The organism is Cronbergia sp. UHCC 0137 (assembly GCF_034932285.1).
In the GTDB taxonomy this organism is placed as follows: Bacteria; Cyanobacteriota; Cyanobacteriia; order Cyanobacteriales; family Nostocaceae; genus Cronbergia.
Genome location: NZ_JAYGHC010000018.1, coordinates 72,081 through 118,244, shown reverse-complemented (window position 1 = coordinate 118,244; position 46,164 = coordinate 72,081). Strand labels below are relative to the sequence as shown.

Here is a 46,164-nt window from a genome sequence, read left to right as displayed (position 1 = left end):
GTTTTAACTGAAATCGGTATTATTCAATTGCGCGAGAAAGATCAACGCTATAAATTTGCGCATATCTATGTATATGGTTTTAAAATGGATCGTCCAGGTGCAGTATAGAAATATTCTGAATACTAACATCGGTTGGGATATCCTGAAATTATTGTTACCAATGCTTTTGAGAAAAAACAACAAAAATTACCAAAAAACCAGAAAGAAAAAGCTATCAACTATATCTAATTAATTGTGATATGAGTTTTTTATTAGTGCGATCGCTCATCTTATAGGGTAAGATATTTATCTTCTAACGTCGATATTCATCACCACAATCACCAATTACCTGATATAAGTCTCTGGAATGAACAGATACATCATTGATCATTTTTAAATCTTGTTCAGTTAAGGCAAAACTAAAGACTTTCGCATTATCTTCAATATGTTCAGATAAACCAAGTCTTGCACCAACAATTACACCACCCACAGATGGTTGATCTAAGATATAACGCACAGCAACATTAGCAATACTAACTTCGTATTTATCAGCAATTTGTTTTAAGGTAGAAAGCAGTTCTTGAAAAAGTCGCCAACTTCCCCAATTATCAATCATAGTTTTGTATTTTCTCAAACTCGCAGTATTTAAATCAAAATTTCTTGGTTCTGGTTTCTGCAAATATTTTTCTGATAGCAAACCACCACAAACAGTACCATAAGTAAACAATTTTATATCATGTTGTTGACAGTAATTAATCATCTTTACTTCTGGTCTTTTATCAACAAGAGAAAATTGCACTTGATTAGAAATAATTTTAATTCCAGCTTCAGTGATAATTTGCAAATGTTCCGTATCAAAATTAGTTAAAGCCAAATGCTTAATTTTACCCTCAGTTTGCAACTCTGCCATATATTTGAGCGCATCTAAGTAATTACTATCTTTGTATTCCCACCAATGGAATTGCATTAGATCTAATGCTTCTACATTCATGCGTCTAAGGGATATATCAATATTTTCTTCAACGAGTTTTTTCGTCATTTTACCAGGACGAGGAACCCATTTTGTAAAAGCCTGAATATTAGCTAAAGCTTCTTCTCCACGAGTAGCAACTAATTGACGACGAAATTCACCAATTAGATCTTCAGCAGGTCCATAATGATCTGCTAAATCCCAAGTTGTAAAACCAGCATCTACATATTTAAACATAGACTGAATTGCTGCTTGGGGGTTAATTCTTCCATGTCCACCAGATACCTGCCACATTCCATTTAAAATTCGGCAAATCTTTAAATCAGGTGTTAATTGAAAATAGCTTTCTGCGGGTAATATCATTTTCTTCAAGTTTAAAATTACAAAAAAAGGGAACAGGGAACAGGGAACAGGGAACAGGGAACAGGGAACAGGGAACAGGGAACAGGGAACAGATAAGAAACTAAAGTTTCAGAGTTTAAAGTTTAGTCAAAAAAAGATGTTTTTAAAAGATGACAAGCAGCGAAAAAAAACAATACCATTTCAATCTCATGTTTTTAAAGATGAGTTTTTTCATCTGAATATGACTTATGCACTGTACAAAATGCAGATGTATAAACGAAATTGCCTAATTTCATGCTTTGGGAATCTTACATTAGTGCGGTGCGTCAGATAGAAAAAGTCTGTTAGATGCTGAATTATCGGGTCTGACGCACCCTACAAGAGATAAATTCTGTTAATAATTAACTCCTAATTACTATTTTTTATCGCCAATCTTTTTCTGCTTGTTCGAGAACGTAAGCAGCAACATTTTCAATTTCCTGGATACTCAATTTGTCTTTATAAGCCGACATATTGTTTTTACCATTATTGACAATGGCTGTAATAGCTTCTAGAGAATCCATTCCATATCTTTTGAGGGCATTTTTTTTGAGATTTTTACCTCTTCTGATAATATTACTACCATTGATATGACAACCTGCACAATTCTCATTAAAAACTTTTGCACCAATAGTTATATCTACAGCATGAGCGGATAAATTAAAAGTGCTTGTCCAAAATAAAAGCGTGACTAATATCAATGTTAATAGTCGTTTCACCCTGTTTCCCCTAATTGTTTTCTAACTTTTGCTCAAACGTTTTATAGTGATTCAAAGTCTGATGTGAATCCGTCAAATTTTTCACAATCTTCTTGAAATGCTTCTGCTTCACTCACATCCTCAATTTTGTAGGACATAATGCGAGTTCCATCTGGCATTTTTTTAGAACCGATTAACTCTCCTTGATATTTAACAGCGATTTCTTTAAATTCAACGCCATAACGCTTCCATGCGTCCTCAGAACAGGTGATATTGACACGCCACATAGTTAATTCACAATTTTTTACACCAATTATACATCATCTCACAATTTGGTACAACCTACAAGATTCAGATTAAGATCCCTGATTTCTTAGAGAAGTTGGGGATCTGATTATTTTGATTATTTATATCTCAAGGAAGTTGCTAGAAATTAAATAATGCGTTATGTTGTTGATATAAGTGTTGATTAGCTAAATCGCCAGGATTAAAAATGACTAACAATAATATCAAAACAAAAATCCAAGCAGATTTACAACAAGCGAAATCTACCGGACAGTTAAGAACGGAAAATATTCGTGAAATCGTTAAAAATGCGGTTTCTCAGGTAAGTGCGGAATTTAAAGAGGGTTCAAGTGAATTGCGTAACTTGGTGAAAGATGCAGTTTCAGCAGTGATTGAAAATTTACAAGAAAAAGGCAGCGAAATCAAAGAAGAAGTTACTGCTTCTATTGAAGGTGCAATGGAAGGGGTTAATAGTAAAAGACACGAGGCTATTACTAAAACTCAAACTGAATTGAAGCAGTTACAAGCTAAATTAGATCATGAAGAAGAAAAACTTCAGCAAGAAGTTGATGGGATGTTAGCAGAAATTGAAGATACTGGCAAAGAAAAATCTGCTGATATAAAGAATACTATTGCTTCAGCAGTTGAGACTATTAAAAATAGTGAAGAAGCTAGTTTGTTGAAGAAACGTTACGCCCAATTGCAAGCACAGTTAGCTATTATTAAAGCTAATATGGCTGCACGTTACGGTGGACGTTCTCATGATGTGAAAAGTTATTTAGACGATGCAAAAGGTTGGTATGATCAAGCTCGTCCAAAGGCGGAATCTGTAGCTACACAAATAGAACAAACCCACTCAAATTTAGAAGATAAACTAGGAGAAGCAGGTACAGCGATCGCTAAAAAAGAAAGTCAGTTAAAACAGGTGTTAAGGGAAGCATTATTAGCTGCGGCTGATTTATTCAAAGATAAAGAATCAACTGATCAAGAAACTCGGATTAAATAACGAGAAAAATTGAATTAGTAAAAACCTCCTTGTCGATTAATTCCTTCTTCATGTTTAGCGATTACCCAAACTGCGTGAATACTACCAGGAAGCCAACCTAGAAGAGTCAGCAAAATATTAATTCCTAAAGCTGGACTGACTCCAACTGTCATAAAAACTCCCACGGGAGGTAAGAATATACCAAGAAGAAAACGCAATATTTTCATGATATTATGAGTTATTAGACTAAGTTTTTCAACTTCTTTAACTCATCTTGTCTGATCAATGACTGTTTCCTAATCCACCCAGAGAACCATTTCTTAATTAAAAAAATCCCTCTCAAGAAATATCTTGTTAATGTTCATACCAACGAAAGAGTAAATAAGGTTGTAATTTTTGATAAATTTCTGTTAGAAAAATCAACAATTATCAACCATGATTAACAATCCAGTAGGTGGAATTATTCCCCCACAACCACCAATAGAACCAGAATCTGATGTGTATGCAGTTAAGTCGCGTTTGGAGTGGGGTGAACCAGCGTTTACAATTTTAGACGTGCGCGATCGCTCTACTTACAATGATGGGCATATAATGGGTGCAATGCCTATGCCTATGGAAGAATTAACAGATCGAGCAGTGACATCTTTAGAAAAAGAACGGGATATTTACATCTACGGTAGAAACGAAGAACAAACTGCTCAAGCTGCTCAAATATTGCGTTCTGTCGGCTTTTATCACGTTTGTGAACTCAAAGGTGGTTTAGCTGCATGGAAAGCCATTGGTGGACCAACAGAAGGCATTATTGAATCAAAAAGTCCCGCAGGTGCAGATGATTATAATATTGTATCAAGGATGCAAAATCATCTACAAAACCAACCTAAATAGGGGTTGCTAAAAAAGTCTGTTCGTTAGGGCTAGGAGTCAGGAGTCAGGAGTCAGCACTTCCGCTACGCTCAGTGACCGGAGGAAGAATTAGAAGAAGAGAAGAATAGTCTTGAATCTGGTCAAGTGATAGGTAAATGAACAGTTTCAACCCTTATTCCTTGCACCTGACTCACCTTTTCAACCTTCAAATTGTTGATATATCTCAGTTTTAGGTTTATTAAGCAAGTCCTAAATAAAATTAGTTTAATTTAATGTTCAAATAAATCTTTGAACTGCAACAAATCCAAAGAAACAATTGTCGGTAAAACTTGAAAGCATTCTTGAGCAAGTTCCCAACGTTGCTCTCGTTCTAACATTTGTTGCAGCTTTTGTTGAACAGCTATTAAATAACGTACATCATTAGCTGCATAATTCAATTGGTTATCAGATAAATTAGCCGGATTACCCCAATCAGAACTTTGGGAACTTTTATCTAATTCCACCTTTTCTAATTCCTGTACTACCTCTTTTAGTCCATGACGATTGGTGTAAGTACGGGCTAACTTACTGGCAATTTTAGTACAAAAAACTGGTTGAACTTGAATATCCAGATAATAGCGCAAAGTAGCAAGATCAAAGCGAGCAAAATGAAACACCTTTAAAATTTGGGGTGCTTCCAGGAGTTGTTTTAAATTGGGAGATTGGTTTTGTCCTTGAGCAATGCGAATAACTGTAACTTGTCCTTGGGGGTTGCAAAGTTGGACAAGACACAAACGATCGCGCTGGGGTAACAAACCCATAGTTTCCGTATCGACAGCGATCGCCTCCGCAGTCAAATAGTCATTAAGATCACCATCACTTAGATCGCGATCGCTCACCTGAAAATCTTGTAATGTCATAAAATTGCTCAAAAATAAATAATTTAGTGTCTGTTGAAGCACATAAATCTATCAGACACTAGATTATCATCTTGTAAAAAAATCACAAACAAAATCTATTTAGTTTTCAAGAATATTTGTGTCAAATAAACTTCCCCTTTCCTATTAGTTGCCACACCGATCCCCGTCAAGTTATAATGACCTTGAATATTTTTCAGATGTACAGGACTATTAAGCCAACCAATAATCGCTTCATTTGCCGGATTAGTATATCCTATATTAAAAGCCAGATTTTCTGACGCACTGTTATAAGTCAAAGGAATAGCCTTAACACGCTGCTCAAAACCCTGATGACTAAAAGGAACTTTCCCCTTAGCCATATTTTGGCTATGTATTCTAGCTTGACGGGTGATATTTGGATTTAAAGTTAACTTTTGTAACCCTTGATTAACCCGATATTGATTAACTTTTTCAAAAACAGATTTTTCTAAAGTAGAAGTTTGAAAAGTAGGATTTGAAGTTGCTGCTTGACTGAAAGAGTTTAATGACTGCTGATTTTGAGGACTTTTTTGTGTATAACTATTACCTGGCTTAGGAGCAGTCACAAATCCACTAGCAAGGACAACCATACTTAAAGCAATGCCAAAAGCAGTTTGTCGTAACATAGAAAATTAAGTAAAGTAGTGAGTCATAACATATATACTCTTTCTTCAGATTCCAAAATCCTTAACAGGATACAATTTAGTATTTTTAACACTCCTCATCATTAAAGCAGTATTGCACGGATTTAGATATTACTTCCTTTGTGCCTACGGCAGGATCGCTAAAAGCAATTGCCTCTTTGCGTGAAATTCCTCAATATCACATTTTTAATCAAAAATAACAGCCAAAACCAGTATCTCCTGATAGATGTCAAAATTCCGACTTAATATTTCGCAACATTAACTCATCAAGAGCCTGTTGAGGAGTAACTTCACCCCCAAGCAGCTTATAAACCTGCTCAGTAATGGGAATAGAAATATTTTGACGTTGTGCTACCTGCATCAAAACCCGACAGGTATTAACCCCTTCCGCAGTTCCCGTTAAATTGTCCAAAACCTCAGTCAGCGTCTTACCAGCAGCTAATTGATAGCCAACTTGATAATTGCGACTTAAAGGACTATTGCAAGTTGCTAATAAATCACCCAACCCCGATAAACCATAAAAAGTTTCGGTTTTTGCACCCCAAAGATGACCAATGCGAACCATTTCTGTTAAACCACGGGTGACAAGAGCCGCTTTAGCATTAGTTCCCAAGTGTAAACCATCACATACACCAGCAGCGATCGCCATCACATTTTTCAGCGTTCCCCCCAACTCCACACCCACAGGGTCAGGATTAGTATAAACGCGAAACCGAGTAGAAGAAAACACCAATTGCACCCTTTCCGCAGCAGAAGTATTCTTACTAGCTACCACCGTAGCCGCAGGTAAAGACCTTTGAATTTCCTGGGATAAATTGGGACCAGACAGCACCACCACAGGATAATCAGGAAAGAAACTCTGCCAAACTTGGGAAGGAGTGGAGGTAGTTTGCGGATCTAAACCTTTGGTTGCGGTGACAAAAATTGCCATTGGAGACAAAGGGACACCCTGAACTTGAGCAGCAACATCACTGACACCCTTCATCGAGATAGCAGAAACGATAATTTCCGCATCTTCTAACACCTGCGCTAAAGTCAGCGAACCGTGACGCGACCATAGACGCACCTGATAACCATTTACCTTCGCCAAATTTGCCAGAGTTGCACCCCAAGCACCAGCACCCAGAATTGCGACAGATTTTAGATTCGTCATACTAAATGCGGGGATTAAGTTCCATTAATTCCCTTACTTGTTCTGCATGATAAGAGCTTCTAGTTAGAGGTGAAGAAACGATTTGTAAAAATCCTAATTCTTCTCCCCAAAGTTTCCAAGCAGCAAATTGGTCTGGAGAGATAAATTCCATTACCTGTAAATGTTTTTGACTGGGTTGGAGATATTGCCCAATGGTTAAAATATCACAATCCACAGCGCGTAAGTCTGCCATCACTTGGCGAATTTCTGCATCCGTTTCGCCCAAACCGACCATAATCCCCGATTTAGTGTATGTTTTTGGGGCAATTTGACGAGAGCGTTGCAATAATTCCAGCGATCGCTCATAATTACCTTGGGGGCGTACCCGACGATACAACCGAGGAACAGTTTCCGTATTGTGGTTTAAAACCTCCGGTGCAGCTTGGAGAAGTAATTCTAATGCGTTCCAATTACCGCATAAATCAGGAATTAGCACCTCAATAGTTGTATTTGGTGAGACTGCACGAACCTCGTTAATACACTGAACAAACTGAGAAGCACCACCATCTGGTAAATCATCTCGATTGACAGAAGTAATCACCACATGATTAAGTCGTAAGCGACGCACAGCTTCAGCCAGTCGTGTCGGTTCTGTAGGATCTAAAGGCTGAGGTTTTTTCTCAAAATCAATATCACAATAAGGACAAGCCCTAGTACAAGCCGGACCCATAATTAAAAACGTCGCAGTCCCGACACTGAAGCACTCACCAATATTGGGACAGGAGGCTTCCTCGCAAACCGTATTGAGGGCTAAATCCCGCAAAATTTCTTTAACGTTGCCAACCCGTTCCCATTGAGGCGCTTTTATCCGCAACCAGTCTGGTTTTACAGTCACAGTCTACTTTTACCACTCAAATTATATAAATTTAATATTAGCAAGCAAAGATGGATTTTGTAATTTAGTATTTTTTATGATATTCTAGTTATACATTGCCATTTTTAGGCCGGGATGTGGCGCAGCTTGGTAGCGCACTTCGTTCGGGACGAAGGGGCCGCTGGTTCGAATCCAGTCATCCCGATTTTGTTGTACTTTACATTTACCCATTGCCAATCACTGTAAGATGTTAAAGTGCTTTATATGAGGATATCTGCCTGACCAGAAGGCGTGCCATAAGCGATTACAGAGGTATATAGGGAATTTTTCAGAAAAATATTAGCCGCAATGGTTCTTTCTACAATAGAATGAAGTTAAGTCCCCGGAATCATATATTATATCAATGTAGATTTGGAGAAAATAGCTGTTTATTTCAGGACTTAGTTTAGACTAAATTGTGACTACAATAACTAACTGACTCATGATAACCAGTGAAGCTGTGACACAATTGACTCACTTAATTGCGGAAAAAAATTTCAGTATGAAACTTCCAGAATGCGAAAGAGTAATTTATGAGTACAACCCCTTAATAGAGGTTATTGCTCAACTTAAATTTCCAACTATTCTGAGAATTCCTAATCAAGAACCCGTGGATTTTCAGGACAATGTCAGGTTTGAATATCCTATTTTTGAAACTTCTCGAAACTTACAAATTCCCGCAGAAATATCAAATCTTTTAACTCAATTTAACTCTAATTTACCTAGTGATGTTACTTATTACTTCAAATCAGATGATTTAAAATGGCAGTTATCTTTCAATAAAGATTCCATAACATTTGCTACAACTCAATATGAAAGATATGAAAACTTTATAGAAAGATTTAAAAGTGTAGTAGAGGTTTTTGAGAGTATATACAATCCTTCTTTTTACTCACGAGTAGGATTGAGATATCGTGATTTAATCATCCGTTCAAAACTGAATATTACAGATAAAAAATGGCAGGAATTAATACCTGAGCATATTGCTTCAGAACTACATACTTTTGAAATAGCAGATTCAATTCAAAATTTTATAAAAAATTTGCAAATAAAGACTGAACTTGGCCAAGTCAATTTTAATCATGGTCTTGTTACAGTTAGAGACACAGAGCAAAGTATAGATGAAACCGCTTACTTATTAGATTCTGATTTTTTTACTGAAGATAAAATTCAAAGAGGTGATGATGTTTGGAAAATACTTAACAAATCAAACCGTACAGCAAGAAACCTCTTTCGCTGGAGTATTACTGAAGAGTTACACAGAGCAATGCAACCTAAATCTATATAATCGTATGCAAATAATAACCAGGGGAACTAATACCAAAAATATAATAGGGCAAAGGTATGAAGTCATATCTACTTCTAGCCAAACACCTTATGGAAAAACCTTAAAATACGGAAGTTCCTCTTTAGAAATTCAGGTTTCAATTACATCAACTCCAAATGCTGAATGGTCAGGTCACTTGAATCAGAATATAATTCCTCTTTTAAAGTGTTTAACACTATTAAATACATTTTTTTATAATTCTCCAGAGGCTTTGCAGGAAGCATCTGAAGCACTAGAAAAAGTTTCTGATTATTATCAGGACTATGTACCTGATATCAAACAAAGTACCTTGCCTCAAGCATTAAAAGTTATTCAAGGCAGGATATTATCTAGCAAGATTAGACCTCCCCTAGACATAGACTTAGATTAGTAATAGATATGACCGAAAAAAATATTTACAGAGGCTCTAATACAAAGGAGGCTCTTAGACAAGGAGAAATATTGACTGGTGTTATACAAATTAATCCTGTTCTAGATAAATCTTCTCTAAGTATTGAAGATACAGAATTTACAGTTATTCAACATCCATACGCAATTATTATTAGTCAAGATTGTGATTTAGATTGGGATTATAAAGCTAGGCAAAGTCATGATAAGCCGAATAAGCTTTTGAATTCTGTGCTTTTTTGTGAAATGTATAAAGCCGAAGAAATCCGTTATGACAAAATTAACCATCAAATGAACACAGATAAATGGAGTTTGGTTAAAACAAATTGTAATAAGCAATATCATTTTTTCGAAAAAATACTTAAAGAATGTGACTCCTTAGCAGAAGGATTACCAGAATTAATAGTAGACTTTAAGAAAATTTTTTCAATAGAAGCAGAATTTTTATACAATCAAATAAATATTGATAAAGTTCAACGACGTACTGTACTTGTTAGTCCATATTTGGAAGATGTAGCTCAACGGTATTATAGCTATCAAGGACGTGTAGCACTGCCAGCACCGCATGAAAGTGAAAAATCAATTTGAAATCACAAAAGTAAATATGAAATACTAGATAATCTTTTGCTGGTTTTGCATCTCTCCCAAACGGCATAAAACATCTACATCAAGTTTTGGAAAATATCTTTTTATCTAATTAGCACTTTATTTCAAGCTGTCACTCCGGTTTCTAACGGTGTTCCTTTAGTTCTTTTGTCAAAGTCTAAAATTTTATCCCTTTTAGCTTGTAGCTCAGAAATCACTTCTCCAATAGCCCCTATTTGTTGTATGACAAGTTGACCTTTGTTTTTGCCAGATGCTTCTAAAACTTTTAAGCCAAAATCTTCCCAATTTTCGATTAAGTACAATTGCTCACCTATAAATACTAGATTGCACTTAAATAGTGACGGTTCATAGCCTCGTTTATCGAGGAAATCAATTATTTTTCTGATTTCTTGCAAGGAAAGTTTTTCTCTGAGTCTTTCTATAATTTTGATTTGCAGTATTTGCGCCCAAGTATAAACAACTTGTGGCCTTTTGGGATTGCCAAATTTTTGTGGTACGACTATATCTGTTTGGTCAAGATAGCTTAATTTTCCTGACTTGACCTCGGTTATTCTCAGTACCTCCTGTCTTGTAAATCCGGTTACCATGACTTCCTTTTTGACTATTTGGTTAAGAAATTACTGTCTATATTCAATCAAGTTTATGATTTCCCTGAATTTTACAACAATTGTTTGAAAAAAAATCAAAATTTAGTGTTTTTTAGAACGAAGCCAGGTATAATAGAGGAGCATGGTGATGTTTTGCCGACTCTCTCATGCTCCAATTAACTCACAAGGAGTTTTATTATGGCTAAAACGAATGATGGAAAGAAAATAGTTCCCGTGAAACCTCATGTAAGAACTACTTCAGACGGTGAAACTATTCAGGTTCGCCGCCATCGCCGCTCTACACCTAACAAGTAGTTAGGTTTTGCCCTCTTTTTTAAGGGGGCTTTCGCTTATTGTACCCTATTCCGCCTTCACTTGATGTTTTCCTCAAATCGGCTTTTGATGTTCTACCATCTCCCCAAAAGACGTAAAACACCGATGACACCAACCATCAACGCCGGAACTTTAAACCTAGCCCCACAATTAGGACACTCAGACAACAAACTTAAACGAGGATGCTGACACCCCTGAGTTACCTTAAACTGCCACTCAATCTTGTGACAATGTGACTCCACATAACAAGCAGCACATAACCGAATCGGCTCAAGATTCATCCCTACCCCAGCAGGTGGTAACATCTGCTCTAACCTATCAGCATCAACCCCTACCACCTTAGCCACAGCCTCCAATTGTTGCCGAGAAGGAGGGGGATTAAAACGAAACTTTTCCCAACGGGCGATCGCACCCCCAACCCCAGCAGCCTTACCTAAACCAGTAATTGTTAAATCATTTGCCCGTCGAAACCGCCCCAAAAAATGACTCAGACTTTCTCCCGGATATGGTTCTATCTGAAACAACCAAGGATTAATTTCCCCAACTTCCATTACTTATACTCCGCCGTTACTTCCTTCAGAGTTTCCAAATCAATCTTTGATAATCCCTTCTTTAAAGCCCGAATAGCCGACTCCCTGAGAATCATATCTAGCAACCCAATATAACCCCCAGTAGCCTCACCCAAAGTCTTCAACATTGCCTTACTGGAAAGATTAGAAGCAACAGGCAGTTTTAAAACTTGTTTTTCCCAAATCTCCACAGTACGCTTAAAATCTTCCCCAGAAAACTTACCAAACCAATGACAGGCACGAAAACGGTTATAAACTTGCTTATCTCGCTTGATTACAGCGTCTAATTGGTCAGTACCCACCAAAATCACCGCAATTTCCAATTTATCAAAAATATCCCGCACCTCAGCAAAAGTCTTGGGCTTAAAACGATCAGCCTCATCAATAATCAGCATTTCCACCCCACAACCTTTGAGAACCCGCAGCATTCTATCTCTAATCTCTGCTACCGTTCCCTTGGTCATTTGATATTTCAAATGCTCAATAATTGCTGCAAATAACTCCTTAGCACTACATTCTTGAGGTATTTGGATATAAGCAACAGGCACAGTTGGCGGTTTTCCTGCTTCTTGTTTAGGTTTATGCCTGAGTCTGTAGGCATCACAACCCATTGTTTTACCCGTTCTTGACTCTCCAATCGCAACACCACGCTTTCCCCAGCGTAACCAGCCAGGTTTTCTCCCCGATATGTGAGATTTTCAAATTGCAGATATCCACCCCTGTAAATTGAGCGTCGAGTTTGCTTCATCAAACAACTACGCAAATCTTCTTCTGAGATTAAATTGGGGGCAACAATTAACCCTGCTTCCCACCTTTGATAACGGGTTTGATCTCCCAAACGAGCATCAATACTATAGCGTACTAGCAACCGTTCTAATTCTCGTAAAGTTAGACAGGCTTCTTTCTCCGCTTCCTCTGGACGTTCCTGCACATTTGAGCCTGTGTATCCTGGTAAAGCAGAAAATAAATCAGTATTTAAAGTACCAAAAGGACGCTCGACAATACCGCCTTCACTGAGGCGATCGCTTAAATGGCAAGCAAATCCCAATTGCACACCAATTTGCTGCAAATGGTTGGAACGAAAATCTTTACCCCCATCAGTATAACAATGTTCTGGTTTGCCGTAAGTTCCCCATTCTTCATAAAGCTCATATTCTTGTCCATATTGCTTTGGCAAGATTGCATGGCGCAAAGCTAAAGCCACTACCTGAGAACTTGGAGCATCGTCACCAAGATTAATACCTACAATGCAGCGAGAATAGCTAATAAATTGATAATTATCTGGTTTTTGACACTTATTTTGTTAAGTATAGATTCAGAGGATGCTCACAAATTAGATAAATAAAAACCTGCTCTAATCCTTACTGTAGAATGTTTTAAGATATTTTTGACAATATTTTGTTAAATTGTCAAATAATTAGTTAATGTACACTATCAGTTGAATTGAAACTCAATATTCTCTCCGCGCCTCTGCGCCTCTGCGTGCAAAAAAACAGCCACCTCCATAAAGGAAGCAGCCGTTTTCAAATTAGTGGATTATAGAGAATTAGTAGTCGTAATCTCCGCCACCCATACCAGCACCAGCAGCAGGAGCGCCATCTTTAGGTTCGGGCTTGTCAACTACGATACATTCGGTTGTCAACACCATTCCGGCGATAGAAGCCGCATTTTGCAGCGCGGAACGGGTTACTTTTGCAGGATCAACAATTCCAGCAGCCAACATATCAACAAATTCGTTGGTAGCAGCGTTGAAACCTACGTTAAATTCCTTCTCTTTCACACGTTCAGCAATGACAGCACCATTCTGACCGGCGTTTTCTGCAATTCTCTTTAGAGGTGCAGGTAAAGCGCGAGAGACAATCAACGCACCAGTCAACTCTTCATCTTTCAAGTTAGCCTTAGCCCACTCTTCCAATTGAGGAGCGAGGTGAGCTAGAGTTGTACCACCACCGGGAACGATACCTTCTTCTACAGCAGCTTTGGTAGCGTTGATAGCATCTTCCAAACGCAGTTTCTTGTCCTTCATTTCAGTTTCGGTAGCTGCACCAACTTTAACAACAGCTACACCACCGGACAATTTAGCCAAACGCTCTTGTAGTTTTTCTTTGTCGTAGGAAGATTCGGTTTCTTCCATTTGACGACGGATTTGTTCACAACGAGCCTTAACTGGAGCTTCGTTACCTTCAGCTACAATTGTGGTGCTATCTTTGGTGATGGTGATGCGACGAGCTTTACCCAGACTATCTAGCTTGGTGGTATCTAGCTTCAAACCAGCATCTTCGGTGATCAATTGACCACCAGTTAAGACGGCGATATCTTCTAGCATAGCCTTACGGCGATCGCCAAAACCAGGAGCCTTAACAGCCGCAACGTTGAGTACACCGCGTAAACGGTTAACTACCAAGGTAGCTAAAGCTTCTTTTTCGATATCTTCGGCGATAATCACCAAAGGACGACCAGAACGAGCTACTTGCTCAAGTACAGGTACTAAGTCTTGGACTAAAGCAATTTTCTTGTCTGTCAACAGGATGTAAGGCTCATCGAAAACTGTTTCCATCCGCTCTGCATCAGTAGCGAAGTAGGGAGAGATGTAGCCTTTATCAAAGCGCATCCCTTCGGTGATTTCGAGTTCGGTGGTCATAGATTTCCCTTCTTCTAGGGAAATTACGCCTTCTTTACCGACTTTATCCATAGCTTGAGCAATCATACTGCCGACTTCTTCGTCGTTACCAGCAGAGATTGCAGCTACTTGTGCGATCGCTTTAGAATCTTCTACAGGGCGAGCGTGTTCAGCAATTCTTTCGACTAAAAATGCAGATGCTTTGTCAATACCGCGCTTGAGCAAAATCGCATTAGCACCAGCCGCAACGTTCCGCAAGCCTTCTTTAACGATCGCATGAGCCAAAACGGTAGCGGTGGTTGTTCCGTCGCCGGCAGCATCGTTAGTCTTAGAAGCAGCTTGACGAATCAAAGCCACCCCAGTATTCTCAATATGATCTTCTAATTCGATTTCTTTAGCAATGGTAACACCATCATTAACGATTTGTGGTGCGCCAAATTTCTTTTCTAAAACTACGTTACGGCCTTTAGGACCAAGGGTAACAGCTACAGCCTCAGCCAAGATGTCAATACCACGCTCTAGAGCGCGACGGGCGTTTTCGTTGTAAATAATGCGCTTTGCCATAGTTTTCTAATTCCCAAAATTAAGTCAAATTTGTCTGGAATTGGTCATGGGTAATCGGGAAAATTTACTTTTAGTCCCCAATACCCCTCATCACCGATTTAGATTACGACTGCTAGAATATCTTTCTCAGAAAGCAGTACATATTCATCAGTTCCTAGCTTGATGTCAGTGCCGGCGTACTTGGAGTACAACACCTTTTCACCGACCTTGATGTCCAACTCTTGACGAGTACCGTCTTCGTTCCGCTTACCAGGTCCAAGGGCGACAACTTCACCTACTTGGGGTTTTTCTTGGGCATTGTCGGGTAAATACAAACCACCTGCGGTCTTTTCTTCAGGGGCGCTGACTTTAACGAAAACGCGATCGCCCAAGGGTTTAACTGTAGAAACGCTTAAAGATATTGCTGCCATAATTATTTTTCTCGCTTGGTTAGCACTCTCGACTCCTGAGTGCTAATCTACCGAAAAACAGCATCTAATGGCAACAAGTCCTGGTGTACGGGTTTCCGAACTGAGTGGACGCATCCACTTACGAGTACAAATACCTAATTGTTGTAATTGTCGGGTTCTGTTCCGTAAGTAATGAATATTTTTATATGGACAACTTTAATTTGCAAAGTGGGGAAATTGTTATAGAACTGTAATCAGGAAGCCGCTCAATGAGTAACAACACAGTGATTCTCCAACAACCATCCCATCCAGACAACTCCTAAATTTCCGGCCAGCCAAATTTTCAGTCATACTGTGGAAACTCTAGGACTGGCAACCATTCAACGACACATTTTCATTAGTTCTGAACAAACAGTTGCTCATTACTGCTCAAAATAAGCTAGTCTGGAGTTCTGGGAATACTTGACAAAGCGACTGAGAAGGTTTAACTTCCACCAGTCATCAGGCAGTAATCTCAATTGCATCCTCAGAATTTAGGCCAAGTGCTTGCGTGTTTGTTGTTCTGGTCTGATAATAGTAGTCTACCCAGATGGTGTTTGGTATCGCCTAACAAACCCGGAAGTCATTGAGCGGATCATCTAAGAACACTTAATTAATCGGCAATAAGGTGGTAAAAGCATAAGCCTTTTAACCCTCCTTCCCTTGCCAACAACTTCCCCGGTTGATTGTAAGTGAACCTCTAATGGAGGGATAACATCTGAAGGATATGATATGGCAGCAGTAAGTGAATGAAAGCGCGGGTTAATTTTGAGCTAGGGTGATCGGTCGACAATACGGAAATTGTCAACTAAAAAGATTATGATATGATCAGAGCTTTTTAACCCGTGCTATTCAAATCAACCTATAATAGCGGATTATAATACTACTGCTCTGCGTATCCTTACTAGACTTTTGCCATCGAGCTACTAGTCTCTTGAAAGTGTTATTCACTTTTTAGACCGCAAGGCAGCAAAGGCAAGTTAAGTGGGAAAAAGACAACATCTCAATCATCCACCAAAAGGGATAACCAATCAAGACCTTGATGGATTGGAGCGCAACAAGTGCCACTGCTATGAAAGATTCCAGCATGAAAGATCACAAACGACTTCTATTAATTGATGATGACCCTAACCTCATTTTGTTGGTGAAGGATTACTTGGAATTCCGGGGTTATGAAGTCATCACTGCCGAAAATGGACGAGAAGCTCTGGAGATTTTAGAACATGATGTTCCAGACATGATCATCTGTGACGTAATGATGCCAGAAATGGACGGATATACGTTTGTAGAACAAGTCCGGCAAAGTGAACGCACTAGCTGGATTCCTGTTCTCTTCCTCTCAGCCAAGGGACAAAGTGCAGACCGAGTTAAAGGTCTCAACAAAGGTGCTGACGTGTATATGGTCAAACCCTTTGAACCAGAAGAACTCGTAGCCCAAGTCGAATCCTCACTCAAACAAACCGTCCGTTGGAAGGAACACCAAACCAAGGGAGGGGAAAATGGTTCTCGGATTCAAGTTCCTTTTGATGTTCAGTTAACCCCAACGGAACTAAAGGTAGTTCAGTTTGTCGCTAGGGGTTTAGCTAACCGGGAAATCGCTGAAGAATTAAATGTTAGTCAGCGTACAGTTGAAAGCCATGTGTCCAATATGTTGGGCAAAACCAATCTCCATAACCGTACCGAACTAGCACGGTGGGCGATTGAAAATCAAATGGCTTAGATTCTCAGGTCAGGCGATAGGCAGCTTTTTTGTCATGGCGATCGCTACTGATGTATAACTTTTTTGTGGGGATTACTTTGTTTATCCTTTTCTTACAAAAAAACTGCGTCAATAGATAAAATCCTGATGACAGCTTGAAAAAAGTTCCATAAAAGCTGGAGGATAATATTCTATATATCTTATCCTTCAGCTTCTCTTCTAACCTCAGAAAGACTACGCGAATAACTTTGGTTCTTCTAAATACTACCTATCTTCTTAATAGTTGGGTTGATAATAAATTACTATTTAGGGTTTGATGAAAAGGTCTTTTCCTTAGAGTCAGGAGTCAGGAGTCAGGAGTCAGGAGTCAGCACTTCGGCTTACTATAGCTAACGCCACGCTTCGCGGTAAGCGTCAGCTATGCCGTTAGGCTTTATGACTTCGCTCAGTGACCAGAAGAAGAATTAGAAGAAGAGAAGAACAATGTTAAATCTGGTCAAGTGATAGGTAAATGAAATTGAGTATATTAGGAGGCAAGATGCCTGCACTACAAGAAATTTTGGGATATTTTTTTATTTGGAAGTCTCTTAACGAATTTTTATTGCTGTACCTGTTGCGGTAATTAGTAATAAAACTCCAGATTGATCAACGTTGATTGTACCTGTGTCAATTTCAATTCCAATCACAGCATCCGCGCCTAAAACTCGCGCTCTTTTTTCTAGTTCTTCTAAGGCTTTTTGTTGTCCTTGCTCAAATAGACGCTCGTAGCTACCTGTTCTTCCGCCGACAATATCTCGAATACCTGCTAAAAAATCTCGTAGGAAGTTACTACCATAGACGACTTCAGCGGTTACTATACCTAAGTATGATTGAATTACTGCACCCTGAATTACATCAGTTGTTGTTAAAAGCATATAAGTAATTAAAAAGTTAAAGTTATATCAGTGAACAGTTAGGTTAAAAAGTTATTGGCTTTCTGGGGGGAACATTTTGGGAGCTAGTTTAGTCATGGGTCGTAAAGGTGAAAGAAGTTTATTTTTTCGTTAGTTTGGTGTATTTGTTTAAATATTATATCTAAATTCTGCATTTTTGTCTATTTTAAAATATTAATAACTGATTGATTTTTTTCACTAAAGGGAATAAATACAGTTTGCAAAAGCCGAGATTTTTGCTTTAATGTACAAGAAAAATATCAGAAAAGTTCAGCCAATTTACTATGTACAAACATACATCATTAATAGTCACTTTTCTATTATTAGGTAGTTTGGTTACTACCACGCCTGTAGTTGCTAAAACTGAGGTAATAGTAGCACAGGCGAGAAATGCAGAGTTAAAAGAAATGTTAGAAGAGGGACGGAGGCTAGTGGATGGGGGAGATTATAATGGAGCGATCGCTATCTATCAACGAGCAGCCAGTATTGATCCCAAAAACGCTAAAATCCACTCTGGAATTGGCTATTTATATGCTCAACAGGGGAATTTTCCCTTAGCCTTAACTGCTTACCACAGAGCGATCGCCCTCAATCCTAACAATAGTGATTTTTACTATGCTGTTGCCTATATTAGAGGTAATATGGGTGATATGAAGGGAGCTAAGGAAGCCTACCGTCGTTCTATTCAACTAAATCGTAATAACGTTAACGCTTATCAAGGGTTGGCTGTTACACAAGCTGCTTTAGGAGATTATAAATCAGCAATGTGGGCTTATGAGCAAGCCATTAACTTAGATCAAAACAATGGTCTCACCTATGAATTAATGGGTTCGATGCTAAAACAGCGACGACAAGCTAAACAAGCCAGTAGTATGTTACAAAAAGCCCGTAATTTATACCTGCGAGGTAATAACCCCGATGGTGTGGTCAGAGTAGAAGCCCTATTGCGAGAAATAGGTGGATGAGACCATTAGTTTTATCTGCAAAAATTCAGCGATCGCTCCACAATTTTCGTCGAAAATCACTAAATGGGATACTATTCGCGTTGGTAATAGGTATCTTAACTTTAGGCGGATGTCAATCAATAATATCTCAAGAAGTAATTCATTTAACATTTTGGCATGGGGTAAATCCACCATCAAATCGTGATGTATTGCAAAGGTTGGTCGATAAATTTAACCAAACCCATCCAAATATTCAAGTAGAATCACTGTATGTTGGACAGCAAGACCAACAAATGCCTAAGATATTAACGGCAGTGGTAGGTAATTCACCCCCTGATTTATTGTGGTACAATCCGACGATTACGGGACAATTAGTGGAATTAGGGGCAATTTTACCTTTAGATGATCAATTATCCCAGTCTCCTGTTAAAAATCAAATTGACCCGGCTTTATACACATCAATGGAATATCAAGGTAAAATTTGGTCTGTACCTTTTGCTACGAATAATGTTGGCGTTTTTTACCGTCCCAGTTTATTTAAACAAGCGGGAATTACTGAATTACCCCGGACTTGGGAAGAGTTGCGAGAAGCAGCTAAAAAATTAACTCTTGACACCAATGGGGACGGAAAAATCAATCAACATGGAATAATGTTACCTTTAGGGAAGGGTGAATTTACGGTATTTACTTGGTTGCCATTTATGTGGAGTGGTAGCGGTGAGTTGGTGAATGGTGATTCCCAGAGGGCAGAGAGGGTGGTTTTAGCAGATAATGAAGGAGCGATCGCTGCTTTGCAATTTTGGCGTAATTTAATTACCGATGGTTCTGCTGTTTTATCGGGTTTAGAACGGGGTTATGAAATAGATAACTTGGTCACTGGTAAGGTAGCCATGCAGGTAACAGGACCCTGGAGTTTAGGACAATTTCAACAGAGTGGTGTAGATTTCGGTGTTTTTCCTATACCCGTAAAAGAAAAGCCCGCAACGGTGATTGGTGGTGAAAACTTGTTCTTTTTTAAGACTAAATCAACACGGGAACAAGCAGCTTTTAAATTTGCTGAGTATGCTTTGAGTGCAGAATTTCAGACAGATTTAGCTTTGGGAACTGGTTATTTACCCGTAAATATTAAGTCGCGTCAAAGTGAAAAATATCAAAAATTTATGAATCAACAACCACAAATCAAGGTATTTTTAGATCAAGCAAAATTTGGGCGATCGCGTCCCATTTTTCCCGGATATAATCGTATTTCTGATAGTTTAGGGAGAGCGATCGAAGCGGTTGTATTAGGTAAAAGTGACCCCAAAGCAGCACTAAAACAAGCCCAAAACCGATTAGATCTAATTTTTCAATAGCGCTGTTATTTCTGCCTTAATAGGATGAGTAAGATTAGAGAAAATATTGATGCTAATCCCGGATGCAACATTTGTAGTTTTATGTGCTGGGAAAGGTATAACTAATAAGGTACAGAGATCACATCACCTTTTATAAGACTTACTATAAATCTCTCCAAGCCTCATCTTCCTCCGGTTCAAGCCAAACTTTATTTAATGATGACTCACTCAACTCTAAAAAATCTTTTACTAAAATTTGCGAGTCATCTAAATTAATAAGTTGCAAATTTTGAATTTTTTCAAGTGGTAAACCCGTGAATTTTAATACTAGACCGATATCAATACCTTCATGTACCATATTAATTGCAACTTGAATTAAACCCTGTTGTAAACCTTCCAGGCTTCCTGTAAAGATTGAGCTTCAATTGTTAAGTTACCCATAATAATCAATAATTTTATATTTAATACTATTGAGGGCGCGATCGCCCAGGGTTGATGATTATTAATAGGCTAGGGTTTCTAAGGTTTCTCGTAAGTACCTTTGTACTTGTTGTTCTAACCTAAGACCTTGTAATTGAGTGTTGCATTCTGCTTGCCAGCGTTGAAAACCGGAACTAGCAGAGATCGCGTATTTTAGGTGATGCCAAATTTGAGAATCACGGGATTTGGGGCGATCGCTAGAAGTTGGAAATGTAGCCATAGTTTCTCATTCCTCATGATTGACTTCCAGAACGAAAGAGAGAGATTTAGTATAAAATGGTCAAAACCAAAATTAGTCAGTATTTTGAACTATAACTAGGAATAAATTAAATACAAAATGGCTGATGATTCAACTTTAACCGTAAAGTTGGGAAATTTTGGTTAATCTTTACTAAAGATAATAGTTTCGTGGCAGAAGATTCTGTGTCATGGGTTACTAAAACCCCTTTTATACTCAGAATAATTTAATCTTTATGGATTTGATCGGTTTTTAGATTGCTCTGTAGGATCAACCCAAGTAATGGGACAGAATTAATTACACAACTGGTTTTTCTGTTTCCCTTCGACTGCGCTCAGGGCAAGCCTGTTCCTGGTCGGTGAGCGTAGCCATACCGCTGTTCCCTCTCTCAACTTAAAATCTAGAAGTGCTGAGTTTTAGGATTTGAGTGTTGAACTAAAAAGGTGATAAATTCAACACTGATCAACTAACTCAGCACTTAACACGGGCTACAACCCAAAACGCTAATGGCGCTCAACACTTACTTAGTGAGTGTGAGGGTACGACGTTTGGTGACCATTTGGTAGGCTTCGATGATGTCACCTTCAGCCCAATCATGGAATTTATCAATGTTGATCCCGCATTCGTAACCTGAATTGACCTCACGGGCATCTTCTTTAATCCGCTTGAGGGAGTCAAGAACGCCTTCGTAGATCACTTTATTGTTGCGACGTACACGGACTTTACAGTTACGCACCACCTTACCAGATTGAACGTAGCAACCTGCAACGGCACCACGACCAATGAGGATGACAGCACGGACTTCTGCTTGTCCCAAGGGTTCTTCTACCAACTCTGGTTCTAGTAGACCTTCCAAAGCGCCTTGGATGTCTTCTAGGAGTTTGTAGATGATGTTGTATTCCCTTACGTCTACACCTGCTTCGTCGGCGGCTTGTCTAGCGCCACTGGCGTAAGTGGTGTTGAAGCCAATGATGACGGCGTTACTAGCAGCAGCTAGATCGATGTCTGTTTCGGTGATTTCGCCAGCAGTAGCCAACAACATCCGAATTTGGACTTCGTTTTGGGGAATTTGCTTGAGTGAGCCGATAATGGCTTCGACAGAACCCTGTACGTCTCCTTTCAAGATCAGGTTGAGTTCTTTTAACTCGCCTTCTTGGGCTTGGGCGGAGAGGGTGGTGAGGGTAACACGTCCCTGTAACAGACGAGATAAACGTTGTTTGTCGGCGCGATCGCTGGCAACGGAACGGGCTTCTTTTTCGTTCTCATAGACCTCAAATTCGTCACCGGCGGCGGGAACGTCGCTTAAACCAAGGACTTCCACAGCGAAGGAGGGACTAGCAATATCGACTCGCTTACCGCGATCGCTGACCATGGCGCGGACTTTACCAAATGCCGAACCAGCTACTAGCATATCTCCCACATGGAGAGTACCGTTCTGAATCAGCAGGGTAGCAACTGCACCCTTGGCTTTATCCAAGTGAGCTTCAATGACTGTTCCTTTGGCGACCCGATCTGGATTGGCGGCTAGTTCTCCTACCTCAGCCACTAACAAGATCATTTCCAGGAGGGTATCTAGGTTTTCACCTTTGATAGCACTAACTGGAACCATGATGGTTTCACCACCCCAATCTTCTGCCGTTAGACCATACTGGGTTAGTTCTTGTTTAACCCGTTCTGGTTGCGCGCCTTCTTTGTCAATTTTGTTAATGGCGACGACGATGGGGACACCAGCCGCTTGAGCATGACTAATGGCTTCTACGGTTTGGGGACGGACACCATCATCGGCGGCTACAACTAAAACGGCAATATCTGTCACCCGCGCGCCCCGCGCTCGCATAGCTGTGAAGGCTTCGTGACCGGGGGTATCGAGGAAGACGATTTGTTGTTGTTTGCCTTCGTGGGTTACATCTACGTGGTACGCGCCGATGTGTTGGGTAATGCCTCCCGCTTCTCCAGCCGCTACTTTGGTTTTGCGAATGGAGTCGAGCAAGGTGGTTTTACCGTGGTCTACGTGACCCATGATCGTCACCACTGGAGGACGACGAATTAAGTGTTCTAAGTCAGAGAAGTCGATCATTTCTGTGACTTTTCTGGCCTCTGCCTCTGGTTCGGCGGTTTCGACTTCTACCTCTAGTTCTTTACCTACTAGGGTAATGGTGGGAATATCCAGGTTTTGGGTGATACTTACGGCCATGCCTTTCATGAACAGGATTTTAACAATCTCTGTATCGGCAACTGCCATTACATCGGCCAATTCTTGGACTGTTAGCGGGCCTGTGATCACCACTTTTTCTGGGCGATCGCGCTTAACTTCTACTTCCTGTTGTTGTTGACGGCGATTGTTGTCACGGCTACCACCGGATTTTTTGGTTTTAACTGCTGGGATCGCAACAGTTGGTGTTGGTTGTCCGGCTCTGGTTGATTTGGGCTTAGGAGGACGGGCAATGGAAAGGCTAACCTGCACGGCGGCTGGAATTGCCAAACCATTTTCATCGAGTAAGTCGTCATCATCGAGTAAGTCGTCATCCAAAATTGGTTTGACCCGTTTACCTTTAGGGATGGCTTTGGACTTCTCTTTAATTTCGTCAATTATTTCCTCTTCTTGCCATTTTTTCCCACCTTTGGCTAGGCGAGGCGGCGTTGGCCGTTTTAAATCCAGGATGTCGGTGACTACTGGCTCTTCAATCGGTGATTCTTTTCTTGCCCCTCCCAGGGATCTTGGGGGAGTGGCAGTTGGCATGGCAGTCGATTCGCTAGGACGTACTGGCCTGCTGGGTCTAGGTCCATCTAAGGAACTTGGTGCCGATGGTCTGTTGCTTTTATGCTCCGGTTTAACTGGCGCGCTGGTGGAACGAGCTTGTTTTTGTGGGGCTGGTGGGGCTGTTTGGTCTGCTGGGATCTTGGCGACCTTGGTGGGTTTGGTTTGTTCCCGTTCTTCTTCACTGCGCCGTACTTGACGTTCGCGTTTGAGAAGCGGTTTTTCACTGGATACCACCACAGATGGCTGGTCTGTTAGAGCGGCTGTTTCTTCAGCAGGTCGGGTCGGCGGAGCAACCAGTTGAGGTCTCTGGGGTTTTTCCTGTTTTGGTCTGGGGGAAACTACTTTTTCTGGTTTTTCCCTGGGCAGATTGTGATCAGGTGTTTTATCGGTTTCGGCAATTGTCGGTTTCTGCGGAGTCTCTGATTGATTCCGGGGTACAGGTCGAGTTGGTGCCGTCGGTTTCATGGGTGAGACTGGAGTAGCTGAGGGCATTGGCGGTGTGGGAGGATTGACTTCAGACAAGGCTGTGTGAGTGTTAGTAGTAACTGAACCGTTATCAGGGTGTGAGGTTGTATTTCTCAATATTGTGGGTTTGCGAATTTCCAAAATTTGCTGTTTATGTGGTGCAGCAGGTCGGTTTCGTCCGCCGTTTTGATGTGAGTTTGGTTTGTGACCGTTTGTACCCAGTTCCTTTTTGGACATCACTTTCGTAGCTGCGAGTTTTTCGGCAGATGTACGAATTTGTTCGGCTTCCGATTCGGAAATCGTGCTGCTATGGCTTTTGACCGCGATATCGAGCTGGTCGCAAATTGCTAATAGCTCTTTATTATCCAAATTCAATTCCTTTGATAATTCGTAGATTCTAACTTTTCCGTTGTTCATCCACTCTTTCCCCTTTAATTTACAGTTTTAGCGGATGGTTGCCTGGTTTGCGACATCTCCATCCTCTGATCACTGTTTTTTAGGTTGCCCTTGGTGATTTTGCTCCTGGTGCCGACCATTAGGAAAGAGAGATGTTTGGGTTTAATTCTGGCATCCCCACCATAAAGGATGGTTGACAGATACCCATAAAAATTTTCTAAATAATAAAAGATTTTTATAGGAAGCCTTGATGCCGAACTGCGCTTTGGCGCTACCAGGTTGCCATTTTGTTGGTTTTTGTTTTGTTGGTTCTGAGTCTTCCACAACACAATTTAGTAAAACTTACTGGGTGTATTGCTGCGTCTCTGCCAATTTTTTTGGGAAGAGCCGTTGATTTTCTACACCCACTTACTATTTTGACATTAACCTGAACGATAGCAGAGGATGTAACGGAAGTGCGAATGGTTCGGATTCCGTGACCATCTCTCTAGGGATTACCGTCTTCAGTTTATGCCAATTAATTTTGGTTTTGGGGATTGGTTTGGTTTAGACGTTGCCACAATGTCTGATACAGTGTTTCTGGCACTGCTGCATCTAGCGATCGCCCTAGTCTATTTTTTTTCTGAGATGCTTGTAGGCAACTCGGTTGCGGACATAAGTAAGCAGAACGCCCCATGCCCTCATCTAATTGTACCTTTCCAGATGGAAAGACACGAACAATCCTCCAAAACTCTTCTTTTAGGCCTACTCTCCGGCAACTAATACAACGCCGATAATTCGGTTTCATTAGGATCTTACTAGGTCAATCCACTATTTTTTGGTCAAAGAAAGCGATCGCTATTTTAAATCTAGCTACCCCAAAATTTTCGATTCTGTTCAGAGTTGCCTTTTGTCTGTTGCCTATGGCCTGCTATACTACATAGCAATTAATCTTCCTCACTTGTATCATAATTTTCATCTTCTAGTTCTAATTCTGCTTGGTTTTCATCTTCTAAATAATTATCTTCATCTTCCTCTAGTTGATGTTTAGCTCGTGCGGCAATAAATTTTGTATCTTCTCCTTCGTAGTCATACTTGGCTTTGTCTTTGATGTCAATTTTCCAACCTGTCAACCTTGCCGCTAACCGGACATTTTGCCCTTCTTTACCAATGGCTAAACTCAGTTGATCTTCGGCTACTAAGACGTGAGTTTGTCTGGTATCGGGATCCATTAACCTTACATCATCGACTCGTGCGGGACTCAAGGCATTGGCAATGTAGGTTGCTGGATCTGGTGACCAACGAATTACATCTATTTTTTCACCCCGCAATTCGTTAACTACTACTTGGATTCTTGATCCTCTAGCGCCAATACAAGCACCCACGGGGTCTACATCCCGGTCTAAGGTATCAACGGCGATTTTAGTCCGGGGTCCAACGTAACGAGAGGGCGGATTGGCTTCCCTGGCTACTGCCACAATCCGCACTACTTCGTCTTCAATTTCCGGTACTTCGTTGGCAAATAAATAAACTACTAAACCAGCATCGGCACGAGACACTAGCAACTGTGGACCCCGTTGTTGGCCTTGGGACACTTTTTTGAGATATACCTTAAAGGTAGCATTTGCCCGATAATTATCGTTGGGGAGTTGTTCGCGCTTTGGTAGTTCTGCTTCTACTTCTGGCTGACCAAAGTTACTGGTAACTGCTAAAACTACAGATTGTCGTTCAAATCGCAAAACTCTAGCTTGCAGGACTGTTCCTTCTAGGTCTTGAAATTCTTCTTGCACCATCTGGCGTTGTTGATCTCGCAGTTTTTGCGCTAACACCTGTTTGGTTTGCATGGCCGCCATCCGACCAAATTCTCCTTGATCTGGGGTGACATCGAGAACCACCGAATCTCCTAATTGGGCTTCTGGGGCTACCTGTTGTACTTCTTCTAAGGAAATTTGATGGTCGCTGTTGCTAACTTGTTCAACGATGGTTTTGGTGGAAAGTACGCGAAATCCTTCTCCTTCTATGTCAAGTTCTACTTCAAAGTTTTCAAAGTATTCTTCATCAAATATTTTACGTTCTATGTTTTGGGCGCGACGATAACGTTCGTAACCCTTGAGGAGTGCTTCTCTAATTGCTGACTGTACTGCTAGACGTGGTAAATTGCGATCGCGGCTAATACTTTCAATTAATTCTTTTAATCCAGCTAAAGTAACCATTGACATAAAATAATCTCCTCAATTTTTATCTAAGTACCCAAAATGATTTGAGATTTTAGATTAGAGACGAAGAATTGGTGATGAGTCGGTAATGTCGGTGATGTTCTCCACTTCCATTACTTGATTTCTCTTCACCAGTCCTTTTAAATGGGTATTACCCCTATCTCTCTCTTTCCAAAACCTAAAACCTAAAATCCAAAATCCACAATCTAAAATCGTTTAGCGGTTCTCATCTAGATGCACTTTGGTAATCAATGCACGAGGAATTTCGATGACACGACCTTTTTGATTTAAGTAAAGTTTTGTTTCATCCCGACGAATCAACTGACCTGTCCAGTCTTGCTGTCCTTCGTAGGATGGGGAAGTAGAGACAATCACAGGAAATCCCTTAAAGGAGATAAATTCCCTGTCAGTCGCCAGTTGCCGCGAAATACCGGGACTGGATACTTCCAATATGTACGCATCTGGCATGATCTCTGCCGCATCTAGGGAGGCTTCTAAAAGGCGGCTCATCTGTTCGCAATCATCCAGACCAGTATCCTGTTGAGTATTACGAATATCTACCCGCAACACAGGTGGACGTTGGTTGGTGTGCAAAACAACGCCAACAACTTCTAAACCCAGTTCTTCTGCTACTGGTGTCGCCAAGTTAATAATTTGTGGGACTAAAGGATGAGTCATGCGAGAATCCAATAAAAAAAGTGGGCATTTACCCACTTCCTGTGATAGGGATATCTTCCAAGAAGTCTTTTGACGAACCGACGTTGGTTCATCCCTAACATGAGTGTAGCGTATTTCTTTAATTAGTCAAAAAAGGAAGGAGGCAGGGGGCAGGGGAGTCCTGACAGGTGTAGGTTTTTTACAACCAAGAGGCGTTGGAGTAGTAAAACCCACATCCAGCAGGTATTTTTTGAATTTTTGGAATTATCTACAATCTAATGATAACAAGGCTTTCAACCTACTTTATCAATAGGAAAACAAACTAAAGCCTAACCCTTATAGCATAAAATATTTTTTCAAGAGGTCTATGGTAAAATACCTACCCCCCTGCCCCCTTAATCTGGCATAAGTGCCAAAATCTGGTCAACAAATTGCTGATGGTCAACAACTGGTTTAGAAATATAACCATCAGCGCCACTCTGCTTGAGAAAACTTTCGCGATCGCCCTCCATTGCGTGCGCTGTCACCAAAATCACTGGTAAACTCTCCGTTTGCGGATCAGATTTTAACATTTGTGTAATCTTAATCCCATCCACAGACTTGCCTTGATAAACACTGCGCGACAAAGAAACATCCATTAAAATCAAGTCAGCCTCTCGCGCTTGGGCAATTTTCATTACCTCCTCCACATTTTCCGTGTGTTTCACATTTAACCCACCACGCTTAGTTAAAATTTTAGAAAAAACACGAGCATTAATTAAATCATCTTCGACAATTAAAACAGTTTTCATGAGAGATTAATGGGTAATGGTAAAAGAAATAAAGAATCCAAAATCCTAAATTCAAAACGCACAAATCTAGTTCAGATATCAATTCCAGCACCTAGTGATGAGCAAAATACTCAAAACACCGCGCCTTTAGACCAGATAATGTCAATATGTATAATTCAACTGTACGCTAATCCAGTATGGCAGAGTTAACTCTAAAATCAAAAATAATCTAGAATTTACGCACAAGTCACTGAAAAACAAACCACAGAGGCACAGAGTTCACAGAGAAATGCGGTTTTGAGGGATATTTTGCGTAAGTCCTATAATCTAAAAACCCATCTCAGTCTTCTTGTCACCTAACTATGGCCGCAAACCATAAACAGACAAAAAGTTTGAAAGTACCTTATTGTCTGTAGCCCAGTCAAGGCGTAGGCTATATTTTAAGATATACCTACGGTTCTTTTACGAGAGCCACTGTATGTCCTCAAATACCCGACAAATGTTATATCTGTCTTCCTAATAACAAGGATAATACTACTACTTTTTTAAATTTTAGTATCAAAATTGTGTGAGGAAACCCACTTTATCCGTTATGCTGTGCTATCCACAGTATTAATTTTCAGCAACCTTTGTATAGTTAAAATTCAGGGAAAAAACTCATGGCAAAACAGTTAAACCTTCTCCCTACGGGACAGGTCATCACCACAGCCCTGCACACTGAGATGCAACGGTCTTACTTAGAATATGCCATGAGTGTGATTGTGGGGCGGGCTTTACCTGACGTGCGTGATGGTTTAAAGCCAGTGCATCGGCGTATTTTGTATGCCATGCACGAACTCGGTTTAACACCAGACAGACCCTATCGAAAATGCGCCCGTGTAGTTGGGGATGTGTTAGGTAAATACCATCCCCACGGCGACCAATCTGTGTATGATGCGTTAGTTAGACTCGTCCAAGAATTTTCCAGCCGCTATCCTCTCCTAGCTGGACATGGTAACTTTGGTAGTGTCGATAATGACCCACCAGCCGCCATGCGTTACACGGAAACCCGTCTAGCATCTATCGGCCATGAGGGAATGCTGACGGAAATTGCCGATGAAACTGTAGAATTTATTGGTAACTTTGATAATTCCCAGCAAGAACCAACGGTATTACCTGCCCAATTACCATTTTTATTACTCAATGGTTGTGCGGGGATTGCGGTGGGAATGGCGACAAATATTCCACCCCATAACCTGGGAGAAGTTGTTGATGGGTTAATTGCGTTAATTGATCACCCAGAATTGACAGATGAAAAATTATTTGAGTTAATTCCTGGTCCAGATTTTCCTACTGGTGGCGAAATTGTGGGGACTACAGGAATCCGGGAAGCTTACACCACAGGTAAAGGTGGAGTTTTATTGCGGGGTGTGGCGACAATGGAAGAAATTCCTGCCACTAGGGGAAGTAAGCGCCGCATGGCGATTATTATTACAGAGTTACCTTATCAAGTGAATAAGGCTGGTTGGATTGAAAAAGTGGCTGATTTGGTGAATCAAGGACGTTTACACGGGATTTCTGATTTGCGGGATGAGAGCGATCGCGAAGGGATGCGGGTAGTAATTGAACTCAAACGCGACACCAACCCCCAAGAACTTCTCCAGCATTTATATCATCAAACTGCCTTACAAACAACCTTTGGGGCGATTCTCTTAGCTCTAGTCAATGGACAACCCCGCCAGTTAAGCTTACGGCAAATATTACAGGAATTTTTAAGCTTCCGAGAACACACTCTCAACCGTCGCTACAGTTACGAATTAGGGAAAGCCGAAAACCGTGTCAATATCCTCAGTGGTTTACTCAAAGCCCTATCTAACCTAGATGATGTAATTGCCATTTTAAGGCAAGCACCAGACGGCAGTACAGCCAAAATGAATCTTTGCGAACGACTTGATTTGACAGAAGTACAAGCAGATGCTATTCTTTCCATGCCATTACGTCGTCTCACCAGTTTAGAACAGCAAAATCTACAGCAGGAATTTGACCAACTCAGCGAACAAATTACCGCTTTACGCAAATTACTCGAAGACAGACGAGAATTACTCAAAGCATTAAAAAAAGATTTGCGGAGTCTCAAACGTAAATACAACGACCCCCGACGCACTAAAATCTTAACCAACAGCGATATCCCCGTCAAAGCAGAAAAGGGAACAGCAGAAATAGAAGAAAGTTTCACATCTGAACAGCCAGCAGAAGAAGCAATTATAGAATTTACCCAGCGCGGTTATGTCCGTCGTCTTTCCCCCACTGCCAAAAAACCAAAAGCCGAAAATAGTTTGCATGAAAACGATTTCATCATCCAAACCAAATCAACAGATACAGAGAAAGATTTACTAATTTTAACCAGTGGGGGCAAAATCTATCCGGTGAAAGTAGGAGATATTCCCGCCACAACTGGACGTTCTCCACGGGGAACACCACTAATCACTATGCTGACCAACACTGCTCAAGGTAATGTTGAAAGTGTTGTTAGCCGCTTTGTGTTACCAGAAAATCTCCAAACCGAGCAAATGGTTCTGGTGACAAAGTTAGGTAGAATCAAACGCCTATCTTTAGATGAATTAACTAATGTCACTCGTCGGGGAATCACTATTTTAAAACTTAAAGACGATGATGAATTGTCTTTTACCCAGTTTACTACCCCAGAAGAAAATCTAATTTTAGCCAGTTCTAGCGGCCGTTTATTGCGATTTCCTCTAAATGATGAACAATTGCCTCTAATGGGTCGTGCAGCCATGGGTTTACAAGCATTTCGCCTGTTAAGAAATCAGCAAATGGTCGGCTGTGTCACTGCTAAAAAAGATCATCATCTATTGCTAGTTACTCAAGAAGGATACGCCAAGCGTTTAGTTACAAATAGTTTAAAGGCCTCTAATCGGGGTGATTTGGGTACACAGTTACTAAGATTTGCTAACAAATCTGACAATTTAGCGGGAATGATAGGCGTAACTCCCAGTGCTGAAGTTGCCTTAGTTACTAATAAAGAGCGTGTGGTGCGAGTTCCTGTAGAAACTATACCAATTGCCAACAAGGATGATAAAGGAGAAAATATCCTCCAACTTAACCGTGATGAGAGAATTATCGCTGTGGTGGAAGTACAAATTTAGCGGGTATGTCAGCATCAGGATTTAAGGAATATGAATTAAATAAAGTGCAAAAGTAGGGTGTGTTAGCGACAGCGTAACGCACCATTCCAGGTTAAATCAGAATTGCAGGTTATTAAATTTGCGTTCCTAAGTAGGGTTTGATGAAAAAAGTCTTTTCATTAGGGCTAGGAGTCAGCACTTCGGCTTACTATGGCTAACGCCACGCTCCGCGGTAAGCGTCAGCTATGCCGTTAGGCTTTACGACTTCGCTCAGTACAAGTCGCTCAGTGACCGGAGTCAGGAGTCAGAATTAGAAGAAGAGAAGAACAGTATTAAATCGGGTCAAGTGATAGGTAAATGAACAGTTTCAACGCTTATTCCTTGCACTTGATTCACCTTTTTCACCTTCAAACCCTTGATATATCTCAGTTTTAGCTTTATATGCCTAACGGCACGCTACGCTATCAGCGATCGCCTATTTAGGCAAAAATTCGGGATCTAAGATATCTTCTTCACTAAAGGGCGATTGGATCGGAAAAATACTGGTTGTTAACTCTGTTTCAATGGCGGCTTTTCTCCTACTTTCTTGATAACAATCATCAAAGACTTCTTTTAAGTCAGGTTTTAGACTAGGACTGACTTTCATCGCTTTGATAATCCGGCTGCGATGTTCATCAATGGTATATCGCCAACTTGAAGAACGCTTATTAACTTGATATTGATATTTTAGTAGGTGCATCAATAAAATTTCTAAGTTACTTTCTAAGGCGACTTTTTCTTTTCTCGCCATTGCTTCAATTTCTTCTAACAGATTTTCAATATCTAAATTTTCTAATTTTCCTGTGCGGAGTTGTTCGGCTGTCATTTCTAACCACAGCAAGTAATTTTGTTCATAGACAGCCTTGAGAGAGGATTTTGTCGTTAGAACTGTCATCGGGTCTTCTCCAGTGACGATGTTCCTATTTTACAATTGCTCACTCCCTTCAAAATATTTCGTAAACAAATGTTGCAATTTTGAAAAAATCTGTTATATTTATTTACATAAGGCAATTAAGCTTAGTAAATCTAACTTGGAGTGCGAACCATGGCTAACGCAACAAAAACTGTTACTTCCACACCTGAAGATCGCAACGCTTGGCGCTGGGGTTTCACCACTCAAGCAGAAGTTTGGAATGGTCGCTTGGCTATGATTGGCTTTTTAGCAGCCACTTTAATTGAAATCTTCTCCGGTCAAGGCTTTCTCCACTTCTGGGGTATTCTTTAATTTTTGAGAAACGCAATTATTCATAAATTAAGAAAATCGTTGCTGAGTTAAAGTATAAAGTCCTGCCCTCTGCACGATCCTAAATCATCAACACCATAATAAAAATCCTGGTAGATATTGATTCTGCCAGGATTATTTATAATTTAATTGCGTAAAAACCCACTATAATTTAGCGAATATATTCCTTGAGAACGCTGTTGCGATTGGGGTGGCGTAACTTGCGGAGTGCTTTCGCTTCTATTTGACGGATTCGTTCACGGGTGACATTAAAAATCTGGCCGATTTCCTCTAAAGTTTTCATTCGACCATCATCTAAACCGTAACGCAGTCTTAACACATCTCTTTCACGGGGACTGAGACTGTCGAGAACTTTCTCTAAATCTTCCCGCAATAGATTCTTAGAAACTTGATCTTCTGGGGTTTCACCGTCAGACTCAATAAAATCGCCCAATCGGGAATCTTCTTCTTTCCCAATGGGCGTTTCTAGAGAAATTGGTAATTGGGCTGATTTAGCAATAAATCGCAGTTTCTCAATGGTCATTTCCATGCGAGTAGCGATTTCTTCTTCTGTGGGTTTACGTCCCATTTCTTGAGACAGGAGCTTGGTAGTTTTCTTAATTCGTGATATGGTTTCGTAAAGGTGGACTGGTAGACGGATGGTGCGAGATTGATCAGCGATCGCTCTTGTAATTGCCTGACGAATCCACCATGTAGCGTAAGTGGAAAACTTGTATCCTTTTTCGTGATCAAATTTTTCCGCCGCCCGAATCAAACCTAAACTACCTTCTTGAATTAGGTCTTGGAAGGACAAGCCACGATTCATGTATTTCTTGGCGATAGAAACCACAAGCCGCAGGTTAGATTGTACCATTTTGTCCTTCGCTCTGCGTCCCAGATGGAGACGATAGCGAAAGGCTGGTAGTGGTAACTGTACTGCTTCTGCCCATTCCTTATACTCAGGTTCCCGTTCTAACTGTTCTTGCAGTCTCTCGTATACCCTTTCTAGCTCTAGTAAATCAGCAATTTTCCGCGCCAATTCAATTTCTTCGTCTGCCCGTAATAGCCGAATCCGACCAATTTCTTGCAAATACAGCCGAATAGAATCTTCAGTGTAGTGCTTTTTCTTGGTTTGTGTCCGACGGCGCGTTTTAGCGGCTTTTCCAGACTTGGCCTCGTCCCCATCAGGCTGAGGCTCTAAAAACTCTTCCATTTCACCATCATCGGTGAGTAGCAAATCCTCTTCATCTTCCTCGATTAAGAGTCCTTCTAACTCCTCGAAATCAGGCTGATTTTTAATTTCTAGGTCAGGCTGATATTTATTTTCGAGTACGTTGTTAGCCTGGTTCATGCCGCGTTCCTCATGCTCCTTGCAGAATCAATTACTCAAGACAGTTTACTGCTCTTTTAATCGAGCTAATCTATGACCGAAAATTAGGACTTTGGTGAATTTGTCCGTGATATTTTCGGTGGTTTTGCCCTGTGGTTAAGGACTGTGTTTTGCTTCAGTGGCAATTTTCACAAAGATGTGATTTGCTCACTTTAGTAGTGGTCATATCCACCGTTGTAGTACAAAAGTTCTGATTGATGGTTTTCAATGAAGACGCATCTTAAATCTAGAAATTAATTACTTTCAACAAAAGAATATGACGAAGCCGGAAAGTTTACCTGTAAACATTGTTCCGATTGTAGCCTATTTCACAGAAATTGCACTCTTTTTGTGTGTTAATCATGAAGCCTTTAAGCAAGGTGAAGCCACTTTTATCAAAAAGACATTAAAAACAGTAGTCGCACCCTTAAATCTTGTCGAAAACTTGTTGGTTTTTCAGTGGCGTTCTCTTTAAATTAAAGGGTAGACACAGGAGAGACTGTCAGAGTCCAGATGTTAGGCACAAAAATGATTACCTGACAAGAGGAATTTTTATGTTAACTCAGGTCTGAATTATTAATGCACCCATCATTACATTTCCTTCATAAATCACTTAATTAAGAGAGCAAAGCTGGGCTAACGGCTAGGTAGAAACATTTTGGTACTTGTTTACAGGTAATTAACTTTGTATATGCCATAGCAGGAAACAGGCAAAATGGTTAAAAGTTTTTTGATGTCTGAACTTTTACGATTATTGTCTGTCCTAACTTATCTAGCAACTGCTACCAAATAACCTTAACTTCTAAGTTGAGATTATGGTGGAACGAGCCGAATGACGGATGAATTTAGATTTCACTCAATTTGGCCTTATTCACACATTAGCGCAATGTTGAGATTTCAAACCTACGCAACTTGACAAACTTTTTTTATTGTATCCAAAAAACAGGGAATGGGGAAAAAGTCTTTTGGTTAGGGCTAGGAGTCAGGAGTCGGGAGTCAGGAGTCAGGAGTCAGGAGTCAGGAGTCGGGAGTCAGGAGTCGGGAGTCAGGAGTCAGGAGTCAGGAGGAAGAATTAGAAGAAGAGAAGAACAGTATTAAATCTGGTCAAGTGATAACCCTAATTACACAACTGGTTTTTCTGTTCCCTGTTCCCTGTTCCCTGTTCCCTATTCCCTATTCCCTATTCCCTATTCCCTGTTCCCTGTTCCCTGTTCCCTCTATTTAGATATCTAAATCTGTGAGGTTGAGTTTTGAACCATAGGTTTCGATAAATTCTCTTCTGGGTGCGACGCGATCGCCCATTAAAATGGTAAAGATCCGATCTGCTTCGGCTGCGTCTTCAATTTCCACTTGTTTGAGGGTGCGAGTTCCTGGGTTCATGGTGGTTTCCCAGAGTTGCTGGGGCATCATTTCTCCCAAACCTTTGAACCGTTGGATGTTATAGTTGGCGTTGGCTGGGAAGGTGGCGATGTGCTGTTGCAGTTCGCGATCGCTATAACAATATCTTGGTTCACTCCGTCCCCGTTCTAACTTATAAAGTGGGGGACAAGCAATGTAAATGAAACCGTTTTCAATTAATGCCCGTTGATATCGGTAAAAGAACGTTAACAACAATGTACGGATGTGCGCTCCATCTACGTCAGCATCGGTCATAATGACTATGCGATGATACCGTAATTGTGTTGAATCAAATTCATCACCTTTAACGCCCAAACCCAATGCTGTAATTAAAGCCTGGATTTCGTTGTTTTTATAAATTTTGGCATCGTCGGTTTTTTCGATGTTCAGGATTTTACCACGTAATGGGAGGATTGCTTGGGTACGGCGATCGCGTCCTTGCTTGGCACTATTGTGGACAAATACACCACAAGCTAGGGCGAAATTGTGGGTTTTGGGAACTTCGATGTCATAAACATCTACTTGTTCTGGTAAACGTTCAATACTGACAATGCGGTGGTTGTAATTAGCAACAGCTTCATAAGCTAAAGATTCATTCCCATCAAAGTACCTCTGACAAAAACTATCAAACCGTAATAAAGACTTGTCTCTTGTCTGTTTACGGTAGTTGTTATAAGCATCTAAATCAAGCCTCCCATGCTCAATTTCGATTTGCTTGAGAACAGCGATAGTTTTGCGATAGTATGTTTGATGCAAAGTAGCATGACGTTGAGCGCGAAATTCAGGTGTCCATTGCTGTTGGGTTTTTTCTCGCCGCCATGCTAACAAAGTTTCATCTTGCCATTGTTCCTTAGCCAAAAGTGATTGAGTTGCAACAGCTTGGGGATTATTGGCAAAATAGTTTTTAACTCTTTCTGCTTGGGCTAAACGGTTAGTTTCATCACGCCAATAATCTTGCTGGGCTTGATTGAGACGTTCATGGTTTTGCTGACGATAGGTTTCGTTACTATCATAAAACTCACGCCACTTGCCAAGCATATAGTTTTGATAAGTCTCAGAAACCCATTGTTCCTTGGCTTGTTGTGATAAAATTTCACGAGTTTCAGGCTGCTGCATTCTTTGGCTCATCTTGGCACGAAATTCGTGGCTTTGACGAGTTTTCCGGCTCTTTTCAATTGCATCTGGACGATGCAATGTTTTTTCAACATGAGCGCGATGTAAAGCCAAATGTGCCTCAGCAGATAAACGCTGTAAATTTGTCGGGTTGTTATTGCGCTTGTTGAAATCAATATGATGGCAATGTTCTCCATCTGTTAGGTTATAAACACCTAAAGAACGGTTATACCAATCCGCTAACAGATGGGTGAATAACCAAGAATCAGAACGTGGATTCCAAGCCATCTCATATCCGTTAATGGTAATCCCTGGATTGCTAATATCGGATATTTGCCGATACAGAGGCATTAGGGAATCATCTGGTGTTAAAAATTCAGCTTGCTTGTAACTGCGATCGCGTAGCATGAAGCGATGATCGGGTGTGCAAATAATTGTTTCCCCGTTATCTAACGTCACCTTGATCACTTCAGCATTGGCTTTAGTTATGCGGGGGTTAATAATCCGTTCCACTCCAATGGTGCCATCATTACGAATGGTGTAGCAAAAATGCTCTTTTCCTATTGCTTGTTCGGCGACAATTTCTTTAAAACTGAGCGATCGCCCATCAGCTAATGCTACAAGTGTATCACCATGAAAACACCCCCCCGCAGAATCGCCTTCCACGATGTATATTTCCGACTCACTAGGATCACGGGTACTGCAATCTGCTAATTTACCAGGTAGGGGAGAAGATTCTAGTACAGATTTACGGCGTACCAATTCCCGCGCATGACGGGCGGCTTCGGCGGCTTTGAAAGCTTGAATAGCTTTATCTAAAATCGAATCAGCAACAGTGGGACGAAATTCTAAATACTCAGTTAAAACTTCCCCAACTAAAGAGTCAACTATTCCTCGAACTTCAGTGTTACCAAGTTTGGTTTTGGTTTGTCCTTCAAATTCTGGATCTGGGACTTTGACAGAAATGACTGCTGTTAAACCTTCCCGGACGTGTTCACCACTGAGGTTAGGTTCACTTTCTTTAATTTTATTCCGCTTGCGAGCGATCGCATTCAAAGTCCTAGTTAAAACAGCCTTTAACCCTTCTAAGTGCGTACCACCATCAACGGTGCGGATATTATTCGCAAAACCCAACACGTTATCAGTATAAGCATCAGTACACCACTGCAAAGATACTTCTATTTGAACATTATTTCTTTCTCCCTGCACATAAATAATCTCTTCATGTAAGGGCTGTTTTTCCCGGTTCATGTAGGCGATATACTCTTTGATACCGCCTTTATATTCGTAAGTTTCTACCCTGGGTTCTTCGCTTTTTAATAATTCTAGGCGATGATCGGTAAAAGTAATTTTTACACCTGCATTTAAATAAGCCAACTCTCGCAAGCGACCTGATAAAGTAATGTAATCAAACTCTATCCCAATGGTAAAAATTTGAATATCTGGCTTGAAGGTGACAGAAGTTCCCGTTCTCCCTTCTTTGTCCGGCTTGGATTGCAGTTCGCTGACAGGGAAACCCCGTTCATAGCGTTGGGTATACACCTTTTTATCACGCCAAACTGTAACCTCCACCATTTCCGAAAGGGCGTTTACTACAGAAATACCAACCCCGTGTAAACCTCCAGAAACTTTATAGCCGCCACCGCCAAATTTACCACCAGCGTGGAGTACAGTTAATACAGTTTCTAAAGCTGATTTCCCTGTTTTTGGGTGAAGATCGACCGGAATACCCCGACCATCATCTGTTACAGTCACTGAACCATCAGCGTTGAGATCGACTTCGACGTGGGTACAATGACCAGCCAAAGCCTCATCAACAGAGTTGTCCACTACCTCGTACACTAAATGATGAAGTCCTCGCGGACCTGTGGTACCAATGTACATCCCTGGTCGTTTGCGGACGGCTTCCAGACCTTCCAGAACTTGTATCTGATCGGCACTGTAACTGCTCGTCATGAAGATTCTCCTGATGCGTGGGGTTTAAAATCGCCAAAAAGCGAAAAAAGTCAAATCACCCCAAGATTATAACACAAAAGCCTTGCTGCCGTCTGTAGCACAATTTAATGAGAAGTTTATACAAAGATATTGGAGGGCAACGAGTAGCCACCCTAACTGTCTGCAAACCAGGGGAGGAATAGTTAAAATGCTAATAATACCTTGTGAATTTCTCATTCTAGAGATAATAGTGGTGCAATTGGAGAGCAAACTAAACTAAAATGTTAATAATACCTTGTGAATTTCTCATTCTAGAGATAATAGTGGTGCAATTGGAGAGTAAACTAAGCTAAAATGTTAATAATACCTTTTGAATTTCTCATACTCAAAAGACCTGTTTCATTGCAAGGGAAAAATAAAAATCTTCAAGAATGGAAGAGATTAGTCCATTCTGAAGCCCAAAAGGTTTGGAATGCTGGTAGTCCAATTAAAGAGGGTGATCTACAATTAACAATAGTTTATATTTGTGCTAGTGATCCACCCGACACCGACAATATCATTAAACCTATTCAGGATGCACTTAATAAGTTAGTTTATGAAGATGATAGGTTAGTATCAGATGTAGAAAGTCATCGTCGGTTTCCGTCTGAGATAATTGATATTACAGATTTACCTTCTTTACTACAGGACGGTATGCTTACAGGTAAAGAGTGTGTATATGTAAAAGTGAGTAGTTCTAAACCATTGGAAAAATACTTATGAACAATACAAAAAAATTGCAGGATGAGAAAGTCAAATCTTTGGCAAAGAAGTATAGTGATGAAGGATTTGATATCTTGATCAAACCCAAAACAGATCAATTACCTTTTAATTTAGATAATTATCAACCAGATATTCTTGCTACTAAAAATGAAGGTGAATCTGGTTTAATAATTGACGTAAAAACTACTACTAACAGAGGTTCTATTGATATTTTACAGTCCGCATTAAAAGAAATTAGGAGACATCCAGGTTGGCGTTTTTTATTGGTGACACTTGAAGATATAGAAGCCGATTTATTACCTTTAGCACCTGAACAACTTCCTTCTTGGGACGAACTAATTGACAGTTTTAGTCAGGCTTATGGAGTTATTAAGAATAATGAAATTGAGTCTGTATTTCTCGCTTTTTGGAATATTTTTGAGCGAGCATTAATAAAAAAAGCAGTTGATTTGTCAATTCCTGTCGAACATTGGTCATCTATTAGATTAGTAAGGTCAATATACTCTTTGGGAGAGTTATCAATATCTCAATTTGATATGATTCAAGCTTATATTGAGAAGCGAAATCATCTTGCTAAAGGATATATTAAAAAGCTAAATTGGGATGTTTTATTTACGTTTGTAAATTTTCTGGGTAATTTGTTGGAAGAATGGACTCCTGACATATCTATAAGCCAAAGAAGAGGAATTTTATCAATTTTAGTGCAAGTAATGGCTAGTATGGCTGAGAAAACCACAGCAGAAAAACATCGGACTCTCGTGGAAAATGTTACTTCCTTGTTGCATGACGAAACAAAAGAAAAACAAGATGAAATACTAGCGAGGATTAAACAGGCCTATGAACAAGAAGGATTACCAAATTTTTTCAACGATCTTCAACATTTAGTTTCTGAGTCTTATGATCCTGACCTTGAATTTAATAACGAAGAACTAAACAAAAACCAATTAGTTTTACGTGATAAAGCATAAATAGCAGTTGATGCTTTACTGAAAAATGAGTAAATTAATTGTAATTTGTGGTGCAACTGCAACGGGTAAATCTGGGTTGGCTTTGAGTTTAGCTAAACGTTGTAATGGGGTAATTCTTAGTGCTGACTCCCGTCAAGTTTATCGTGAGTTTGATATTGGTACTGCTAAACCAACTGAGACTGAACAAAAATTAATCCCACATTATTTAATAGATATATGCGAACCAACTCATACTCTGACATTAGCAGATTATCAAGAGCAAGCACAGAAATTAATTGCTAGTCTTGGGGTTTCTCCTCTGTTTTTAGTCGGTGGTACTGGTTTATATATTCGTTCTATTGTTCAAGGGTTGAAGATTCCTAGAGTTGAACCACAGCCAGAATTGCGATCGCAGTTGGAATCTCTTGGTCAAACCCAACTCTATCAAATGTTACAACAAGTTGACCCCATTGCGGCACAAAAAATTCACGCCCATGATTTGGTGCGGACATTGAGAGCATTGGAAGTATATTATGTGACTGGATTGCCGATTTCTGAACAACAGGGGGAAAATCCACCGAGTTATCCGATTTTGCAGATTGGTTTAGATTGTACAGCAGAAAGTGTAGGGATGAGAATTAGCGATCGCACTGAAAAAATGATAGCAGATGGTTTAGTTGCCGAAGTAGAATATTTATCTCAAAAATATGGCACTGATTTATCTTTATTAAATACCTTGGGATATCAAGAAATTAAACAATATTTAGCTGGAGAAGTGACTTTAGAAGCCGCAAAAGAATTAATTATTCTACATACAAAACAATTTGCCAAACGTCAACGCACCTGGTTTAGAGCATATCCCCAAATTGAATGGTTTGATTCAGAAAATCCTGATTTATTAGAGCAGGTTTGGTTACGAATCAGTAATTTTATTGCATATCAAATGTAGGGAAGGGGGCTAGGTTTCTAAGGTTTATTAGTTTAATATCATACTTTTCAAACAACCTCTTAAAAAGTTATCAGTTGACAAATTAAAAGATTTAAGAGAAGCACTATTAGACTTTTCAAATGTAGCTGATTTAGTCATTTGGTTAAATAAGCAGAAAAGAGGCTGAGTTTAGTGCAATCACTAAAGACATCGCCCTTATTAAGCTATAGAATTTCAATGATTGATTTAACTCTCAGTCTATATTTGTAAACATTCTTTGGTATAATGCACAAAGGTTTAGGTAAATTGAATTAATGGCAAAAAAGAAACGACATAGAGAACATATAATAGCAGATTTGAGCGTAAATCATGTTGAACGATATGTGTTTTTATGTGGTTATTCTGTAGAAAGAGTTGAGTATGATTATGGGTTTGATTTAATTCTTTTTACATATAATATAAATAGTGAAATTGAAAATGGTCAAATTTACCTACAATTAAAAGCTACAGATTCTCTCAGAACACTTGCAGATCAAGAAACTATTACTTTTAGCATAGCGCGTTCTGACTTGGAATTGTGGTTGTTTGAGCCTATGCCGTGTATTCTAATTGTATATGACGCTCAGTTAGATATAGCTTATTGGTTATACTTACAGGCATATTTTGAAAATTGTCCAGGTTTTGATCTATCTAAAATTGGTGAAAGTGTTACCGTTCATTTGCCTAAAACGAATATACTAGATCAAGAAGCAATCAAAAAATTTGCTGAATACCGGAATGATATTCTAAACCAGTTAAAGGGAGTGATTCGTCATCATGGTTAGAGATATTCAGTTTACTGACCTAGAACAATTACTTTTCAAGATAGGTTTTACTAAAGTACCAACAACAGGTTCTCAAAAAATCTATCAATATCCATTGTCAGGAACTTTAGTTATTTTACCAGCTTACGAACAACAGGCTTATGTTCAGTTCGTGCATTTGGTAGCTGTACGTCGAATATTGGTTGAAAATGGGTTAATCAATACAAATTCTTTCGACAGTTTTTTAGGAAAAGTTGCAAGCTAAAATCTCACCTATAATTACACTGTCTAAATATTATCTAAAATCTCCCTTACCCAAACTTCCTGTTCAGGAAATAAAGCAATTTACTTATTTTTACACCGATGGTATTTTTTTGTTAACCTACTTATTTGTCAATATCGGATATTTTTGGTACATAGAAATAAGTAACCTAAATGGTTAAACTGTACCCTATACATGACATCAAGCATAGTGAGTGCTAAACGTCTACCAGAAACCACTGCCCATGTGAGAATTACCAGCCAATCTTGGCAACAGGGCCTGCTTGAAGGTGAAGTCAGCGCGGGTGATTTTGAGTGGCATTTCCAGTGGTATTTCCGCCGAGGAGAACTGACTGTGAAGCCTTCCCAAGGTCGTGCCTTGATTAAAGAACCTCTAGGTCGTTTTTTAGAACAAAAAGATTATCAACTAGAACCAGGAGGTGATTATGTTTTTACAATTCGGGCTGAACTTTAGATACTGGTAAATCAATTCAGCACTCAAGAGTCAACACCAATACCAGTTAGGCGATTTAAGTATCTTTCGATTAAAAGAATGGCTACGATATCATCTACCGGTCTTGGGGGTTGACGCATCCCCTTGGGTAAAAGTTTTGTAAGTCCTTGTGGTGGGTACATTTGCCAATAGCGATCGCGTGCCTCTAAACTCGTATAACGCTCATCTATTAAAATGATATTCAACGGTTCTATTAATTGCTGATTTAATTGCTGTCTCCACTGTTTAGCGGTCGTTTGATCTCCCATCACCACCAAAGACACAGGAAACCTTTGCCGTAATGACTCAATTGTAGCGATCGCTTCTCCAGCCAAAACAACTTGATGATAAAACAATTGCCGATCCAGTCCCATCACTGCCACACCACATTTATCTCTACCTGGATCAAAACCCAAAATTACTGGTTGTGTAGGTGAAAAGTCTTGATTAATCATTGTTGGTAATGGGTAATGGGTAATGGGTAATGGGTAATGGGTAATGGGTAATGATTTTCCTATGGAGGTAAACGATTTTCCTATGGAGGTGAACGATTATTCTATGGAGGTGAACGATTATTCTATGGAGATGAACGATTTTCTTATGGAGGTGAACGATTTTCTTATGGAGGTGAACGATTATTCCATGAAGATGAACGATTTTCCTATGGAGATGAACGATTTTCCTATGGAGATGAACGATTATTCCATGAAGATGAACGATTTTCCTATGGAGGTGAACGATTATTCCATGAAGATGAACGATTTTCCTATGGAGATGAACGATTTTCCTATGAAGATGAACGATTATTCCATGAAGATGAACGATTTTCCTATGGAGATGAACAATAATTTCTACCTCCCCTACCCCCCTGCCCCCTGCCCCCTACCTCCCCTGCCGCCTAACTATTAAGTGCTAAAAACAACTTTTCCATCTAGAATTGCTATTAGTTTCACCCTCAAGGGTCCTACAGTATAAGTATTGTCTGCGGCGATCGCCTTAATTTCCAGTGGGGTAGTAGACTGCTGCAATTGGCTAAAAAAGCGCAAAAAAGTCCCATCAATTTGTACACTTTCCACAATTCCCGCATTGCGAGCGCGAAATTGAGAAGCAGAAATTAGTAAATCTAGACGTTGACGCAGTTGGTACGAAGTCATAGTTTTCATATCAGCAGAACTAGAAGCGAGAACTTCACCACTAGAAAATACCAACTGATTGCGTGTGACATCCGCAAAAAATTCTATCTGATCTTCCCCCCTCACATAATTACCAGCAGAAAAAATCCGCACCACATATTCTCGACCATCATTAATCTGTTTAACTAACTGTTCTACCCGTTCTTGCGTCACCCGCAATATTTCCGCATTTCCCGGATTAGCACTAGGTTCTGTTAATTCAATATTTACATTACGGTTAGCTTCTTGCAAAATTTTGATCACTACCTGACGAGCAGCACCAGGTTGATTGACCTGCACCACACCAGAAGCTAAAACTTGACCCCGAACTATAGCCAACTTACCCAGACGTAAATCACGGTATGATTGGTAATATTTCTCTAACCTTGCTACTTCCTGTTCCAAATATTTTTGCTGTTTTCCCAATTCTTTGAGCAAAGATTCCCTTTTGGCAATGATTATTTCTCGCTCTTTAATTTCTCGGTTACGTTTTTGAATAAGTTGATCTAACTGGGCAATTTGCCGATCGCGCTTGTCAATGGCTGTTTTTGCTTCATCAATAGCCTTCTTCGCTTCCGCATACAACCGTTCTCGCTCAATTTTCAACTGTTCAACCGCCCCCTTTAACACCTGACGCTGATTCTCCACACTCTGCAACTCATCAATAGCCTGTTGGTACTGAGTCACCACCTGGCCGAGTCGCTTTTGGCTACGTTGGAGTCGGGTTTGGGTTTTAGCTTCTTTGGCAATAGTCCGGTTGAGTTGGGCTTGCGTTGCCTTTTGTTTGGCATTCACCGCCCGCAATGATAAATTAGTTTTTTGTAAATCTTCCTGTGCCTGACTCTGTTCTTTCTTCGCTTGGTTCAGCCTTTCCTCTGCCTCGCTTTTTTGAGTTTCAGCAATTTTTAGCTGTTCTCGCTTATTTCGCAGGTCTTTTTGAATATCCTCTAACTCAAAAACTCCCTTCCGTAAACCTTCATCCGCAGCGAATAAAATCCCTAGAGTTGAGGCAGAAATTAAACTGCCAGTAAAAATAGTTACTAATACAGCCGTGTTTTTTGGCCGCAGCTTAAAGAGTGAGAGACGAGCTTTGCCAACCCGTGTACCGATGCGATCGCCCACGGTGGCAATTACGCCTCCCAAAAGTAAAATTGCAATGATCAGGATGTACCCAGTGGCCATCTTTTAGTTACCCAATGGCTTGTAGATCCAGCCTACTACCTTCAGCCATCGACTGGGGGAGATAGAAGCATCGCCAAAGATTAAATAATTCAATGTTTGGATTTACCTCCAAATCTAGGTTTCATCACTAAAAATACAATCCTGACCACTGCGATCGCCCCAATTATTTTAAGTAAACTGCTTACTTAAAGTAACAGGTTTATGGACAGTAATCTTCTTTTTGTGAATAGAAATCATCTTTTTTTCGCGTAAATCACCAAGCAATCTGGTGACAGTCACGCGAGTAGAACCAATGGCCTCAGCGATCGCCTGATGGGATAACTTCAGATCAATCGTAATGCCATCAGCACAAGGAACACCAAAATCACGGCAGAGAATTAACAGAAAACTCACCAACCGCGAACCCATATCCCGGTGAGCTAAGGTTTCTATCATCATTTCTGTTTGGAGAATCCGCGAAGAAAGACCCCTTAACATCAACATTGATAATTCAGGATTTTCCTTCAGTGCTTGCTCTACTTGTTCAATTGGTGCAGAAAGCAACTCTACAGTTGTAAAAGCCACTGCATGATAAAACCTATCAGACTTGTTACCCGTTAGCAACGACAACACACCAAAAACGCTATTTTCCCGCAGCAGCGCCACCGTTATTTCTTCTCCAGCCTCGTACACCCTGGAAAGCTTGACAGCACCTTTGAGAAGAAAATAAACTCGTTCGGCAGGATCGCCAGGAAAAAAGATCGTCTTGTTGCGTTCAAATGTTTCCACAACCGGAGGAAACGCCCCGGTTGCCATTTGACGAAAAACATTTGCTAGGGCTTTATCTTGTGTCACGATCATCTCCCTTCCCCTACCCAATGCCGAAAAAACAAAAACTAATTACCTAAGAATACACCTGAAAAATCAAGAAAGCATCATTAATCTTTCTATTTGTTACTATACTCAAATTGACCGCTTTCTGGTCATCTGTTGATCATAATACATAATTATTGTTCCTTTCAACTATTTATGTTGCTAAATAGTTCCACTATCTGAAGTGAACACTATTTAAAATCAAATTAAAATCAAAGGATTTTTTTAGAAAGATTTTATCTCTCTTGAGAAGTTGTTAAAAACAGCAACAGAAATTTTGTTGCAGTTCACACCATCCCCAAGTAACATTAAAAAAATTCTTTGAAGAAGGAGTCAGGAGTCAGTAGCCAGGAGTCAGAATAAATGAGTGAGGGATTCATACCCACCACCAATTAGGGCTTGTTGATAGCGTAGCCTGCCGTTAGGCATATAAATCTCAAACGAAGATATATCAAGGGTTTGAAGGTGAAAAAAGGTGAATCAAGTGCAAGGAATAAGCGTTGAAA

The 46,164-nt window shown here is 40.1% G+C and carries 47 protein-coding genes, 1 tRNA gene and 1 pseudogene; 21 read left to right on the top strand and 28 right to left on the bottom strand.

What is annotated here, in order from left to right; all coding sequences use genetic code 11:
- Positions 1 to 292 precede the first annotated feature (292 nt).
- The 3 genes from VB711_RS11490 to VB711_RS11480 form a co-directional block, all read right to left on the bottom strand.
- Positions 293 to 1,312 (bottom strand): aldo/keto reductase, encoded by a 1,020-nt coding sequence (locus VB711_RS11490; RefSeq protein WP_323286134.1) that lies wholly within the window; start codon positions 1,310 to 1,312, stop codon positions 293 to 295.
- A 401-nt stretch (positions 1,313 to 1,713) separates the two neighbouring features.
- A complete protein-coding gene (gene petJ, locus VB711_RS11485) occupies positions 1,714 to 2,049 on the bottom strand; it encodes a cytochrome c6 PetJ (protein WP_323286133.1) in 336 nt (111 codons plus the stop codon).
- Positions 2,050 to 2,090: 41 nt separating this feature from the next.
- Positions 2,091 to 2,315, bottom strand: a complete 225-nt coding sequence (locus VB711_RS11480) for a hypothetical protein (protein ID WP_323286132.1) — start codon at positions 2,313 to 2,315, stop codon at positions 2,091 to 2,093.
- A gap of 206 nt (positions 2,316 to 2,521) precedes the next feature.
- Between VB711_RS11480 and VB711_RS11475 the strand changes: the two genes are divergently transcribed.
- Positions 2,522 to 3,319: a histidine kinase gene (locus VB711_RS11475; protein WP_323286130.1), complete on the top strand. Its 798-nt coding sequence runs from the start codon at positions 2,522 to 2,524 to the stop codon at positions 3,317 to 3,319.
- Between the two features lie 14 nt (positions 3,320 to 3,333).
- On the opposite strand, the gene VB711_RS11470 is transcribed toward VB711_RS11475, so the two are convergent.
- Positions 3,334 to 3,525, bottom strand: coding sequence for a YqaE/Pmp3 family membrane protein (locus VB711_RS11470; protein ID WP_323286128.1), 192 nt, complete (start codon positions 3,523 to 3,525; stop codon positions 3,334 to 3,336).
- A gap of 208 nt (positions 3,526 to 3,733) precedes the next feature.
- Here VB711_RS11470 and VB711_RS11465 point away from each other — a divergent pair, with 208 nt between their 5' ends.
- Positions 3,734 to 4,183: a rhodanese-like domain-containing protein gene (locus VB711_RS11465; RefSeq protein ID WP_323286126.1), complete on the top strand. Its 450-nt coding sequence runs from the start codon at positions 3,734 to 3,736 to the stop codon at positions 4,181 to 4,183.
- Between the two features lie 248 nt (positions 4,184 to 4,431).
- Here VB711_RS11465 and VB711_RS11460 read toward each other — a convergent pair whose 3' ends face one another.
- The 4 genes from VB711_RS11460 to lipA all read right to left on the bottom strand — a co-directional run bounded on the left by VB711_RS11460 (position 4,432) and on the right by lipA (position 7,750).
- Positions 4,432 to 5,061 carry a ribonuclease H-like domain-containing protein gene (locus VB711_RS11460; RefSeq protein ID WP_323286124.1) on the bottom strand — a complete coding sequence of 210 codons (630 nt, stop codon included), beginning with the start codon at positions 5,059 to 5,061 and terminating at the stop codon, positions 4,432 to 4,434.
- Positions 5,062 to 5,156: 95 nt separating this feature from the next.
- Entirely contained in the window at positions 5,157 to 5,705 is a 549-nt protein-coding gene (locus VB711_RS11455; RefSeq protein ID WP_323286122.1) for a CAP domain-containing protein, read from the bottom strand.
- A gap of 247 nt (positions 5,706 to 5,952) precedes the next feature.
- Positions 5,953 to 6,876: an NAD(P)H-dependent glycerol-3-phosphate dehydrogenase gene (locus VB711_RS11450; RefSeq protein ID WP_323286120.1), complete on the bottom strand. Its 924-nt coding sequence runs from the start codon at positions 6,874 to 6,876 to the stop codon at positions 5,953 to 5,955.
- 1 nt (position 6,877) lies between these two features.
- Positions 6,878 to 7,750, bottom strand: a complete 873-nt coding sequence (gene lipA / locus VB711_RS11445; RefSeq protein WP_323286118.1) for a lipoyl synthase — start codon at positions 7,748 to 7,750, stop codon at positions 6,878 to 6,880.
- Between the two features lie 110 nt (positions 7,751 to 7,860).
- Here lipA and VB711_RS11440 point away from each other — a divergent pair.
- From VB711_RS11440 to VB711_RS11425, 4 genes are all read left to right on the top strand, one after another.
- Positions 7,861 to 7,934: transfer RNA gene (locus VB711_RS11440), tRNA-Pro, on the top strand.
- A 276-nt stretch (positions 7,935 to 8,210) separates the two neighbouring features.
- On the top strand, positions 8,211 to 9,056 hold the full coding sequence (locus VB711_RS11435; protein ID WP_323286116.1) for a TIGR04255 family protein: 846 nt from the start codon (positions 8,211 to 8,213) through the stop codon (positions 9,054 to 9,056).
- Between the two features lie 4 nt (positions 9,057 to 9,060).
- Entirely contained in the window at positions 9,061 to 9,465 is a 405-nt protein-coding gene (locus tag VB711_RS11430) for a hypothetical protein (RefSeq protein ID WP_323286114.1), read from the top strand.
- A gap of 8 nt (positions 9,466 to 9,473) precedes the next feature.
- On the top strand, positions 9,474 to 10,070 hold the full coding sequence (locus tag VB711_RS11425; protein ID WP_323286113.1) for a hypothetical protein: 597 nt from the start codon (positions 9,474 to 9,476) through the stop codon (positions 10,068 to 10,070).
- Positions 10,071 to 10,192: 122 nt separating this feature from the next.
- Here the strand turns inward: VB711_RS11425 and VB711_RS11420 are convergent, their stop codons facing one another.
- The 6 genes and pseudogenes from VB711_RS11420 to groES all read right to left on the bottom strand — a co-directional run bounded on the left by VB711_RS11420 (position 10,193) and on the right by groES (position 15,171).
- Complete coding sequence (locus VB711_RS11420) at positions 10,193 to 10,675, bottom strand: MerR family transcriptional regulator (protein ID WP_323286111.1); 483 nt, start codon at positions 10,673 to 10,675, stop codon at positions 10,193 to 10,195.
- Between the two features lie 407 nt (positions 10,676 to 11,082).
- Positions 11,083 to 11,559, bottom strand: a complete 477-nt coding sequence (locus VB711_RS11415) for a TniQ family protein (RefSeq protein ID WP_323286109.1) — start codon at positions 11,557 to 11,559, stop codon at positions 11,083 to 11,085.
- A complete protein-coding gene (locus VB711_RS11410; RefSeq protein WP_323286107.1) occupies positions 11,559 to 12,188 on the bottom strand; it encodes a TniB family NTP-binding protein in 630 nt (209 codons plus the stop codon). The genes VB711_RS11415 and VB711_RS11410 overlap by 1 nt, the downstream gene beginning before the upstream one ends.
- 11 nt (positions 12,189 to 12,199) lie before the next feature.
- Positions 12,200 to 12,841 (bottom strand): annotated as a pseudogene (locus tag VB711_RS11405) (Mu transposase C-terminal domain-containing protein); the annotation flags it as partial.
- A 282-nt stretch (positions 12,842 to 13,123) separates the two neighbouring features.
- Positions 13,124 to 14,761, bottom strand: a complete 1,638-nt coding sequence (gene groL, locus VB711_RS11400) for a chaperonin GroEL (RefSeq protein ID WP_323286106.1) — start codon at positions 14,759 to 14,761, stop codon at positions 13,124 to 13,126.
- A gap of 98 nt (positions 14,762 to 14,859) precedes the next feature.
- Positions 14,860 to 15,171 carry a co-chaperone GroES gene (groES, locus tag VB711_RS11395; protein WP_323286105.1) on the bottom strand — a complete coding sequence of 104 codons (312 nt, stop codon included), beginning with the start codon at positions 15,169 to 15,171 and terminating at the stop codon, positions 14,860 to 14,862.
- A 1,060-nt stretch (positions 15,172 to 16,231) separates the two neighbouring features.
- On the opposite strand from groES, the gene VB711_RS11390 reads away from it, so the two are divergent.
- Entirely contained in the window at positions 16,232 to 16,909 is a 678-nt protein-coding gene (locus tag VB711_RS11390) for a response regulator transcription factor (RefSeq protein WP_323286103.1), read from the top strand.
- Between the two features lie 566 nt (positions 16,910 to 17,475).
- Here the strand turns inward: VB711_RS11390 and VB711_RS11385 are convergent.
- Positions 17,476 to 17,802 carry a YbjQ family protein gene (locus VB711_RS11385; RefSeq protein ID WP_323286101.1) on the bottom strand — a complete coding sequence of 109 codons (327 nt, stop codon included), beginning with the start codon at positions 17,800 to 17,802 and terminating at the stop codon, positions 17,476 to 17,478.
- 302 nt (positions 17,803 to 18,104) lie between these two features.
- Here VB711_RS11385 and VB711_RS11380 point away from each other — a divergent pair, with 302 nt between their 5' ends.
- Together VB711_RS11380 and VB711_RS11375 are read left to right on the top strand one after the other, a co-directional pair.
- Positions 18,105 to 18,785, top strand: coding sequence for a tetratricopeptide repeat protein (locus VB711_RS11380; RefSeq protein WP_323286099.1), 681 nt, complete (start codon positions 18,105 to 18,107; stop codon positions 18,783 to 18,785).
- On the top strand, positions 18,782 to 20,116 hold the full coding sequence (locus tag VB711_RS11375) for an ABC transporter substrate-binding protein (RefSeq protein WP_323286098.1): 1,335 nt from the start codon (positions 18,782 to 18,784) through the stop codon (positions 20,114 to 20,116). The genes VB711_RS11380 and VB711_RS11375 overlap by 4 nt, the downstream gene beginning before the upstream one ends.
- A 142-nt stretch (positions 20,117 to 20,258) precedes the next feature.
- On the opposite strand, the gene VB711_RS11370 is transcribed toward VB711_RS11375, so the two are convergent.
- From VB711_RS11370 to VB711_RS11340, 7 genes are all read right to left on the bottom strand, one after another.
- Entirely contained in the window at positions 20,259 to 20,453 is a 195-nt protein-coding gene (locus tag VB711_RS11370; protein WP_323286096.1) for a hypothetical protein, read from the bottom strand.
- Positions 20,454 to 20,597: 144 nt separating this feature from the next.
- Positions 20,598 to 20,795: a hypothetical protein gene (locus tag VB711_RS11365; RefSeq protein WP_323286095.1), complete on the bottom strand. Its 198-nt coding sequence runs from the start codon at positions 20,793 to 20,795 to the stop codon at positions 20,598 to 20,600.
- A gap of 538 nt (positions 20,796 to 21,333) precedes the next feature.
- A complete protein-coding gene (gene infB, locus VB711_RS11360) occupies positions 21,334 to 24,456 on the bottom strand; it encodes a translation initiation factor IF-2 (RefSeq protein ID WP_323286093.1) in 3,123 nt (1,040 codons plus the stop codon).
- A gap of 496 nt (positions 24,457 to 24,952) precedes the next feature.
- Complete coding sequence (locus VB711_RS11355; RefSeq protein WP_323286091.1) at positions 24,953 to 25,222, bottom strand: YlxR family protein; 270 nt, start codon at positions 25,220 to 25,222, stop codon at positions 24,953 to 24,955.
- A gap of 139 nt (positions 25,223 to 25,361) precedes the next feature.
- Complete coding sequence (gene nusA / locus VB711_RS11350; RefSeq protein ID WP_323286090.1) at positions 25,362 to 26,633, bottom strand: transcription termination factor NusA; 1,272 nt, start codon at positions 26,631 to 26,633, stop codon at positions 25,362 to 25,364.
- Between the two features lie 213 nt (positions 26,634 to 26,846).
- A complete protein-coding gene (rimP, locus tag VB711_RS11345; RefSeq protein ID WP_323286089.1) occupies positions 26,847 to 27,308 on the bottom strand; it encodes a ribosome maturation factor RimP in 462 nt (153 codons plus the stop codon).
- Between the two features lie 374 nt (positions 27,309 to 27,682).
- Complete coding sequence (locus VB711_RS11340) at positions 27,683 to 28,078, bottom strand: response regulator (RefSeq protein ID WP_323286087.1); 396 nt, start codon at positions 28,076 to 28,078, stop codon at positions 27,683 to 27,685.
- A 638-nt stretch (positions 28,079 to 28,716) separates the two neighbouring features.
- Between VB711_RS11340 and gyrA the strand changes: the two genes are divergently transcribed.
- Entirely contained in the window at positions 28,717 to 31,203 is a 2,487-nt protein-coding gene (gene gyrA / locus VB711_RS11335) for a DNA gyrase subunit A (protein ID WP_323286084.1), read from the top strand.
- A 454-nt stretch (positions 31,204 to 31,657) separates the two neighbouring features.
- On the opposite strand, the gene VB711_RS11330 is transcribed toward gyrA, so the two are convergent.
- On the bottom strand, positions 31,658 to 32,116 hold the full coding sequence (locus VB711_RS11330) for a DUF29 domain-containing protein (RefSeq protein ID WP_323286082.1): 459 nt from the start codon (positions 32,114 to 32,116) through the stop codon (positions 31,658 to 31,660).
- Positions 32,117 to 32,266: 150 nt separating this feature from the next.
- Here VB711_RS11330 and VB711_RS11325 point away from each other — a divergent pair, with 150 nt between their 5' ends.
- Positions 32,267 to 32,446 carry a chlorophyll a/b-binding protein gene (locus VB711_RS11325; protein WP_323286081.1) on the top strand — a complete coding sequence of 60 codons (180 nt, stop codon included), beginning with the start codon at positions 32,267 to 32,269 and terminating at the stop codon, positions 32,444 to 32,446.
- 169 nt (positions 32,447 to 32,615) lie between these two features.
- Here VB711_RS11325 and rpoD read toward each other — a convergent pair whose 3' ends face one another.
- Positions 32,616 to 33,794, bottom strand: a complete 1,179-nt coding sequence (rpoD, locus tag VB711_RS11320; protein WP_323286080.1) for an RNA polymerase sigma factor RpoD — start codon at positions 33,792 to 33,794, stop codon at positions 32,616 to 32,618.
- A gap of 295 nt (positions 33,795 to 34,089) precedes the next feature.
- Here rpoD and VB711_RS11315 point away from each other — a divergent pair, with 295 nt between their 5' ends.
- Both VB711_RS11315 and VB711_RS11310 read left to right on the top strand, forming a co-directional pair.
- The gene (locus VB711_RS11315) at positions 34,090 to 34,287 is read left to right on the top strand and encodes a hypothetical protein (RefSeq protein WP_323286079.1); all 198 of its coding nucleotides are present in this window, start codon (positions 34,090 to 34,092) and stop codon (positions 34,285 to 34,287) included.
- Positions 34,288 to 34,724: 437 nt separating this feature from the next.
- On the top strand, positions 34,725 to 34,910 hold the full coding sequence (locus tag VB711_RS11310; protein WP_323286078.1) for a hypothetical protein: 186 nt from the start codon (positions 34,725 to 34,727) through the stop codon (positions 34,908 to 34,910).
- A 123-nt stretch (positions 34,911 to 35,033) separates the two neighbouring features.
- On the opposite strand, the gene gyrB is transcribed toward VB711_RS11310, so the two are convergent.
- Entirely contained in the window at positions 35,034 to 38,207 is a 3,174-nt protein-coding gene (gene gyrB / locus VB711_RS11305; protein ID WP_416233575.1) for a DNA topoisomerase (ATP-hydrolyzing) subunit B, read from the bottom strand.
- A 405-nt stretch (positions 38,208 to 38,612) separates the two neighbouring features.
- Between gyrB and VB711_RS11300 the strand changes: the two genes are divergently transcribed.
- The 7 genes from VB711_RS11300 (at position 38,613) to VB711_RS11270 (ending at position 42,434) form a co-directional block, all read left to right on the top strand.
- Positions 38,613 to 39,020 carry a RusA family crossover junction endodeoxyribonuclease gene (locus VB711_RS11300; RefSeq protein WP_323286076.1) on the top strand — a complete coding sequence of 136 codons (408 nt, stop codon included), beginning with the start codon at positions 38,613 to 38,615 and terminating at the stop codon, positions 39,018 to 39,020.
- Positions 39,017 to 39,988, top strand: coding sequence for a hypothetical protein (locus VB711_RS11295; protein WP_323286074.1), 972 nt, complete (start codon positions 39,017 to 39,019; stop codon positions 39,986 to 39,988). Before VB711_RS11300 ends, VB711_RS11295 begins: the two co-directional genes overlap by 4 nt.
- A 25-nt stretch (positions 39,989 to 40,013) precedes the next feature.
- Complete coding sequence (gene miaA, locus VB711_RS11290; protein ID WP_323286073.1) at positions 40,014 to 40,916, top strand: tRNA (adenosine(37)-N6)-dimethylallyltransferase MiaA; 903 nt, start codon at positions 40,014 to 40,016, stop codon at positions 40,914 to 40,916.
- A 37-nt stretch (positions 40,917 to 40,953) separates the two neighbouring features.
- Positions 40,954 to 41,082, top strand: coding sequence for a DUF4351 domain-containing protein (locus VB711_RS11285; protein ID WP_323286145.1), 129 nt, complete (start codon positions 40,954 to 40,956; stop codon positions 41,080 to 41,082).
- A gap of 127 nt (positions 41,083 to 41,209) precedes the next feature.
- The gene (locus VB711_RS11280) at positions 41,210 to 41,719 is read left to right on the top strand and encodes a DUF4365 domain-containing protein (RefSeq protein ID WP_323286072.1); all 510 of its coding nucleotides are present in this window, start codon (positions 41,210 to 41,212) and stop codon (positions 41,717 to 41,719) included.
- Positions 41,712 to 41,963: a type II toxin-antitoxin system HicA family toxin gene (locus VB711_RS11275; RefSeq protein ID WP_323286071.1), complete on the top strand. Its 252-nt coding sequence runs from the start codon at positions 41,712 to 41,714 to the stop codon at positions 41,961 to 41,963. The genes VB711_RS11280 and VB711_RS11275 overlap by 8 nt, the downstream gene beginning before the upstream one ends.
- Before the next feature lie 207 nt (positions 41,964 to 42,170).
- Complete coding sequence (locus VB711_RS11270; RefSeq protein WP_323286144.1) at positions 42,171 to 42,434, top strand: DUF3146 family protein; 264 nt, start codon at positions 42,171 to 42,173, stop codon at positions 42,432 to 42,434.
- Between the two features lie 23 nt (positions 42,435 to 42,457).
- On the opposite strand, the gene VB711_RS11265 is transcribed toward VB711_RS11270, so the two are convergent.
- On the bottom strand, positions 42,458 to 42,907 hold the full coding sequence (locus VB711_RS11265) for a pre-16S rRNA-processing nuclease YqgF (protein WP_323286069.1): 450 nt from the start codon (positions 42,905 to 42,907) through the stop codon (positions 42,458 to 42,460).
- 43 nt (positions 42,908 to 42,950) lie between these two features.
- On the opposite strand from VB711_RS11265, the gene VB711_RS11260 reads away from it, so the two are divergent.
- Positions 42,951 to 43,361, top strand: coding sequence for a hypothetical protein (locus VB711_RS11260; protein ID WP_323286068.1), 411 nt, complete (start codon positions 42,951 to 42,953; stop codon positions 43,359 to 43,361).
- Here the strand turns inward: VB711_RS11260 and VB711_RS11255 are convergent.
- Both VB711_RS11255 and ntcA read right to left on the bottom strand, forming a co-directional pair.
- A complete protein-coding gene (locus tag VB711_RS11255) occupies positions 43,358 to 44,806 on the bottom strand; it encodes a DUF3084 domain-containing protein (RefSeq protein WP_323286066.1) in 1,449 nt (482 codons plus the stop codon). The two genes, VB711_RS11260 and VB711_RS11255, sit on opposite strands and share 4 nt — an antisense overlap.
- A 168-nt stretch (positions 44,807 to 44,974) precedes the next feature.
- Entirely contained in the window at positions 44,975 to 45,646 is a 672-nt protein-coding gene (ntcA, locus tag VB711_RS11250) for a global nitrogen regulator NtcA (RefSeq protein ID WP_323286064.1), read from the bottom strand.
- Positions 45,647 to 46,164 lie beyond the last annotated feature (518 nt).

Coding starts and splice junctions, on each gene's coding strand:
- VB711_RS11490 (WP_323286134.1), bottom strand. CDS start 1,312: ATGATATTACCCGCAGAAAGCTATTTTCAATTAACACCTGATTTAAAG.
- VB711_RS11480 (WP_323286132.1), bottom strand. CDS start 2,315: ATGTGGCGTGTCAATATCACCTGTTCTGAGGACGCATGGAAGCGTTAT.
- VB711_RS11475 (WP_323286130.1), top strand. CDS start 2,522: ATGACTAACAATAATATCAAAACAAAAATCCAAGCAGATTTACAACAA.
- VB711_RS11470 (WP_323286128.1), bottom strand. CDS start 3,525: ATGAAAATATTGCGTTTTCTTCTTGGTATATTCTTACCTCCCGTGGGA.
- VB711_RS11465 (WP_323286126.1), top strand. CDS start 3,734: ATGATTAACAATCCAGTAGGTGGAATTATTCCCCCACAACCACCAATA.
- VB711_RS11460 (WP_323286124.1), bottom strand. CDS start 5,061: ATGACATTACAAGATTTTCAGGTGAGCGATCGCGATCTAAGTGATGGT.
- VB711_RS11455 (WP_323286122.1), bottom strand. CDS start 5,705: ATGTTACGACAAACTGCTTTTGGCATTGCTTTAAGTATGGTTGTCCTT.
- VB711_RS11450 (WP_323286120.1), bottom strand. CDS start 6,876: ATGACGAATCTAAAATCTGTCGCAATTCTGGGTGCTGGTGCTTGGGGT.
- VB711_RS11435 (WP_323286116.1), top strand. CDS start 8,211: ATGATAACCAGTGAAGCTGTGACACAATTGACTCACTTAATTGCGGAA.
- VB711_RS11430 (WP_323286114.1), top strand. CDS start 9,061: ATGCAAATAATAACCAGGGGAACTAATACCAAAAATATAATAGGGCAA.
- VB711_RS11425 (WP_323286113.1), top strand. CDS start 9,474: ATGACCGAAAAAAATATTTACAGAGGCTCTAATACAAAGGAGGCTCTT.
- VB711_RS11420 (WP_323286111.1), bottom strand. CDS start 10,675: ATGGTAACCGGATTTACAAGACAGGAGGTACTGAGAATAACCGAGGTC.
- VB711_RS11415 (WP_323286109.1), bottom strand. CDS start 11,559: ATGGAAGTTGGGGAAATTAATCCTTGGTTGTTTCAGATAGAACCATAT.
- VB711_RS11410 (WP_323286107.1), bottom strand. CDS start 12,188: ATGGGTTGTGATGCCTACAGACTCAGGCATAAACCTAAACAAGAAGCA.
- groL (WP_323286106.1), bottom strand. CDS start 14,761: ATGGCAAAGCGCATTATTTACAACGAAAACGCCCGTCGCGCTCTAGAG.
- groES (WP_323286105.1), bottom strand. CDS start 15,171: ATGGCAGCAATATCTTTAAGCGTTTCTACAGTTAAACCCTTGGGCGAT.
- VB711_RS11390 (WP_323286103.1), top strand. CDS start 16,232: ATGGATTGGAGCGCAACAAGTGCCACTGCTATGAAAGATTCCAGCATG.
- VB711_RS11385 (WP_323286101.1), bottom strand. CDS start 17,802: ATGCTTTTAACAACAACTGATGTAATTCAGGGTGCAGTAATTCAATCA.
- VB711_RS11380 (WP_323286099.1), top strand. CDS start 18,105: ATGTACAAACATACATCATTAATAGTCACTTTTCTATTATTAGGTAGT.
- VB711_RS11375 (WP_323286098.1), top strand. CDS start 18,782: ATGAGACCATTAGTTTTATCTGCAAAAATTCAGCGATCGCTCCACAAT.
- VB711_RS11370 (WP_323286096.1), bottom strand. CDS start 20,453: ATGGTACATGAAGGTATTGATATCGGTCTAGTATTAAAATTCACGGGT.
- VB711_RS11365 (WP_323286095.1), bottom strand. CDS start 20,795: ATGGCTACATTTCCAACTTCTAGCGATCGCCCCAAATCCCGTGATTCT.
- infB (WP_323286093.1), bottom strand. CDS start 24,456: ATGAACAACGGAAAAGTTAGAATCTACGAATTATCAAAGGAATTGAAT.
- VB711_RS11355 (WP_323286091.1), bottom strand. CDS start 25,222: ATGAAACCGAATTATCGGCGTTGTATTAGTTGCCGGAGAGTAGGCCTA.
- nusA (WP_323286090.1), bottom strand. CDS start 26,633: ATGTCAATGGTTACTTTAGCTGGATTAAAAGAATTAATTGAAAGTATT.
- rimP (WP_323286089.1), bottom strand. CDS start 27,308: ATGACTCATCCTTTAGTCCCACAAATTATTAACTTGGCGACACCAGTA.
- VB711_RS11340 (WP_323286087.1), bottom strand. CDS start 28,078: ATGAAAACTGTTTTAATTGTCGAAGATGATTTAATTAATGCTCGTGTT.
- gyrA (WP_323286084.1), top strand. CDS start 28,717: ATGGCAAAACAGTTAAACCTTCTCCCTACGGGACAGGTCATCACCACA.
- VB711_RS11330 (WP_323286082.1), bottom strand. CDS start 32,116: ATGACAGTTCTAACGACAAAATCCTCTCTCAAGGCTGTCTATGAACAA.
- VB711_RS11325 (WP_323286081.1), top strand. CDS start 32,267: ATGGCTAACGCAACAAAAACTGTTACTTCCACACCTGAAGATCGCAAC.
- rpoD (WP_323286080.1), bottom strand. CDS start 33,794: ATGAACCAGGCTAACAACGTACTCGAAAATAAATATCAGCCTGACCTA.
- VB711_RS11315 (WP_323286079.1), top strand. CDS start 34,090: ATGACGAAGCCGGAAAGTTTACCTGTAAACATTGTTCCGATTGTAGCC.
- gyrB (WP_416233575.1), bottom strand. CDS start 38,207: ATGTACATTGGTACCACAGGTCCGCGAGGACTTCATCATTTAGTGTAC.
- VB711_RS11300 (WP_323286076.1), top strand. CDS start 38,613: ATGTTAATAATACCTTTTGAATTTCTCATACTCAAAAGACCTGTTTCA.
- VB711_RS11295 (WP_323286074.1), top strand. CDS start 39,017: ATGAACAATACAAAAAAATTGCAGGATGAGAAAGTCAAATCTTTGGCA.
- miaA (WP_323286073.1), top strand. CDS start 40,014: ATGAGTAAATTAATTGTAATTTGTGGTGCAACTGCAACGGGTAAATCT.
- VB711_RS11280 (WP_323286072.1), top strand. CDS start 41,210: ATGGCAAAAAAGAAACGACATAGAGAACATATAATAGCAGATTTGAGC.
- VB711_RS11275 (WP_323286071.1), top strand. CDS start 41,712: ATGGTTAGAGATATTCAGTTTACTGACCTAGAACAATTACTTTTCAAG.
- VB711_RS11265 (WP_323286069.1), bottom strand. CDS start 42,907: ATGATTAATCAAGACTTTTCACCTACACAACCAGTAATTTTGGGTTTT.
- VB711_RS11260 (WP_323286068.1), top strand. CDS start 42,951: ATGGGTAATGATTTTCCTATGGAGGTAAACGATTTTCCTATGGAGGTG.
- VB711_RS11255 (WP_323286066.1), bottom strand. CDS start 44,806: ATGGCCACTGGGTACATCCTGATCATTGCAATTTTACTTTTGGGAGGC.
- ntcA (WP_323286064.1), bottom strand. CDS start 45,646: ATGATCGTGACACAAGATAAAGCCCTAGCAAATGTTTTTCGTCAAATG.